Raw genomic sequence first — 56,555 nt, 5'->3', positions numbered from 1 at the left:
CCACGGTCCCTCGTCGACGCCCAGACGCTCAGCGTGCCGCAGGTGATCGCGGCGAGCGTCGCCAGCGCCCACCCGGCGCAGCGCGGGCGGTGCCGCAGCACCCGTCTCTCGGCCATCTCCCCGTGCCCCCGCGCCCGCGTGTGGCCCGGCCGTTCGGGCCGGGTCCAGGCGAGCATAGCCAGCGCCGCCCGCGCCGCCCGCCCCCGTTCCCCCGCCTCGGCGCCCGTCCTCGTCCTCGTGCCGGGTCGGGGGCGGCGTGCTACTGTCGTTGGCAGTTGCAGTTTTGGTTGTGGTTGTGGTTGTGACTCCCAGAACCTCCAGTGTCCTTGAGTGGCCACGCATCCCAGCGAGTATCTCCGCGGCTCCGATTTCCGGAGAGGGCGATCATTACGGCGACACGGTTTCCGCGATACCGCGGCCGGCCGGCGTACCGCTCAAAGGAGATATGAGATGGCCAGCTTCGCCTTCGATCGGCAGAGCCCCGACACGGGGAGCGTCGTTCCCGCCTGACGTCAGGGGTCCGGCGTCCGGGGTCTGAATCCCGGGACGTGATCCACGGTTCCCGCCCGCGCCGGCACGCGCGCGGCGCGTCCCGGTGGTCCGGGCAGGCGGCGAGAGTGTTTCCGCCCCCACGAGCACCGTTCCAGAACGAATTCCCAGCAGCTTTTCGACAGCTTTCCGACAACGGTCAGACCAGTTCCGAAGACGGCATGTCCGTCGCCCCTGGTCTGCCCTGGCTTCTTTTCGCACCCGGCTCATTCTTGCGGTTCTCCCGGACGTGTTTCTCGTGCGGGGACTCCCTGATATGTGCCGCATCAAGGAGGGTTCCCCGTGAACCGCACATTCCATGGCAACCGTTCGACCCGAGGCCGCAGCGGCGGTTCCGCGCCCGCCGCGCCGCGCAGGGGCGGCGGCGGTCGTCGTTCCGCCGTCCGGCAGGTCGAGTTCGCGCTGCCCGAGACGACCGGCGACCAGCTCCCCGCCGTCGAGCGTTTCGCCGAACTCGACATGGCCAAGCCGCTGTTGGCCGCCCTCGACACCGAGGGCGTGACGGTGCCCTTCCCGATCCAGGCCGCGACGTTGCCCAACTCGCTCGCGGGCCGCGACGTACTCGGCCGGGGCCGCACCGGCTCCGGGAAGACCCTCGCGTTCGGGCTGGCGCTGCTGTCCAGGACCGCCGGCCAGCGCGCCGAGGCGCACCGGCCGCTGGCCCTGGTCCTCGTCCCGACCCGCGAGCTGGCGCAGCAGGTCACGGAGGCGCTCACGCCCTACGCCCGCGCGGTGCGGCTGCGGATGGCCACCGTCGTCGGCGGCATGTCCATCGGCCGCCAGGCGAGCGCGCTGCGCAACGGCGCCGAGGTCGTCGTGGCCACCCCGGGGCGGCTGCGTGACCTGGTGGAACGCGGCGACTGCCGGCTGGACCAGGTCGCGATCACCGTGCTGGACGAGGCCGACCAGATGACCGACATGGGCTTCATGCCGCAGGTCACGGCCCTGCTCGACCAGGTCAGGCCGGACGGCCAGCGGATGCTGTTCTCCGCGACGCTGGACCGCAACATCGACCTGCTGGTCCGCCGCTACCTCACCAACCCGGTGGTGCACTCCGTTGATCCGTCGGCCGGCGCGGTGACGACGATGGACCACCATCTGCTGCACATCCAGAGCGACGACAAGCGGACCATCGTCACCGAAATCGCCGCGCGCAGCGGCCGGTTGATCATATTCCTCGACAGCAAGCGCGCCGCCGACCGGCTCACCACCCATCTGCTGCGCAGCGGCGTGCGGGCGGCGGCCCTGCACAGCGGGAAGTCGCAGCCGCAGCGCACCCGGACGCTGACCCAGTTCCGGACGGGGCATGTCGCCGTCCTGGTGGCCACCAACGTCGCGGCGCGCGGCATCCATGTCGACTCGCTGGACCTGGTCGTCAACCTGGACCCGCCCGCCGACCCGAAGGACTATCTGCACCGGGGCGGCCGCACCGCGCGGGCCGGCGACTCGGGGAGCGTGGTGACCCTCGTCACGCCCGAGCAGCGGCGCGACGCGACGCGGCTGATGGCCGCCGCCGGGATCACCGCGCGGACCACCCGGGTGGCGCCGGGCGAGGAGGCGCTACGGCAGATCACGGGGGCGCGGGAGCCCTCCGGGGTGCCGGTCGTCATCACCGCTCCCGCGCCGGAGCACGCGGGGCGCGGGGGCCGCGCCGGGGGCGGTCGTGCCGGCAGCGGGGGCGGCGCCGGGAGCGCGGGAGGCAACGCGCGCCGGCGCGCGACGGCGCGGCGCCGCAGCGCGCCGCGCAGGTCGGACGCCGGCCGCGCCGCCTGAGCCCCCTGTCCATCCGGTACTCGTTCCCTCCCGGCTCAGCTCCTGTTCCGCTCCGTGTTCCGCTTCTCTCCCCTGTGAGGTTCCCATGCGCTGCGTCATCGCCCGCTACCCGTTCGAACTGACCCGTGACACCGTGCTGGCCTCGATGAAGGGCGTCAGCCCCGAGCCGGTGGTGGGCCAGTCGGTGATCATCGGCCGCCGCACCTACCCGTTGATGCAGGTCGGTCAGGTCGTCACCGGCCAGGACCGACGCGACTTCACGCCCGGCGAGGTGCGTCGGGCCATGATGCGGCTGGGCTTCACCTGCCGCGACCCGCACGCCGAGGTCCCGACGCCGGAGGGCACGCCGTTGGCCCGGGCGTCCGCCGCTCTGGGCGGGCCCACCGGCGGCTGACCCGGCGCGCGCTTCGACGACGCGTCTAGGCTGGCGGCGTGCGCACCGCCACCGCCCCCTCGTCCCCCGCCGCCCGCCCACGCGGCGACCGGGAGACCCGTAGGCTGCCCGCCTACGCGCCGGGGGCGGTGGCGGTGCCGTTCGTGATCAGGTGCTACGACGAGATCGTCGAGCGCGACACCACCTGGAACGAACACTCGCACCCGTTCCACGAGTTGCTGTGGAACGAGCGGGGCGCCTCGACGGCCGTCGTCGGCACGCGGGTCTGGACCATCACGCCGACGCTGGGCCTGTGGATGCCGGCCGGCACGCTGCACTCCGGGTCGGCGATAGCGGGGACCTGGTTCCGGGCGAGCTTCTTCGGCTTCGGCGGCACGACGTCCATCTCCGACGTTCCGGTGGCCGTGGAGATCACACCGCTGCTGCGGCTGTTGCTGGAACGGCTCGCCGATGCCGAGCTGTCGCCGGCGTCGCGGTCGGTGACCGAGGCGATGGTGCTGGACGTGGTCACGCCGTCCCCGCACGCGCTGCCGCTGCGGATGCCGGTGTCCGAGCTGCTGCGGCCCATCGCCGACGCGGTCACCGAAAACCCGGGCGACCAGCGGACGTTGGCGCACTGGGCGGCGCAGCTGGGAGTGAGCGCGCGGACGATCACGCGGGCGTTCGCGGCGGAGACGGGAACGAGCTTCGCGCGCTGGGTCGCGGCGGTGCGGGCCCGGCACGCGGTGGAGTTGCTCACGCGGGGGCGGGAGGTGGAGGCGGTGGCGCGGGCCGTCGGCTACCAGTCGGCGAGCGCGTTCGGCGCGGCGTTCCGCCGCACGACGGGGCGAACGCCGGGGGCGTTTCGCTGCCGCTGAGCCACGACGGGGCCGCACCCGACCACGCACCATCGGCCGTTCCTCACCATCGTCGACCGCGGCCCGCACCCGACCACGCACCCGGGGCGCCCCTCACCGTCGTCGACCGCGGCCCGCCCCCCATCACCCGCGCAGTTCCCCGCGTCCCCAAACGCCCACCCACCCCAGGGGCGCGGGGAACTGCGCGAGGAACCGACCACCGGGGCCGCAGCCGACCACGCACCCGGACCACCCCCACCGTCGTCGTCTACAGCCCGCCCCCAAGCGCCCGCGCGAGACTGGTAGGGCCGGCGGTTCGGGCGGTCGGCGGAGAGGGGCAACACCCATGAAGGGCACGAACGTGTCACTGCCGGGCGATCTCGCCGAGGCACTGCGGTCCTGCGGGCTCGCGGCGCGGCGGGGCGTGCATGTCGTCGAGGTCGGCGGCTCCTCGGTGCAGAGCACCATGTTGGGCCCGGACGGGGGCGTCCAGTTCCTGGACGGGCCCCAAGCCGGCGCCGACGGGGAGGTGTTCGGGCTGACCGCCCCCGGGCTGGTGATCGACGGGCGGGTGTGGGGCGCGACCCAGTTGGGCTGGGACGACGTGGCGGCGTGGCGGGAACTGGGCTACCGGCGGCCGCCCGACGTGTCCATGAACGACGCGGAGGCCGCCGCGCTGGGCGAGTGGCTGTTGCGCGAGGAGCGCCCAAGCTCCCTGCTCTACGCGGGGATCGGCACCGGCCTCGGCGGCGCGTTGGTCGTCGACGGGGTGACGGTGCCGTCGTTCGACCTGAGCCATCGCACTGGCTTCGGGGACGGTGTCTGTCACGGGTGTCGGCGCCGGGGTTGTCTCAACGCGCAGGTGGGCGGGGAGTATCTGCCGGCCCGGCTGTCGACGGCCGACGGGCGGCGGGTGGTGGAGTTGCTCGCGACGGCGATCGAGGGGGCCGGGGTGCCGGCGGGCACCGTCGTGGTGTTCGCGGGTGGGCTGGTGCGGCGCACCCGACCCGAGTTGGTCGCTGCGCTGCGGGAACGGCTGCGCGGGGTCTTTCCGGTGGTGGGCTCGGCGGCGCCGGAGGCGGCCAAGTCGGCGGCCTACGCAGGGGTGTTCCTACGCCTGGCCGAGGCCCGGCGCCCGACGACGGACCGGGACCACCCCGCATCGTCGTCGTCTACAGCCCGCCCCGAATAACTCGCAGCCGACCACGCGTCATTGGCCGGTCCTCACCGTCGTCGTCGGCGCCCCGCCCCCGGGGCGCCCTGTCCCAATCACTACATTCCGTGTCCGTAAAGGGCGATTGCGACACCCGCCCCGCTCTCTTAAGGTACCGGTGGGCACGTCGAGGAAAGGTAAGCCTTACCTAACCCCTCGTGTCCGATGTACGTCAGACCGGTGCACCGCTCCACGACCGCGTTCCGCGACCCGCGTGTGAGGTCCGGCACCCAGACCCGGAAGTGGAGTCACGAGAGCCATGCGTTCACACCGCCTCCCCCTTCTCGCCGTGGCGGCGGTCCTGTTGGGGCTCACCGCCTGCGGCGGTTCCTCAGACGACAACAGCGACGGTGCCGACAGCGCGGGCAACGCGAACAGCGCCGCGTTCCCCCGCACCATCGAGCACGCCCTCGGCGAGACCACCATCGAGTCCGCGCCGCAGCGCGTCGCCACCGTCAACTGGGCCAACCACGAGGTGCCGTTGGCCCTCGGCGTCGTCCCCGTCGGCATGGCGGCGGCGAACTTCGGCGACGACGACGGCGACGGGGTGCTGCCCTGGGTCGCCGAGCGGCTGACCGAACTCGACGCCGAGACGCCCGTTCTCTTCGACGAGACCGACGGCATCGACTTCGAGGCCGTCGCCGACACCGAGCCGGACGTGATCCTGGCCGCCTACTCGGGCCTGACCCAGCAGGACTACGACACGCTCAGCGAGATAGCCCCGACCGTCGCCTACCCGGACGCCCCCTGGGCGACCCCGTGGCGCGAGATCATCCAGCTGAACAGCCAGGCGCTCGGACTCGACGCCGAGGCCGACGCGTTGATCACCGACATCGAGGACGAGATCGCGGCCACCGTCGCCGACTACCCGCAGCTCGAAGGCAAGTCCGCGATGTTCATGACGCACGTCGACCCCAACGACGTCAGCGAGGTCGGCTTCTACACCACGCACGACACCAGGACCCTCTTCTTCGAGGACCTGGGCCTGACCATCCCGGAGAGCATCGCCACCGCCTCCGAGGGCACCGACCAGTTCGCCCTCACGCAGAGCGCCGAACGGATCGACGCCTTCGACGACGTGGACATCATCACGGGATACGGCGACGAGACCGGCGAGTTGCTGGACGTGCTGCGGAACGACCCGCTGCTGTCCCGCATCCCGGCCGTCGAGCGCGACTCCGTCTACCTGCTGCCGGGCAGCACGCCGCTGGCGACCGCCGCCAACCCCACCCCGCTCTCCATCTCCTGGGTGTTGGAGGACTATGTGGCGGCGCTCGCCGAGGCAGCGGACCGCGTCGAATGACAACGCGCGCCCCCTCGGCGGCGTTCGAGCCACACCGCGCGCCGGTCGAGCCCGTGCCCGCGCCGAGCGCGCCGGCGCGGGCCCGCTCGGCGCGGGCGCGGCTGCTGTGGCTGCTGGTCGTGGTGCTGGCGCTGGCCGCGACCATGCTGGCCTCGGTGGCGTTCGGCTCCCGCACCGTCGGCTGGTCCGACGTCGTCGCCGGGCTCGGCGGCGCCGAGGACACGCTGGAGCAGGCGGCCGTGGCCAAGCGCGTGCCGCGCACCGTGCTCGCGGTGCTGGTCGGCGCGGCGCTGGGCCTGGCCGGCGGGGTGATGCAGGGCGTGACCCGCAACCCGCTGGCCGATCCGGGGATTCTGGGCGTCAACATGGGCGCCTCGCTGGCCGTGGTCACGGCCGTCGCCTACTTCGGGCTGGCCTCGCCGGTCGGCTATGTGTGGGTGGCGATGGCGGGCGCTGCGGTCTCGGCCGGGTTCGTCTATGTCGTCGGCTCGTTGGGGCGCGGCGGCGCGACGCCGCTGAAGCTGGCGCTCGCCGGGGCGGCCACGTCGGCGGCGTTCGCCTCGCTGGTCAGCGCGGTGCTGCTGCCGCGCAACGACATCGCCGGCGGCTTCCGGCTCTGGCAGATCGGCGGCGTCGGCGGCGCCTCCTTCGAACGGATCGGGCAGGTGTGGCCGTTTCTCGCCGTCGGCTTCGCGATCTGTCTGCTGTCGGCGCGGGCCCTCAACTCCCTTGCCCTGGGCGACGAACTCGCGGCCGGGCTCGGGGAGCACGTGGTCCGGGCCCGGGCGACGGCCGCGCTGGGCGCGGTGGTGCTGTGCGGCGCTGCGACGGCGGTGGCCGGGCCGATCGGCTTCGTGGGGCTGGTCGTTCCGCACGCCTGCCGGCTGCTGGTCGGCGTGGACCACCGCTGGCTGCTGCCGTTCGCCACGCTGACCGGCGCGGTGCTGCTGACGGCGGCCGATGTGGTGGGGCGCGTGGTGGCGCGCCCGAGCGAGGTGGAGGTGGGCATCGTGACCGCGCTGTTGGGCGCGCCGTTCTTCATCCATATCGTCCGGCGCCAGAAGGTGCGTGCCCTGTGACCGCCCCCGTGGCGCCGCCCGTTGACGCGGCGCCGAGCGCGACGGTGCGGGCCGTCGCCGTCGGACGGCGGCGGCGGGCCGCGCGGCGGCTCCTGGTCGTGCTGGTGCTGGCGGTGCTGGTGGTGGCCGCGTTCACGGCGAGCCTGATGTTCGGGCGGACGTACTACCCGCCCGACGAGGTGCTGCGGGTGATCGCGGGCGAGCGGGTGCCGGGCGCCTCGTTCACCGTGGGCCGGCTGCGGTTGCCGCGCGCGGTGCTCGCCGTGGTGGCGGGGCTGAGCTTCGGCCTGGCCGGCGTGACCTTCCAGACGATGCTGCGCAACCCGCTGGCCAGCCCCGACATCATCGGCATCAGCGCGGGCGCCAGCGCGGCCGCGGCGATCGCGATCGTGACGCTCTCGCTCGGCGGAACCGCCGTCTCCGTGCTGGCGATCGCGGCCGGGCTGGGCGTGGCGCTGCTGGTGTACGGGCTGGCGTTCCGGGACGGCGTGGTCGGCACCCGGCTGATCCTGATCGGCATCGGGATCTCCGCGATGCTCGACAGCGTCACCTCCTATGTGCTGTCCCGCGCCGCCGAGTGGGACCTGGCGGAGGCGATGCGCTGGCTGACCGGCAGCCTCAACGGCGCGACCTGGAACGAGACGGTGCCGGCGCTGGTCGCGCTGGCCGTGCTGGCGCCGGTGCTGCTGTCGCGGGCCCGCGACCTCGACGCGCTGCGGCTCGGCGACGACACCGCCGCCGCGCTGGGGGTCCGGGTGGAACGCGTCCGACTGACCCTGATCGTGGCGGCCGTTGGCCTGATCGCCTTTGCCACGGCGGCGACCGGACCGATCGCGTTTGTGGCGTTTCTCTCCGGGCCGATCGCGGCCCGCCTGGTGGGTCCCGGCGCCTCGACGCTGCTGCCGGCCGCCCTGGTCGGCGCGCTGCTGGTGCTGTCCGCCGACTTCGTCGGGCAGTTCGCGTTCGACCACCGCTATCCGGTCGGGGTGGTGACCGGCGTGCTCGGCGCGCCCTACCTCATCTATCTGATCGTCCGCACCCATCGGGCGGGAGGCTCGATTTGACCACGTCCCACCGCCTCGCCGCCGAGCGGCTGACGCTCGGCTACGGCGACCGCGTCGTCGTCGCGTCCCTGGACCTGGCCGTGCCGCCCGGCGCGATCACCGTGATCGTCGGCGCCAACGCCTGCGGGAAGTCGACCCTGTTGCGCTCGATGACCCGGCTGCTCCCGCCCCGCGCGGGGCAGGTGGTCCTCGACGGCAGGGCCGTGCACCGGCTGCCGGCCAAGGAACTCGCCCGCACGCTCGGCCTGTTGCCGCAGTCCCCGGTGGCGCCCGAGGGCATCACCGTACTGGACCTGGTCGGCCGGGGCCGCCACCCGCACCAGGGTGTGTTCTCGCGGTGGAACGAACGGGACGACGCCGCCGTGGCCGCCGCCCTGGACGCCACCCGCACCGCCGAGCTGGCCGACCGCGCCGTGGACGAGCTGTCGGGCGGGCAGCGGCAGCGGGTCTGGATCGCGATGGCCCTGGCGCAGCAGACCGATCTGCTGCTGCTGGACGAGCCGACCACGTTCCTCGACGCCAGCCACCAGATCGAGGTGCTGGACCTGTTGACCGACCTCAACCGGACGCGGGGCACCACCGTCGTGATGGTGCTGCACGACCTCAACCTCGCGGCCCGATACGCCGACCACCTGATCGCCATCGCCGACGGCGCCCTGCACGCGGCCGGGCACCCGTCCGAGGTGCTCAACGAGGAGACGGTGCGCGCGGTCTTCGGGCTGGAGAGCCTCGTGATCGAGGACCCGGTCTCGGGGCGCCCGCTGATGCTGCCGATCGGCAGGTACCACAGCGGCGGGGAGGGGGCGGCGGGCGCGGGTTCCACGGAAGCGGACGGGGCTGACGGGGGGGACGGGCACTGAACGGGCGCCCGGCCGGCACCCGGCGGGCGTCGACCGGGCATCGACCGGGCGTTGACCGGGCGTTCCGGTGTTGCCAACCGAGGCGGCAACGGGCGGCGGGCGCGGGCGCGCCGGCTGAGGGGAACCCGGATGCGCCGGGCGCGCAACGGGCGCGCAACGGCGGGCAACTCAGCAACACGCGCCCGCAACACCCACCTCCCGGGTCATGCTGGGCTCCGGCCGGCAGGGCGCCGGCCCCAACTCCCGGGAGGAACCCGCGTGAACGGCCCGTTGATGACGTTACGCACCGCCGTCATCCTCAGCCTCGGCGCGCTCGGCGCCGCAGGCACCGCCGTGCTCACCCTCGCCGCCGGCGGCTCGACGCCGGGCGCGCTGCTGGCGGCCTGGGCCGCGTTCGGCGCGGTCGTGCCCACGCTGCACCGGCTGATCGCGGGCGAGGCGTCGGAGGCCGAACGTGCCTGAACTGCGCCCGCTCGCCCCCGACCTGGCGCCCGAGAGCCACGCCCTGGCCGAGGCGCTGCGGGAGCTGTTCTGCGGCCTCGGCATCTCGGTGCGCCGGTACGCCGCGCGGCGCAGCCGCGATCCGGGCGCCCTGTCCCGCTATCTGGGCGGCACCCGGGTGCCGCCCTGGGAGGTGGTGATGGACCTGCTCACCGATCTCGCGGAGCACCGGGGCCGGCCGACCACGCCGGCCACGTTCGAGCATGTGCGGCGCCTGCACCGCGCGGCGGAGGCCGCCGCCGGCTCGCCCCGGCAGGCCACCGAGATACTGACCCAGCAGCTCGCCGACGCCGACCGCACCTCGCGCCGCTCCTCCGCGCGCGGCGAGGTGCTGGAGGAGGCGCTGTTGGACCGCAGCCACCGGATCGCCGACCTGGAGGTACGGCTCAACCAGATCGAGTCCCGGTGGGCCACCGAGCGGGAACGGGCCGACCGGCTGGCGGCCGGGTGGGGCGAGGCGGGCGCGCTGCGCCGGGAGCGGGACCGTTTGCAGTCGGAAGTCAGCGAACTGCGGGCCGAGTTGGCGGACGCCCAGCGGCGGCGGGAGGAGGCCGAGGCGCGGTGCGCGCTGCTGGAGCGGCAGATGGAGCTGGTGGAACGCCAGAGCGCGGCGACTCCCGGGCGTCCGCTGCCGCCCGCGCCGCCGGGCGCCGCACGGGCCGAGGGGCGGGACCGGCGCGCACCGCACCTGCCGCGCATCCTGGTCGTGGACGACGAGCACAGCAACGTCCTCGCGCTGACCGGGGTGTTGACCAGCCTGGGCCAGGAGCTGGTGACCGCGTCCTCGGGGCACGAGGCGCTGAAGGCGCTGCTCACGCACGACGACTTCGCCGTGATCATCATGGACGTGCAGATGCCGGGGATGGACGGCTACGAGACCGCCGCGCACATCAAGCGGCGCTCCAGGACCCGGGACATCCCGATCATCTTCCTCACGGCGATGGGCATCGACGCGGAGCACAGCGCGCGGGGCTACGCCGCCGGGGCCGTGGACTACATCGGCAAGCCCTTCGATCCGTGGGCGCTGCGGGCCAAGGTCTCGGTCTTCACCGACCTGTTCCTTGAGCGCCGCCGCAGCCGCCAACCAGGCCGCGTGTAGGGGCCGTTGAGGCGCGCGCACGGCCGGCTCGACCCCGGCTCGACCCCGGCCTCGCGCCCGACTCCGCGCCCGGCGTGCGCGGGCGCGCCCGGGGCCGCTCCGACGGGTTCTGGCGGTTCCACACCCGGCTCCGCTGGCGAGAACCCGCCAACGCCCGGGGGCGGCGCGCTCTTCACCCGAAAGCCCCCCATATCCCCCGGGGGAACGCCCGTACGACGTCACACAGATGATGCGTTTCGCGACGCACAGCGACGGGCCACCGACCCCTCTTGACGAGCGCTGTCGATCTCGAAGATCGTAGATCAGCCTTCTCAGCCTCATGCGCATGGCGAGCCTATGGCCCCTTTGCGGAGGGGCCACATTCCCGCCTGCGTTTTCCGCTTTTCCTCCGAGGACCAGGAGGGGCACAGCACGACCACCCGGGCTGAGCAGCCGACTTTCGGCATCTGTGAGGGGGAAACCGTGGTAAGTCCCGAGCTGTGTCAGGCTACTTCGTGCAGAAGTGGGCGCGATTCAGGCGCGAACGGGGGACCTGGCAGGGCCGGTACCGGTTGGTTCTTATGTCTGATGTGCCGGGACCGCCTGGTGAACGACCTGCTCAGTATGCCCGCCCTGTATTCCGACTGCGACCGGGGAACTGGCCCCGAAGTCGTCCGGGTCATTCGGCGGATTCCCCGGAAGAGCGCGACCGTCGACTCGATCAGTCCGGCCGCCGCCGAGATACGCGCGGCCATTCGCACGGTGTTGGCCTCCTGGTCGGGGTTGGTCTCCCAGGAACGCGGCGTGGCCCGCCCGGCCCGCGACATTCCCGCGCTCTCCCGCTTTCTCTGCCGCCATATCGACTGGTTGACCCGGCATCCCGCCGCCGGCGACCTCATGGACGAGATCCGGGAACTCGCCCGGCGCGCCCACCACGTCGCCTATCCCGACAACTCCCGGCGCGTTCCCATCGGCTACTGCCCGGTCCCGGAATGCGAGGGGGAGTTGGTGGCGCGAATGCGGTCCCGCGACGACGCCCAGCCCTCGGAAATAGTCTGCTCGATCTCCCCCCACCACTCGTGGCCGGCCACGAGCTGGACCAGGCTCGCCCGTCAGGTTCGAAGAAGCCAAGGAGAGAGCGCGTGAAACCGCGAACGACGACGGCCGGACTGACCGCTGACGACATCGCGGCGCTGTGGCACGTTCCCAAGGGAACGGTCTACCGCTACGCCCACACCTACCGCTGGCGGCGTTACACCCACACCGGCCGCGCCTACTACCATCCGGACGATGTCACGGCCACCTTCGACCAGTTGACCGGCCAGGATCAGGACCAGTAGAACCCGCCGGCGGCCGGCGACGGAATTCCCTTCTCCGCACCGCCGCCCTCCGATGGCACGCCCTCGCGTCGGCGGACCCAGTCAGCCACCATTCGCTCGCGAATGGTGGCTCTTGTCGTCGTTGTCCGGCCCGTGGGAATCCCGCTTCGACCGACCCGTCGAACGCGCCCTGGACCCGTCGGCACATGCGGCCCGGATGTTCCGCCGCCGTGGGCCGACGCGCCAACTCCGCGCGGATCGCCGGAAACTGATGATCCAAAGCCGGAGACCTTGACAGTCCTGCGACGAAGAACCTATACATATAATCGTTGCCCCCATCCTGCCCTCGCTCCTCGCGGGGGCGCGATCCGGCCCCGCCGCGCTCGGGCCCCGGGCAGCTCCTCCCCCGCACGGCCCCGGCCGCCGCCGACGCCCGGCCGCGCCGCGCCGACCGGCCCCGCCGGTCCCTCCCGATCCGTCGCATCCGCCGCCGGCAGACTCCCGTCGCCTGCGGCGTTTCTCATGCCGCTGACCTGTGCGAACACCCGCCGGCCGGCCGGCGGTTCCCGCCTGCGGCGGCGTGCGCCGAGCCAACCGCCGCTTCGCCGTGCCTCGTTCCCTCCCGACCACCTCGACCGACCCGAAACCACCTCGACCCGGTCGTGCCCCACACCCATCGGGGCGCCGACCGACCAGCACCGAGAGACCTGCGAGAAAAAACTTCACGCGGAGAAGGCAGATTCCAAGGAAACTCTACAGAAAGTAGATTCTCGATATGCCAAGGCTCTGCAAGCCGTCGGTGAGTGTGCCGGAACACGTCATCACCATGGAGGAGACGCTGGCCTTCGCCGAGGAGGTCCACGCGGGGAAGCCACAGCTTCCCCTGGCCCTGCGGCTCATCAGGAACACGGGGGTGCGGAAGCGCCACATCGTGCAGCCCATCGAAAAGACGCTCCAGCACCCGGGTTTCGAGGAACGCAACCGCGTCTACGAGGTCGAGTCGAGGAAGCGCTGCCCCGAGGTCGTCGAACAGGCCCTGGCGAACGCCGCGTTAACGGCACGGGACATCGACGCGATCATCTATGTGTCCTGCACGGGATTCACGATGCCATCGCTGACCGCCTGGCTGATCAACGCCATGGGATTCCGTTCCGACACCCGTCAGATACCCATCGCCCAGTTGGGCTGCGCGGCCGGCGGCTCCGCGATCAACCGGGCCCATGACTTTCTGACCGCCTATCCCGAGGGCAATGTCCTCATCGTCTCCTGCGAGTTGTGCTCGCTGTGCTACCAGCCCACGGACGACGACATCGGTTCCCTGCTGTCCGACGGCCTTTTCGGTGACGCCGTAGCCGCCGCCGTGGTGCGGGGCAGGGGCGGCACCGGAATCTCCCTGGAGCGGAACGCCTCGTATCTCATTCCGCACACCGAGGACTGGATCTCCTACGCCGTGCGCGACACCGGATTCCACTTCCAACTGGACCGCAGGGTCCCGGGAACGATGGAGCCGCTCGCACCCGTGCTGCGGGAACTCGCCGCCGACCACGGCTGGGACATCCAGAACCTCGACTTCTACATCATCCACGCCGGCGGGCCGCGCATTCTGGACGACCTCAGCAGGTTCCTCGACGTCGACCGCAAGATGTTCCGGCACAGTTGGGCCACCCTCACCGAATACGGGAACATCGCCAGCGCCGTCGTACTCGACGCGCTCCGCCGGCTGTTCGAGGAGGACACGCCGATGCCGGAGGCCACCGGCGTGATCGCGGGATTCGGCCCCGGCATCACCGCCGAGATGGCGGTGGGTCGTTGGAAACTCGACCTGCCGGGCGCCCTGGACTGAATGCGGCAACTGAACGCGGCATCCTCCGGGGCGCGCGCCTGGCCGCCAGGTCCCCCGCCCCACGCGACATCCCACACCGACGACAGGAAACGCATTCGCATGACCGGTCTCATAGTCCCGCCCGGTGAGGGGCGAAAGCTGATCACCCCCATGCAGGAGGTGACGTTCAAGGTCACCGCAGCCGACGGCTCCTCGATATCCGTCTTCGAGGTCGTGGTCCCCCCGGGATTCGACGTCGGCGCGCATTCCCACCTCCATTCCCAGGAACTGTTCTACGTTCTCGAAGGGGAGTTGGAACTCTTCGCCTTCGAGCCGCTGAAGCGCACCGAGGACTCCTGGCACGACTGGGAGTCCCCCGAGGGCCAGCGGGTGGTGCGGGCGACGGCGGGCGCCTGCATGTTCGTCCCGCCGGGCACGCCGCACGCGTTCCGCAACCCGACCGACCAGCCGGCGCGGATGCTCTTCCAGAGCGCGCCATCGCCCGACCACGAGAAGTACTTCGAGGAGATCTGCCAGATCTTCGACGCCGGCGGCTCCCCCAGCAGGGACGCCGTGCAGGACCTTCGCGATCGCTACGACGTCACCCAGATCACGCCGCTGCGCTTCGAGCCGCCGGCGCCGCCTGCCACGTCGAGCGACGCCCCGCCCGCCGACCGGGCGACGGCCGGAACGACGACCGGAACGGAGCGTGTCGCGCGGTGACCACCATGTTCTCCTCGGACCCGGGCAACCCGCCGGAGCCCATCGACCTGGTGCACGCCAGCCTGGGCGAGGCCGAACTCGCCGCCGTCGCCGAGGTGTTCGCCTCCGGCTGGCCGGCCGGCCAGGGCCCGCGCGGCAAGGCGCTCGAAGCCCAGCTGGCGGAACGTTACGGCGTCGGTGGCGCCGTCGCGACCAGCAACTGCGGCGCCGCCCTCCACCTCGCCCTGCTGGCGCTCGGCGTCGGCCCGGGCGACGAGGTGATCGTCGCCGACTTCACCTTTCCCGCGCCGGCGCACGCCGTGCGTTGGGTCGGCGGCACCCCGGTCTTCGCCGACGTGCGGCCCGACACCGGCACCGTCGACCCGCAGTCGGTCGCCGACCTGGTGACCCCGCGCACGGTCGGCCTGATCGTCGTCGACACCGTCGGACTCCCGGCCGACTACGACGAGTTGAACGAGATCGCCGCCCGGCACGGCCTCTTCGTCGTCGAGGACGCGGCCTGCGCCGTCGGCGCCACCTACCGGGGCCGGCCGGCCGGCGCCCTGGCGCCCGTGGCCTGCCTCTCCTTCCACGGCCGCAAGGGCGCCAGCAGCGGCGAGGGCGGCGCGCTGCTCACCGCCGACCCCAAGCTGGCCGCCGACGCCCGGGTGCGCTCCTCGTTCGGCATCGGCAGCATCTTCGACCAGGCGCAGGTCGTCGGCCTGCCGATCCCGGTCTTCACGGAGATCGGCTACAACTACAAGCTCTCCGACATCGCCGCCGCCATCCTCCAGGTCCAACTCGGCCGCATCGACGAGCTGTTGGAGCGCCGCACCGCCGTCGCCGCGCGCTACGGCGAGCTGCTTGCCGACGAGGAGCTGGTCACGCTCCCGCAGGTGCCCGATGACCGCACCCACGCCTGGCAGTCGTACATGGTGACGCTCGACCCGCGCGTCGACCGCGCGGCGGTCGCGGCCGAGCTGCGCGGCCAGGGCATCGGCTGCGGCCACGGCACCTGGGCCTCCCACCTCCAGCCGGTCTACGGGACCGACCAGAAGTGCCCGGTCTCCGCCGACCTGTTCGCGCGGAACCTCGCCATCCCGATGCACGCCGAGCTGACCGGGGAGCAGGTCGAGCGGGTCGTGACCGCGCTGCGGAGCGCGCTGGCCAACCACACGAGGGACAACGCATGAGCGATCTCGACGACACCCCTGACAGCCGGGACGGCCGGGACGGCCGGCCGGGGACGAAGGACCGGCCGACGCCCGACGGCATCATGCGGCTGATCAACGGCTACTGGGCCACCGGCATCCTGGGCGCCGCCGCCACCCACGGCCTCTTCACCCACCTCGACGCCGGTGCCGGCACCGCCGACGAACTCGCCGCCCGCGCCGGCATCTCCGAGCGCGGCGCGCAGACCCTCCTCGACGGGCTGGTCAGCCTGGGCCTGGTGGAGCTGGGCGAGGGCGGCTACCGCAACTCGCCGGAGGCGGCCACGTTCCTGGTCAGGGGCCGGCCGGCCGACCTCAGCAGCTTCGCCCGGCTGAAGCTGGCGCACATGGGCGCCATGGTGGACCTGCCCGAGGTGGTCCGGGTCGGCGGCCCGGTGGCGGACGCGGCCACCGAGGTGGCCGACAACCCGCACTGGGCGGAGGTCGTTCCGGCCATCGCCGCGCAGTCGGTGCCGGTCGCCGAGATCGCCGCCGAGAAGCTGGGGCTGGCCGGCGCCGGCCCGATCTCGATCCTCGACGTGGGCGGCGGCTCCGGCATCTACTCGGCGATCTGGCTGGGCCTCAACCCCGAGGCGCGGGCGACCCAGTTGGACTGGGCGCCGATCAACGAGATCGCCCGCCGGCTGGTGGCCGAGCGCGGCGTCGCCGACCGTTTCACGTGCGTGGACGGCGACCTGCACACCACCGACTTCGGAGAGGCCGCGCACGACGTCGCGGTGTTCTCCCACATCGCCCACCAGGAGGGCCCCGAGGAGAACATCGCGATCCTCACCCGGCTCCGCGCCGCGCTGCGGCCCGGCGGCACGCTGGTGATCTGCGACTACGTCGTGGACGACGACCGGGGCGGGCCACCGTTCCCGTTGATCTTCGCCTCGGAGATGCTGCTCAAGAGCAAGCGGGGCGGGACCTGGCGGCGCGCGGACTACCACGCCTGGCTGGTCAAGGCCGGCTTTTCGGACATCACGTTCCAGCCGACCCCCTCGCCCGCCACCCTGGTCTTCGCCCGGTAACGGGGCCCGTTCACCCGCACCCGTCACGCGGCCCGTTCACCGCGACACCTGGAGGACGCATGTCCCAACCCGCCGAAAGCGCCGTAAGCGCCGTTGGACCGGTAAGCCCCGAAAGCCCCGAAAACACCGCCGACAGCGCGGCGTTGGCGCGCATCTACGCCGATATCGAGAAATCCGCCGGGCTGTTGGACGTGCCCTGCGAACGTGCGAAGGTCTGGCCGATCCTCACGGCCTACGAGGACAAACTCGCGCGTTCCGTCATCGCGTTCCGGGTGGCCACCGGCGCGCGCAACGCGGGCGACCTGGACTGCCGGTTCACGATGTTTCCCGCGAGTACCGATCCCTACGCGATCGCCCTGGCGAACGACCTGACCGCGAAGACCGACCACCCGGTGGGCGCGTTCCTCGGCGAGATCCACCGGAACTTTCCGATCGACACCTCGGGAATCGACTTCGGCGTGGTCGGCGGATTCAAGAAGACCTGGTCGTTCTTCCCCGCCGACGACCTCCAGGGCCTCGCCCCGCTCGCCGAGCTGCCCTCGGCGCCGCCGGCGCTCGGCGAGAACCTGGACTTCTTCACCCGGCACGGCCTCCACGACCGGGTCAGCCTGGTCGGGATCGACTACCGGCACCGCACGGTGAACACCTACTTCGCCCACGCGCCCGCCGAGTGCTTCCAGCCGGAAGGGATGCGGACGCTGCTGCGGGAGATCGGGCTACCCGAGCCGAGCGAACGGCTGCTGCGGCTGGGCCGGGAGGCGTTCGGCATCTACACCACGGTCGGCTGGGATTCCCGGAAAATCGAACGTATCTGCTTTGCGGTGATGACGCCCGACCCGTTCACCCTCCCGGTGGCGATAGAGCCGAAGATCGAGCATTTCCTGCACCACTATCCGCACGACGGCGACGACCGCAGGTCCGTCTATGCCATCACCTCGGCGCCCGACGGGGAGTACCACAAAGTCCAGGCGTACTATCAGTGGCGGGCTCAGATGCTGAACGTCATGTTGTTGTCGGACTCCGAAGAAGGCGGCGCATAGCCATTCAACTGTCGGAAGACGTCTGGGAATTGCCGTTGTTGGTGTTCGACTCCGGCCGGCGCCGCGCCGCCCGGATCACGGGAGGCGGGTGACCCGCGATGGTCAGTCGGGAAGCGCAGCTGGTGGAGCTGGTCGACGCGGACGGGGTGGCCACCGGGTCCACCACGGTCGCCGAGGCGCACACCGCGCCCGGGCAGCTGCACCGGGCGTTCTCGGTGCTGCTGCTGGACGAGGAGGGCCGCGTGCTGGTGCAGCGGCGGGCGGCGGTCAAGACGCGGTTCGCGCTGCGCTGGGCCAACGCCTGCTGCGGCCATCCGGCGCCCGGGGACACGCTGGTCGAGGACGCCGCGCGCCGGCTGGTCGAGGAGATCGGGGTGCGCGGGGCGCCGCTGCACCGGGCCGGCGTGTATGTGTACCGGGCGGAGGACCCGGCGACCGGCCGGGTCGAGCACGAGTACGACCATGTGCTGGTCGGCCGGGTGCCGGTGGGCACGGAGCTGAGCCCGGACCCGGAGGAGGTCGCCGACGTCCGCTGGGTCGCGCCGGAGCGGCTGCGGCGGGAGCTGGCCGACGAGCCGGACCGCTACGCGCCCTGGTTCGGCGGGGTGCTGCGGGTGGCTACCGAGGCGGCCGGCCGGCTGCCGGCGGCAGCGGCGCTCGCCACGGACTGAACGGCCCGCCGGGCGCGGCCCGTTCGTGGAGGCGGCGCGGCCCGTTCGACGAAGTGACGCGGCCCAGGACCGGGGTGCCGGTCCTGGGCCGCGTGGCCCGGCCGCCGCCCGCGGGGGTCGGGCGGCGGCCTGGCCACCGCCCGCGGGGGGTCGGGCGGCGGCCGGCCGTTCCGAGATGGTCGAAAGAGGCGCCGAAGGCGTCAGGTCGGGCGTCAGAAGGTCAGAAGGAGTGCGGCCCGAAGCGCCCCCAGGCCACGAAGGCGGCGACGGCGATCAGGATCACGTTCACCACGATCGACTGGGTCTCCTTGCGCCGGCCGTGGACCACGATCGCGCCGATCATCAGCAGCACGATCCCGACGGCGGCCAACGGCACCAGCACCGGCGCGATGTCGAGCGCGGCCGGCAGGATCAACCCGATGCCGGCCAGGATCTCGACGGCGCCGATGCCCTTGACCGCGTTGTCGCTGAAGTCCTCCACGAAGCCGAAGCCGGACGCCGCCAGCTTCTCCTTCGGCTGGACCAGCTTCATGGCCCCGCCGGCCAGGAAGGCCACGGCCAGCACGCTCGCGACGATCCACAGGGCGACGTTCATGACGGTTCTCCTCAGCTCGGGACGTGAGCGGCTTCGGGCACGAAGCCGACGGGGTGACCGGAGTCCGGCTCCGGCCAGGGCGGGGGGAACCGAAACGGTCACAGGTACTGACGAGGTGGCTCCCCGTAATGTGAGGTGGGGTGCGCGGCGACGGCGGGCCGCCACCCGGCGGCGCGCCGAACCGACCGCGCGCACAAGGGAGTTGGGGACCAGATGAGCACCACTCACGGCGAGCCGGGGAACGCCCTGCGCGAGGCGGACCTGGACGAGGCCGACCTGCGCGACGTGCTGCGCGAGCGGCGGCAGTTGATCAACGTCGCCTACCGGCTGCTCGGTTCGCTGGCCGACGCCGAGGACGTCGTGCAGGAGACCTACGCCCGCTGGTACGCCATGTCCGCCGAGCGGCGGGCGGCCATCGCCTCCCCCGGCGCCTGGCTGACCCGGGTCGCCAGCCGGGTCTGCCTCGACCTGCTCGGCTCGGCCCGCGCCCGGCGGGAGCGCTATGTGGGCGAGTGGATACCGGAGCCGCTGCCGGACCGCACGGAGTGGCTCGACGGGCGGTCGGGCGGCGCGGCCGTCGACCCGGCGGACCGGGTCACCCTCGACGAGTCGGTCAACATGGCGTTTCTCGTCGTGCTGGAGTCGATGACGCCGGCGGAGCGGGTCGCGTTCATCCTGCACGACGTCTTCCACTACCCGTTCGCCGAGGTGGCCGAGATCGTCGGCCGCTCCCCGGCCGCCTGCCGCCAGTTGGCGTCCTCGGCCCGCCGCCGCATCCGCGCCCGCCGCGCGCCCGGCGCCCCCTCGGCCGCTCAACGCACCGACGTGGTGCGGGACTTCAAGCAGGCGTGGGAGGCCAAGGACATCGGGGCGCTGATCGGGCTGCTCGACCCGGAGGTCACCACCATCGCCGACGGCGGCGGCATCGCCAGCGCCGAGCCGCGCCCGGTCGAGGGCGACCAGCGGGTGGCCGGGGTCTTCGTCGACATCGCGGAGCGCGCGCCCGACCTGACCATCCTGCCGCGCACGGTCAACGGCCAGCCCGGGCTGGTCGCCCTCCAGGGCGACGAACTCGTGGTGGTGCTGGCCATCGAGGTGGTCGGCGAACGGATCACCCATATCTGGGCCATGCGCAACCCGGAGAAGCTCAGGCTCTGGACGGACTGACCGCCCCCCGCCCCCCTTCCGACACCCGAGGACCGCCGGCGACGCCCCGCCTCCGAGAGGCCACCCGGCCACCCCTGCCCGGCGGGCCGGGCGGGGCCGGCAGGTCCGCACGCCCGCGCCCGCACGCCCGCGCCCGCACGCCCGTGCCCGCACGCCCGTGCCCGCACGCCCGCGCCGTCCCGCAGGTCCACCGCACACCGACAGGGAGACAGCAACCATGAAGGGCTTGTCCATCCACAAGGCGATACGGAAGCGCGGTCTTCATCTCGGCCTCGTGCCGGAGAGGGCCGCCGCCAGAAACAGCGCGACGCTGCTCACCCTCGACCACGACCTGCACGTGCTGCCGGAGGCCGGCCGTCGGCTGACGGTCGCCGAACTCGCCGACCACGTCGACGACCTGGCCGGCCGGCTCTGGGCGGCCGGGGTGCGCCCCGGCGCGCATGTGGCGATCCACAAGAGCGCCAACTTCGACGTGTGGATTCTCGCCACGGCGACCTCGCGGGTCGGCGCGATCCCGGTGATGCTCTCGCCGCATCTGGACCCCGCGACCGTGGGCGCCCTGCTCGGCCGGCTGGAGCGGGCGACGCTGCTGACCGACGTCGCCAAGCTGGACGGGATGAGCGAGGTGCCGCTGGCCGAGCTGACCGAGCGGGTGCTGATCATCTCCGGCGAGCGCCCCGGCGCGGTCTCGCTCGCCGAACTGGCCGGCGCCGAGCGAGTGCGGGCGCGGGTGCGGCCGATGGACGAGGCCGCGATGATCACCCACACCTCGGGCACCACGGGCCTGCCGAAGCTGGTGGTGCACACCCCGCGCACCATGGGCACCCGGCTCACCCCGCAGTGGCACCTGCTGTCGATGACCCGGATGCGGGAGACGGTGGCGATCCACATCTCGTTCGTCCACTCGCGGATGTTCGCGGCGATGTCGCTGGCGTTGCTCAAGGAGATCCCGGTCCTGCTGATGAACGAGTCCGACCCGGAGCAGGTCGCCTCGCTCTTCCTGAAGCACCGTCCCGGCTTCGTCGAGGCGCTGCCCAACTCGCTGATGGAGTGGGAGCCGCTGACGGACGACCCGCGCCGGCCGTTCTCCTCGGTGAAGTGCTTCAGCAGCACGTTCGACGCGATGCACCCGCGCACGATGAGCCGGCTGCTGAACGCCTCTGACCGGAAGGCTCCGATCTTCTTCCAGATCTACGGGCAGAGCGAGGTCGGCCCGGCCGTCGGCCGCCCCTACTTCAAGGGGACGGCGCACGAGGCGGACGGCCGTTGCGTGGGCTTCCCCTGGCCGGGCTCGGCGAAGGTGCGGCTGGTGAGCCGGAACGGCGGGCCGGTCTCGGAGACCAACCCCGGCTATATCGAGGTGGGTTGGGACGGGCTGGCGAAGACCTACCACGGCGAGCAGGAACGTTACGACGAGAACCGGAACGGCGCCTGGTGGCGCACCGGGGACGTCGGCTACCGCACGAAGCTGGGCTGTCTGCACATGCTCGACCGCGAGGTCGACATGATCCCCGGGGTGCGCAGCATCCTGGAGGTCGAGGACCTGGTGCTGGGCAAGCTGGACGAGCTGAGCGAGCTGGTCGTGGTGCCGGGCCCGAAGTCGGAGCCGGTGCCGGTGGTCTGCGTGACCGACGACCGGCCGCTGGACCGCGAGCGGTGGCGCGCCGCTGTGGTCGACTTCCCGCAGCTGGCCGAGCCGGTGCAGATCCCGCAGGCCGAACTGCCCAGGACCGCCACGTTGAAGGTGAAGCGGATCGAGCTGTCCCGCCGGCTCCAGGAACAGCGGGGCTGAGGCGCGGCCATGGCAACAACCAACGCGACAAGCCACTCGAAAGGGACCGATTTGATGACACCCGAGGCCACGCTGGCGCGCTTCCGCGAGTACATGGTGGGGCCGGCGCGCTTCATGACCCTGCTGTCCTGTTTCGAGCTGGGCATCGTCGACGCCATCCAGAAGAAGCCGGGCCAGACCGCCGCCCAACTCGGCGAGGCCGTGGGCGTCAAGCCGGACGCGGTGGAGCAACTGCTGTTCCTGCTGGTCAAGGAGCGGATGGTCGCCTGCGACGAGCGGACCGGCGGCTACACGCTGGACGCGCTGGCCGACGTTCCCGAGCGCGACCTGCGGCGCGCGCTGACCTATATGAACATGATCAAGGTGGTGGCGCTGCGGCAGCTGTTCTATCTGACGGAGAGCGCGCGCACCGGCACGCTGGTCGGGCTGAAGGAGCTGTACGGGGCGGAGGGCACGCTCTACGGCGCGGTGGCCGAGCACCGCGATCTGCGGGAGTCCTGGGCCACGTTGATGGACACGGTCACCGCGCGAATCGACCCGTGGTTCTTCGAGAACGTGGACATCCCCGCCGGCTCCCGGGTCCTCGACCTGGCGGGCAACACCGGTCTCGGGGCGATCCACACCTACCAGATGAAGGAGTCGCCCGGTCTGAAGGTGACCACCTTCGATCTGCCCGAGAAGGAGGAGGAGGCCCTGGCCAACTTCCGGGCCCACGGGGTGGCGGACCACTGCTCGTTCATCGGCGGCGACGTCTTCGAGGGCATCCCGTCCGGCTTCGACGTCGTGCTGATCAAGCACTTCCTGGACATGTTCGACCGGGACGACGTCTTCCGCATCGTCAAGGGCGTCCACCGGACGCTGGAGGTCGGCGGGCAGCTCCATGTGATGGTGCCGGTGTACCCGGAGGACATCCACGACACGGACAACTACAACGTGGACTTCTTCCCGGCGTTCTTCATCGGCGCCACGATGGGCCAGGGCGGGCCGCAGAAGTTGTCCGTCTACCGGCGGTGGCTAGAGGAGTGCGGCTTCACCGTCACCCAGGCGATCAGCAAGGACCCGGCGGAGATCCCCAACGACGTGATCCCGATCCCGGCGCTGCTGAGCGCGACCAAGGAGAGGTGACCCACCGGCCGACCTGACCCACCGGCCGACCTGACCCACCCGCCTCCGCGCCCCACCCCCGCCCCCGGCGGGGCCCCGACCCCGACGGGTCGGGGCCCCGCCGGGGGCTTTTCGTCGTTGGGGGGCGTCCCGGGGGGCGCGCGGGACGGACCCTGGGCGGCGGCCCCGGTTCCGATGTCGAAGGGGACGCCGGTGAGCCGTTCGCTCGCCGCCCACAGCCGCGCGCCCTCCTCGGTCCGAGCCGTCGTCGCGGGAGGGGCATTTCTGACCCACCGTGGGTCAGCCGGCGCCGCACCATTCCGCGTAGGCGCTCAGGCTCTCCGCGTCCGCCCGCCGGAGGCGCCGCAGCGTCGCCACGTCCTCGCGCACCCACCGGTGCTCGCGCGCGTGTTGGGGCGCGATCCGGCGCGCCACCTTCAGTGACTCGAACGCGTCCGCCGGCTGCCCAGCCCAAAGCTGGGCGCGGCTCAGCTCGATGTAGAACGCGCTTCGCCGCTCGGCTGGCATGGACTTCGGTGGCGCCCACTCTCGGGCGATCTCCAGCGCTCGCGGCAGCGCCCGATCCCCGAGCGAGACCGCCAGCGACACCTCGTGGATCCTCACCGAGTCCGGGCCGACGGCGGTCCCGTCGTAGACCCCCTCGGGCACACGATCCGCTAATTCCTCCGCGTGCCGCATGTGTTCGGTGGCCGCATCGTGGTCGGCGGCCCGGCCGGCGATCACGGCTGCTCGCATGTGAAGCGCCGCGCGGGCGGCGGCGGTTGGCGCGCTGGCCGGCGGCAGCGCGGCGTCAATCGCGCGTTCCAGCGCTCGCAGCCCGGCGGCGTGCGCCCGGCCGGCGAAGAACGCCTCCGTTCGCACGTATGCCACCGTCGCGTTCGTGATCGGGTCGTCGGCCAGCGGTGTCAGCGACCGCATCAGGTCCAACAGTCGGCCGGAGGCGTCGAGCGCCCGGTACTTGTAGGCGACGGCGTCCACCGACCGGCAAGCGGCTACCGCGAGCCGGGCGAGTTCCTGCCGGCCGCCTGCGGGGGTGGCGTGCAGGGTGCGGAGCAGCTCGACGAGGAGACCCGGCCCCGTGCGCATGATCCGCAGGTACTGGGCGCCGAGCCGATGCGCAGCCGACTCGGCGACCGCCGCGCGGAGTTCCGCGAGTGAGCGCACCGGTCCGTCGTCGGGGTCGTCCCAACAGGCCAGGACGGCGCGGAGGGTGGGCATGGCATCGTGGACGCGGTCCGCTGCACGGTCCGGGTCCCGGTGCAGACGGGTCACGTCGATCCCGAGGGCGTCCGCGATGGCGTCAAGGACAGCGTCCGATGCGCCCCGGGCGCCCCTTTCGATCTTCCGAAGGGTGCCGGCTCCGAGTCCTGCTGCGTCTGCGAGTTGTTGTTGCGTCATGCGTGCGATGCGCCGGTGGTGGGCGATACGGCGCCCTACCTCCAGCGCCGTTGGTGGCGGCATCCCGGCTCCGTTCGGCGAATCCACTCCGAACGGTACCCGGGCGATCACGCCCGGGTACATGTTTCACCCGGTCGTGACAATGCCCGCCAGTTCGTCCAGACCGGAGATCGACCTGTCCGCCGCTGCCCGCACCTCTGGGATGTCCGCCCACAGATGCCCCCACGGGCCGCGCCGCAGATGTGCGGTCATCAGGCCCGAACTCCGCGCGGGATAGACATCGTTCTGCGGGTAATCGCCCACGTAGAGGATCTCCTCGGCCCGGACGGCGGCGAGGTCGATGACCCGAACGAAGAAGTCGGTGCTGGGCTTGGCTACCCCCCAGTCGGCGGACACCGCGATCGCGTCCACGGGCAGGTCCAGCGCTCGCAACAACGCCCCAGCCCGCGTCGTTTGGTTCCCGGCCACCACAACCCGCACGCCGACGGAGCGCAACTCCGCCAGAGCGGGCCGCACGTCCGGATAGAGGTCGGCCTCCTCCAGGCGTTCGCCCTGGCCAGCCGCCTCGCGCGCGCTGTACTCGGCCGCCAGGTCGATGCCCGGCCTGATGAGTCGGAGCGCGTCCGCGTTGTCGCGGCCCTGCGCCACCACGGCTCCGACCAGCGCGGAGAGCGTGTGGCGAGGAACCCCTACCCAGTCGGCCCATGCCGCCCAGTACCGGTCGTCACGAGTCAGGGTCTCGCCGATGTCGAGCGCCACGCATCTGATCACGAAGCACAGCGCGGAGGCACGACAAACCGCCCTGGCTGGCCGTTGTCAAGCTGGGCGGGGGCGGCGACCTCGACGGGGCGGGGCCCCCGGCGGGGCCTTTCGTCGTTGGGTGAGCGCTCAGTTATGGCGCGGGTACCATAACCTTATGGCTCTGAAGAAGACGACCGTCATGGTCGACGAAGAGGATCTCGCGCTGATCAAGGAGGCCGCCGCCCGGGAGGGACGGCCGGAGTCGGAGTACTTCCGGGAGGCGTTCCACGTGGCGGCGCTGCGGACCCGACGTTGGGCGGAGGACTGGGACATTCCACGCCTGGACTTCGGCGCTCCTCTCTCGCCCGAGGAGATCGACCGCGCGGTCTCGGACGGTGTGGCGGACGCCGAGTGATCATCGTCGGGGACACCTCCGGGCTGATCGCCGCCCTCAACGTGGCTGCCCCGGAACACGAAGCGGCCCGTCGGGCCATGCGCCAGGCCGCACTGACCGTGGTGTCACCGCTGGTGATCCTGGAGATCGAGCATGTCGTCACGCGCAACGTCGACCGCCGTGCGGCCCTGGCCATCAACGACTGGCTGCTGGAGCAGGAGCGCACCGGCCGCGTCGCCGTTCCCGCCGTGTCCGCCGCCACACTGCGCACGGCTCGTCGCGTGCAGAACCGCTACGCCGGACTACGGATCGACCTCGCCGACGCGGTCAACGTCGTGGTGGCGGAGTCATACGAGACCGAGGTGGTCCTGACCCTCGACCGCCGAGACTTCCGGGCCATCGCTCCCCTCACCGGCAGTCACGCGTTCCGTCTTCTCCCGGACGATCTGTGACCACGCTCTGGGAGCGGTGGCGACTCGACGGATCACGTGAGGCGCGGCCGCCTCACAGCCCCGTCAGGGGGGTGAAGCGGACCGGGAGGGCGGTCAGGGCGCGGTGGAAGGGGCCGGGGCGCCAGATCAGGTCGGCGGGGGGACAGGTCAGTTCCAGGTCGGTGAGGTGGCTGGTCAGCCGCTCGATCGCGGTGATCGCGATCAGCAGGGCCGGTTGGCGGGCCGGGCAGCCGTGCGGGCCGGCCGCCCAGGCCAGATGCGCGTTCTCGCCCGAGCGCGGCAGGTCGTGGCCGACCTCGGGCCGCGACTGGAGGTTCGCGGCGGCGTAGGAGACCAGCAGCAGCTGGCCGGCGCGCAGCCGGCGGCCGTGGAAGTCGGTGTCGTAACGGGGGTAGTGCGCCGAGAAGTTGGCCATCGGCGGGTCCTGCCACAGCACCTCGTTGATCGCCTCGTGCGCGGTCATCGCGCCGCCGTAGAGGGAGCCCGCGTAGCGCGGGTCGGTCAGCATGTGCAGCAGCGCGTTGCCGATGAGGTTGGTGCTGGGCTCGTGCCCGGCGCTCATGGTGAGGGTGATCTGCCGGATGACCTCGTCGTTCTCCAGGCCGGCCGGGTGCGCGATGAACCAGGAGACCAGGTCGCGGCGCGGCCGGGCACGGCGGTCGGCGACCAGCCGGGTCACGACGGCGACCAGGTCGGCGTAGGCGGCGGCCGCGTTGCCCGCCGAGTTGACCATCCCGGCGATGCCGTTGACCAGCCGCTCGCTGTCCTCCTCCGGCACGCCGAACCAGCTGTTGAAGACGTGCAACGGCAGCTGCCGGGCGTACTGGGTCACCAGGTCGGCGGTGCCGGTGGCGGCGAACTCCCGGATCAGCCGCTGGGCGGCGTGCGCCACCTGCCGCTGGAGGACGTGCGGTTCGATCAGGCCCAGGCTGTCGGTGATGGCCGCCCGGTAGCGGGCGTGGGTCTCGCCGTCGCTGAAGAGCGCGGTGGGCCGGTAGCCGAGCATCGGCAGGATCGGCGAGTCCTGCGGCACGGTCGCCTGCCAGGCGCGGGGGTCCTTGGAGAAGGTGTGGGTGTCGCGCATCAGGTCGAGCGCCGCCTGGTAGTCGATGACCAGCAGCGCCTCGACGCCGGGCGCCAACTCGACCGGGGCGAGCGGTCCGTGGGCGCGCAGCCGCTCGTAGTGGGCGGCCGGGTCGGCGGCGAAGTCGGGGCCGTAGAGGGCGAGCGGTGTCGCTGTGGTCATGGCCGGTCCTCTTCGGGGTGTGATGGCCGGTCCTCCGGCAGTCGGGTCAGCACGTGCTCGGCCAGCGCGATCAACGGCTCGACGCTGCTGTGCCGGTCGCGGGCGTCGCACTGCACCAGCGGGGTGCTGGGGTGCAGGTCGAGGTGTTTGCGCAGCACCTCGTCGCCGTAGGCGGGGGCGTCGGGGAAGCGGTTGACGGCGACGGCGTACGGCAGGCCCTGCTCCTCCACCATGTCCATCACGGGGAACGAGTCGCCGAGCCGCCGGGTGTCGGCGAGCACCAGCGCGCCCAGCGCGCCGCGCGCGATGTCCTCCCAGAGCGGGAAGAACCGCTCCTGTCCCGGGGTGCCGAAGAGGTAGAGCACCAACTCGCCGGGGACGGTGAGGCGGCCGAAGTCGACGGCGACGGTGGTCGTCGACTTCTCCGGCACGCCGGCGAGGTCGTCGTGTCCGGCGCTGGAGGCGGTCATCGCCTCCTCGGTGTGCAGGGGAGGGATCTCGGAGAGGGTGCGGATCAGGGTGGTCTTGCCCACCCCGAACGGGCCGGTGACCACCAGCTTCATCAGGGTCTGTCCGCCGGCTGGCAGGTATCCCACCAGGTCAACGGAGGGTGCGGAGTCCAACGAGAAGCCTCTCCACGAGCGAACGGTCAATCTCTTGCGCCCGGGGCACCGGCCCCCGCGCGTGCAGGTGGCCGCGTTCGATCAGGTCGGCCGCCACCACGACGGTGGCGCTGACCGGCAGCCCCAGATGGGCGGCGCACTCGACCAGGCTCAGGGAACCGGGCTCCAACAGCGCGCACAGCCTTCGGTGTTCGGGCCCGATCTCCGCCCCGGGCTCCGGCGCCTCGACCAGGGTCAGGACGGACAGCCGGTCCAGGTCGGGGCGCGAGGTGGGCTGACGGCCGCCCGTGACCAGGTAGGCGGGGACCAGCCGGCGGCGCGGCGCACGGCTCATGGCCTGCCGGCGGCATCCGGTTCGGCCCGGGCGGCTGCCGACCCGGCGCCGGCCGCGTCCGACTGGGCCCCCGCCGCGTCCGGTTCGGCCCCGGCGGCGTCGGGCTCGGCCCCTGCGGCGTCCGACTGGCGGGCGGGCGCCGCCATCGCCCGGGCCAGGGCGGCGACCTGCACCTGCATCTGGTAGGCGACGTTGCCCAGTTGGGCGTCGGACTCGGCGAACAGGGCCAGGGAGGTGTTCTGCCCGGCGGGCACCACGATGGCGTACCCCTCCTCCGACTCCACCACGGTCTGCTGGAGCCGGGGCGACTCCCGCTCGGTGAACGCGGTGGTGAACGCCCGGGCTGCCGCGTGCAGCGTCGCCGTCATCGCGGCGACCCGCTCCGCCGACGCCCGGCTCAGCCCCGGCGACGCGCCCTCGACCAGGCCGTCGCCGGTGGCGATCACGGCGTGACGCACGCCGGGGAGTTCCAACAGCGGCGTCAGGACCCAGGCGAGCCCGTCCGCCGCTCGCGCTTCGGAAGTCTTCACGAGCCGTCATCTCCTTCGTGGTCAGGGCCGTCGGCCGCGCCGGGCGTCGCCGGGTCACCGGCGGCGCTGCGGCCGGACCTGGTGCCCTGTTGGAGCGCGCTCCAGCGGGCGTCGGCCTCCTCGGGGGTGCGTGCGGGTGGCGGTGCCGCGCCGGGCCCCTCCCGACCCGCCGCCGGGGTGGCGGCGGGGGCGCGGGGCGCGCGGCGGCGGCGGGTCGGGAGGGGCGCCGTGTCGGGGTCGGGATCGTCCTCGACGGGCCGCTCGGGTCCCGACTCCCGTGCGGCGGGGGCGGGTTGGGCCGCCGGGGCGCGCGGGTCGCGTTCGGCGGCGCCCTCGGGGCGCGTGGGGCGCAGCGGCGACACGGGCTCGGGCGCCAGCACCGACAGGTCGTGCTCGTCCTCGACCACGGTCAGGATCTCGGCCGGCACCCGCAGCATCACGCGGAGGCCGCCGTAGGGCGAGGGCTCCACATGGCAGGTGAAGCCGTACTGCCGGGCCAGCCGGCCCACGACGGCGAAGCCGGCCTGCGGCGGGTTCCCCAACTCGGTGAGCAGTAGCCCTTCGGGCCCGGCCAGCAGCCGGCGGGCGCGCGCCAGGGCGTCCTCCTCCATGCCGATACCGGCGTCGTCGATCACCAGGAACACCCCACGGCCGCCGCCGTGTTGCAACGTGACCGGCACCTCGGTCTCCGGGTGCGAGTAGGCCGTGGCGTTGGCCAACAGCTCGGCCAGCGCGATGGCCAGCGGCTCGGCGGCCCGCGCGACCACGCCGAGGCGCTGCTCGCGCAGGTGGTTGGCGACCTTGACCCGCTGGTAGCCCGGGACGCGGGACTGAGCCCCGCGCACGATCTCCGCCAGCGGGGAGTCGGTGCGCGCCAGCCCCGGCCACGCCTCGCAGAGCACGGCCGTCGCCTGGATGCGGCGCAACGCCAGCTCGTTGCGGAAGTCCAGCTCCAGCAGCCGGGGGTCGTCCATCTCGTGCTGGAGTTCGTGGAGGAGGCTCTGGATCTGGTAGAGCAGCGACTGCACCTTGGCGGTCGCGCCGCGCATCGCGGCCCTGGCCGCCGCGTCCACCCGCTCCCGCTCCTCGGTGACGGCGGCCAGCGCGGCGTCCAGCGCCTCGTTCAACGCGCCCACCGCCTCCGGGCCGATGTCGGCGGCCGAGGGCGCGGGCGGCACCGGCGCGTGCGGGTGGCTCAACGCGAGCGCGGCGGCCGGCACGCGTTCCCTGGCCAGCCGCCGCAACTCCTCGGTGACCGCGTCGAGGCGGCGGACGGTGCCCGCCTCCCGGGACTCGGCGGCCAGCGCGCGGGCCTCGGCCGCCGCCGCGCGGGCCTCGGCGTCCTGGGCGCGGGCCCGGGCCGTCCCGACGTCGGCCTCGGCGGCGCGCAGCCGCCGCAGGTCACGGGCGCGCAGCCACAGCGCGCCAACGAACACCGCCAGCGCGACCGTCAGCGCCGCGAGCACCGCCCCCGTCATGAGTCCTCCGTCTCACCGGTCAGTTCCGGCCGGCGCCCAGCTCGACCAGCTCAGCCGCCGGACCTCAACTCATGGGCCAGCAGGGCGACTTCGGTCATCACTTCGAGGATGCCGGGCCGCTGGGTGCCGTCGAGGTGACGGTACTCGGTGCCGATGGTCACCACCAGCCGCTCAGGCAACTCCAGTTCCGGAGCGATTCCTTCCGCGATCACCCGGCGCGCGGCCTCGGCGGCCGGCACCCCCGAGGCGTGCAGCGCGTGGGCGCGCTCCCGCACCCGCTCCAGATACGTGATGTGCGCGCGGACCCCGGCCCGGTCCAGCACCGGGCCGTGACCGGGCACGAACACCTCGGCCTCGGTGGCCAACACCCGCTCACAGGCGGCGATGACCCCGCTCAACGGGCCGGCCCAGTGCACCGGATGGTCCCCGGGCCGCTCCGGCGTGGACGCGAAGACCACGTCCCCGGTGAACACCACGCGCTGCGCCGGCAGATGGACGATGAGGTCGCCCGAGGTGTGCGCCGAGTCCAGGGAGAACAGCCGCACCGGATAGTCGCCGACGGACAGCTCCAGCTCGCCGGTGAAGTAGGTGTGCGGCTGGACCGGCTCGGTGGTCGCCCAGTCGAACACCCCGAAGTGGCGCCGCAGATACGCGCCCAGCGGGGTCTTCGGGTCGCTGCCGACCACCAGCGCGTGGAGCTGCTGGGGCGGCGGCTCGAAGCACATCTGGTCGCGCGCGCCCCGGGTGACGATGATCTCCGCCTCGGGGACGACCCCGGCACCCCAGTAGTGGTCGCCGTTGCCATGGGTGACGACCACCCGGTCGATGGCCACCCCCTCGGGCAGCAGCGCCCGGCTGCGGTCGAGGAACTCGCCGGCGAGCACCGGGTCGTAGGGGGTGTCGATCCACAGCGCGGTACGGGGCGAGACCAGCAGGCCACAGTTCGCCAGCCCCCAGCCGCGCCGGGGAGGCAGCCACGCGTGGAGGTCCTTGCTTATCTCGGACACGGTCCAGTCCCTGGTCGTCATGGTTCGTGATTATGCCGTCACCCGCTGACAGCGGAACCCGTTCATGATCCGGAAGGTTTCCGGAAGTTTTCGGCGAGTTGGCGGCGAAGTCTCGGCGCAGGAGGCGGGGCGCGTTCGGCAACCCTGCGGTGGCGCCTCGCCGTTGAGCCACTGACCAGCGATCACCGCCATGGGGGCACTCCCATCCGCTCGGGCATTTCTTCCGGGAACCTTGCGGTAACTGTTGACAGCCCGACAGCTCCAGAGCATTGTCATGCCATCGACAGCGGGTCGTTGGTCGGCCAACACCCCGTCGATCCGGGCCACTTCACCGTGCGCCCGGCCTCTCCGGTCGCGGGCCGCACGACGACCGGCCAAGCCCCGCCGCGTTGCCCCGGGACGCCAACGCGCGGTCGGCCGCGACCCGCCCCGCGCGGGAAGCGGCCGGGGTCGCCTCGCGCCGCCTGGCCACCGCCAGCCTTCACACAGGGAGAACGGCATGGACACGAGCAGGGACATGAGCAACCGCAGGGACGGGAACGGGGACCCGGACGAGGCCCCCACCCCCAGGATCAGCCGCCGGACCCTCATCGGCGGCGCCGGCGCCCTGGCGCTGGCCTCCGCCTCGGTGCTGACGCTGCCCGGCACCGCGCAGGCGCAGACCATCACGGACAACCAGGAGGGCACCCACAACGGCTACTACTTCTCGTTCTGGACCGACTCGAACGGCACCGTCTCCATGACCATGGGGAACGGCGGGCAGTACAGCACCCAGTGGAGCAACACCGGCAACTTCGTCTGCGGCAAGGGCTGGGCCAACGGCAGCCGCCGCACGGTGAACTACTCCGGCTCCTTCAACCCGTCCGGCAACGGCTACCTGTGCCTCTACGGCTGGACGTCCAACCCGCTCGTCGAGTACTACATCGTCGACAGCTGGGGCACCTACCGGCCCACCGGAGAACACCGGGGCACGGTCAGCGCCGACGGCGGAACGTACGACATCTACCACACGATGCGCTACAACGCCCCGTCGGTCGAGGGCACCCAGACCTTCCCGCAGTACTGGTCGACGCGGCAGTCGAAGCGGGTCGGCGGCTCGATCAACACCGGCGCCCACTTCGACGCCTGGTCCCGCGCTGGCATGAACCTCGGTGACTTCCGCTACTACATGATCATGGCGACCGAGGGCTACCAGAGCAGCGGCAACTCCAACATCACCGTGAGCTGAGGCGCGCGCCTCGCTTCACGACGGGCCGAACCGCCGCACGGACGGCGGGCGTTCGGCCCGGCCAGGGCCTCGGGGGGAACCCCGGGGGTGTGTGCGGGTGGCGCGGCGACCTCGGTCGCCGCGCCACTTCCCCCTGCGGGGCGGCCGGCCGGTTCTGGGGGCGGGGTGGGGTCGCCGGCGGGGTGGGGATGCCGGCGGGGTGGGGCGGGGGTGCCGGCGGCGCGAGGTTGCCTGCGGCGCGGGGCGAGGTTGCCTGCGGCGCGGGGCGAGGTTGCCTGCGGGGCGGGGCGGCGTTGCCGGCAGGGCCGGGGTGCCGGCGGCGCGAGGTTGCCGGCGGCGCGGGGCGGGGCGAGGGCCCCGGCGGGGCCGAGCTGGCCGGCGAGGCGGGGTCGTGTCCGCGGCGCGGGGTTGCCCGGCGGAGCCGGGCTGGCCGGCGGGGCCGGGGTGCCGGCCGGGCCGGGGTGCCGTGCCCCCGGCGGCGCGAGGTTGCCTGCGGCGCGGGGTCGTATCCCCGGCGCGGAGCCCCGGCGGGGCCGGGCTGCCAGCGGGACCGGATTGCCGGCGGAGCCAGGGGCGCCAGCGGAGCCGTGTCCCCGGCAGGGCCGGGGTGCCGGCGGCGCCGAGTTGCCGACGGAGCCATGCCCCCGGCGGGGCAGCGTTGCCTGCGGCGCGGGACCGTGCCCCCGGCGGCGTGGGGTTGCCGGCGGGGCGGGGCCGTGTCCCCGGCGGAGCCGGGCTGGCCGGCGGGGCCGGGCTGGCCGGCGGGGCCGGGCTGGCCGGCGGGGCCGTGTCCGCGGCGGGGCCGGGCTGGCCGGTGGGGCCGGGGTGCCGGCCGGGCGGCGGTCCGGGTCAGGGCGCCCCGGGCGCCGACGTCGTCTCGCTGGTGGCCGTGGCGCGGGTGAAGCGGGCCGCCAAGGCGGCGACGGCGGCGTGGAGTTCGGGCGGGTGGACGACCCGGAACTCGGCCTCCAGGGCGCCGAGCATCATCATCGGCCACTCCAGGGAGTCGACGCTCATCCGCACCCGGGAGCGTTCCGGGCCGATCTCCTCCACCGTGCTCCAGCGGCCGACGCGTCGGCGCACGGTCGCGGCCGGCGCCTCGACGACGGCCTCCACCTCGTGCGGCGCGGACGGCTCTCGGAGCCGGGCCCGCACAAACGCCGCCGCGTCCTGCGCCGGCAGCTCCCGGGGCCGGAACCGGCCGCCGTCGACGGTGGGTCGGGTCAGCCGGTCGAGCCGGAAGACCCGCCAGTCCTGCCGGTCCAGGTCGTGGGCGACCAGGTACCAGCGCCGTCCCACGCAGACCAACCGGTGTGGCTCGACCCGCCGTTGGGACCTGCGCTCGTCGCCGGTGGTGTAGCCGAAGGTGAGCCGTTCGTTGTCCCGGCAGGCCAACGCCACCACCGTCAGCGCGGCCGGATCGACGGGCGCCGGGCCGGCGCCGCCCCACTCGACGGCCTCGGTCACCGCGCGCAGCGCCTCCACCCTGCGCCGCAGCCTGGCCGGCATCACCCGCGCCACCTTGGCCAGCGCCCGCACCGAGGACTCGGCGATGCCATCCACCGCGCCCTGGGCGGCGAGGTGCAGGCCGACGGCCAGGGCGACGGCCTCGTCGTCGTCGATCACCAGCGGCGGCAACGCGGCGCCGGCGGCCAGTTGGTAGCCGCCCTCGACGCCCCGCCGCGCCTCGACCGGGTAGCCCAACTCCCGCAGCCGGTCGACGTCCCGGCGCAGCGTGCGGGCGGAGACCCCCAGCCGCTCGGCCAGTTCGGCACCCGACCAGTGGCGGTGGTTCTGGAGGAGGGAGAGCAGGCGCAGGGTGCGGGTGCTGGTGTTGGCCATATTTCTCGCGTCGTTTCCTGAGGCTCCGAGAATTGCGGACGGAAAGTGACCGCTAGGACTTCTAGTCTGATCACAGATCGGCGGAAACGAAAAGCCCCGGCGCCCGACCGTGGAAGGCGGACCAACCATGACCACCTCGCAGCAGACCCTCCCGGACCAGACCACCCCGACGTTGAACGACTCGGAGCCGACGGGCGCGGGCGCGGGGCGCGTGCCCGGCGGGGAACGGGCCGACCTGCTGGAGGCGTTGGCCAACCAGCGGCACTTCCTCCGGTTCGCCGCCCGGGGCCTCGGCGACGATCAGGCCAGGCAGCGAACGACCGCGAGCGAGCTGACCCTGGGCGGCCTCATCAAGCATGTGAGCGCGACCGAGCGGAACTGGGCCGAGTTCATCGTGGCGGGCCCCTCGGCGCTGGGCGACTTCTCCGCCATGACCGAGGAGGATCTCGCCCAGCGGGAGGACGAGTTCCGGCTGCTGCCCGAGGAGACCCTGGCGGGGGTGCTGGCGGAGTACGCCGAAGTGGCGCGGCGCACCGACGAGTTGGTCGCCACCCTGGCGGATCTGGACGTCTCGCACGCGCTGCCGGCGGCGCCCTGGTTCGAGGAGGGCAAGCGCTGGTCGGCCCGCCGGGTCCTGCTGCACATCATCGGCGAGACCTCCCAGCACGCCGGCCACGCCGACATCATCCGCGAGTCCCTGGACGGCGCGCGGAGCATGGCCTGACCGCCGCCCCGGCCGACCCCCGACCCCCGGCGCCCGGGCCTCCGCCGCGCGCCGGAGTCGAGCGCCGGAGTCGAGCACCGGGCCGCGCGCCGGTGTCGATCCCGGCCGCGCGGTCAGCGGACGATGGTCTGGATCTCCTGGACCTCGACATCCTGGTCGGTGGTGTAGGTCCCGTCGGGCAGGTCGCCGCCGGTGCCGCCCGAGCCCTGCCAGTCGATGCTCCAGGTCAGGCCGGCGGAGAGCTGGTAGGGGCCGGTGGCGTGGGTGGCGCGGAGGTAGGTGACCCCGCAGGGCGGCGCCTGCTCGGGGGCCCCGCCGGGGAAGGGCGTGCCGATGGCGCCGTCGTCGGTGGTCGGGCAGGTGCCGGAGGAGGGGTGGAGCGTGGCGTCCTCCGTGCCGGGGCGGATGGTAAGGGCGCTGGGCTCGGCGCGGGTGGTGGCCCAGATGTCATAGCCCTCGACCTGGGCGGTGACCTCGACCGGCTGGTAGTCCGCCGCGTCGAGCCAGATCCAGGTGGGCAGGTTGACCGTGTGCTCGGCCTCCGGGTTGGTCTCGATCGCGGTGTCCGGCACCCGGGTGTTGGCATAGGCCAACTCGGCCAGCAGCTCGGGCGTGGGAACGCCGGGGATGTCGGGCGGGGCGTCGCCGAAGTCGACCCAGAACGTGGGTTCGTCGCAGGCGAGTTGGCCCTCGTGGTCGTTGGACGCCGTGTTGATCACGCTGGACCACCACATGCCCTCGCCCTCGCGGTCGAGGTTGTGGTCGTTGTACTCGCTGTCCTCGCCGTACGCCTCCTCGTGCATCCGCGCGGCCTCGCCCTTGCCGGAGTGCAGCGGGGTGTTGTTCAGGTAGTCCTCGAAGCTCTGCTTGAACTCGGTGGGCGTGTAGGTGGGGGCGTAGTAGCAGGGCGGCGGCGTCCAGGAGGTGTCGACGCTGCTGATCGGCCCGCCGCCGCCTCCGTTGCCGCCGCGGGTGGTGATGGTGATGCCGGCGTGGGCGCTCAGGCCACGGTCGCCGCCGCCGCCCTGGCCCGAGGTGTCCTCGGTGTTCCCGTTGAAGCGGCCCCGGTTCTCCTCGTCGGCCGACGCCCCTGGCGCGTGGGCGAGTTGGGCGGCGAGCAGCGCGCCGAGGGTGAGGAGGAGCGCGGCGGCGGGTCGGGGCCGCCCCGGGCTTCGGGGAGCGGTGGGTTTGTGATCCGGTGTGGGCTGCTGGCTCAACATCTGTTCGTCTCCGGGTCGGCCACTGCCTCGGTGGTCTGCCATACTCCGGCCTCGTTCCGGTCCAACTGGGTCAGGTAGTGGACCCGCACGGTCACGCCGGAGTCGGGATCGACCTCGCCGGTGCTGCGGACGGTGGTCAACGACTCGCTGGCGTCGATGCAGTAGCGGACGGTGGCGCGGCCCGCCTCCTCGTCGACGGTCACCTCCCGGTCGTAGTAGCGGGTGGTGCCGGTGAAGCTCTCGTCGTTCTCGATGAGGGACTCGACCCATTCGACGGCGGAGGTCAACGCCTCGCCGGAGGAGTAGAAGCCGAGCGCGGGGCGCTCCAGGTCGCCGGTGACGATGGCCTCGTCGAGGGAGTTGACCCGGCGCTCGTGGTCGGCCAGCACGGCCAACTCCACGGGGTCGTCGGTGGCGACCTCCTCGAAGACGTTGGTCACCTCGTCGGGCAGCTCGATCTCCGGCCGCTCGATGCCGTCGTCCTGGGGTGGGGGCGTCTCGTCCTCGCCGTCCGGCCCGTCAGCCGGGGATTCGCCGGCCGCGTCGACTCCGGGGATCTCCTCCTCGACGCCGTCGTCCCCACCGCAGGCGGTGAGCAGCAGGGCGGCCGTCGCCATGCCGGCGACAAGAGCGCGTCGCGGTCGTGTGCGGCTGTTCACAGCGGCTCCGGGGTGGCTGAGGTCAGGTTCCCCTTTCAGCTTACGAAGCGACCGTCTCCCCGGGGAGGGTTGAAACCGGTTGGGAACGGGGCGAGTTCCGGTGCCTTTCGCCCCCCGGCGGGCCGGGCCCGGCCTCGTGGTGATCGTCACCGGAGCATGGCCGGCCATTCCGGGGCACTGGCGATGGCGCGCAGCGCTTCCTTGCTGAGGGGCAGCATGGAGCCGGCCCTGGGGACGACATAGATGTCGATCGACGCGCCGTCGGGGTAGTAGACGTCGGCGTAGATCCCGCGCTCCGATGCGCCGGCCGGGCAGATGTCCACCCTGGTGGAGTCCTCCAGGAACTCGGATACGCAGGCCGGGGCCTGCCCGAGGTCACCGTCGTCGCCGAAGCTGCCCGGGGGGTAGGTGTTGATGTCGACATCGGCCACGTCCGTGCCGTTGCCGACGGCCAGGGAGGCGCTGCCCGGCTCGCTCGACGGGACGTCGGTGACGTCCAGCCCCTCGGGGGCCAACTCGCGGAAGAGGGCCTGGAGATCGGCGGGCGGAACGTCCACGGTGATCTCGTCGGGGCCGCTTCCGGTGGTGTCGTCGAACTCCTCCGGGGCGCCATGGAGCGCGTCCGCCCGGTCGAAGAGCCCCTCCCAGACGGGAGCCTCGCTGATCCCTATCAACTCGGCCTCGTTGAGCGGCGGAACCGCGCTCTCCGGGTACGCCCCTGGGTCCTCGGCCGTGAGGGTCACGGACAGCTGCCGCATCCCCTCCTCCCGGCCCCAACGGGTGGGGGACTCCACCCACACGGTCCAGGAGGGGTAGACGCCCGCCTTTCCCAGACCGTCCTCCTCGCTGGTCTGCTCGGTCTCCAGGAGGGTCCGCACCGCGCCGTCCGCCAACTGGGCCTCCTCGCAGCGCATTCCCGCCGCGGAGTGCGCCTCCACGCAGCCCGCGGCGAACGACCCGTCGTCCGTCTGCCAACGGGCGAGCGTCACGCTGAGGACGAAGGTGACGTCCCCCGTGCTGACCCTGGCGGAAACGCCGGGGTCTCCCGAGCGGTCGACGCCGACCGCCTGCGCCTGGGAGACCGAGACATCCTCGGGAAGCAACTCGGTGAAGGCGGCGATCAGCTCCGCCTCGGTCTCGGGAACGGCGGCGGCTGCCGGCGTCCCGTCGCCGCCCCGGTCGTCCGCGCGGCCGGTGCCGCCGGGGAGTTGGGCGGCGAACACCGCGATCCCGGCGACGGCCAGGGCGCCGGTGACGGTGGCGGCCCGCCGGCGCCACAGCCGGGCCCGGCCGCGCCGCAGGCCGTGCTCCGCGAGAACCCCGGGGACGGGGGGCTCGAAGCGGCTGCCGGCCTCGCGCAGCCTGGCGGCCAACTCCCGCTCGAACGGGGTCGTCTCGGCGGAGGACAGCTCGGCGGAGGACAGCTCGGCGGAAGCCCGTTCGGCGGACGTCGGCTCGGCGGGGGTCGGTCGGTCGGTGCCTGGTTCGTTGGTCATGGCGAGTCCCCTTCCGCCTGTCAGACGGCGGTCAGTTCGGAGAAGCTGGTCTGGCCCAGCTCGTCTCTGAGCTTGGCCAGCGCGCGGCTGGAGCGGGAGCGGACGGCGCTGGAGCTGGTGCGCATGGCCTCCGCCGTCTGTTCGACACTCAGGTCCTGCCAGTACCGCAGGACCAACACGGCGCGGTCCTTGGGTGAAAGGGTGGCGAGAGCCTGGAGCAGAGTGACCCGAAGCGAGGTGTCCCCTATCTCGACCGGCTGATCGGGCAGCCGGGGAGCCGGCTGCTCATGGCTGCTGCGTCGTCTGTGGTGCGTCAGGCAGACCCGGACCAGCGCCTTGCGCGCGTAGGCGTCCGGGTTCTCGATGCAGCGCCTGCGGTTCCACACCGTGAACATCCGGCCGAGGGTCTCCTGCACAAGATCCTCGGCGAGATGGATGTCCCCGCCGGTCATCAGGCACGCAGACCGGTAGAGCGCCGGGCTGCGGCTCTCGGCGAACTGGCGAAAAGACTCCTCGTCCCGCCGCCCCATCACGTCCCCCTGGCTGTTGCTCTGTCGGCCCGGGGACGTCCATGGTCGCCCCGGGCCACTGGGATGGTGACACGGGCGGCGCCGCCTGCCAGCGCCGCCCGTGTCGGCTTCCCGGCCACCGGCCGAGCTGGGCCGATCAGCTGAAGAGCGCCTGCCACTCGTCGGCGATCACGATCTCGGCCAACTCCACCGCGCCCAGCGGGGTGTCGACCCGGTTGGGCTCCGACTCCCAGTCCTCGCTGTTCCACGAGGTGATGTCGAGCGCGCTGCCGTCGGGGTAGGTCACCACGGCCCAGCTCAGCGCGACCGGGTCATCCTCGCTGGCCGCCCAGTCGCAGAAGCTGAGCAGTCGGCCGTCCGCCAACTCCTTGTCCTCGCACTGCGGCTCGTCCGCCGCGTCAACCGGCGCCAGGCGAGTGACGGCCGACGGCTCCTCGGGGCCCTCGACCGGCCCGGCGGTCGTGATGTCGACCAGCCCGGGGCCGTTGCCGTCGTCCACGGTCAGCGTCGCCCGGCCCGGGTCGTCGTCGGTGCCGTCGATGATCTCCAGGCCCTCGGGGGCCAGGGCACGGAAGGTGGAGCGCAGCTCGGCCGCCGGGATGTCGGTGGACGGGTCCTCCCAGTCCTCCGGCGGACCCCACTGCTCGTCGGCCGCGTCGAACACCTGCTGCCAGACCGGGGCCTGGGCGGCCTCGGCCAGCTGCTCGAAGTCAACCGGCGGCGTGTAGGAGTCCGGGTCCTCCAGTCCGGACAGCTCCTTGGACTCGGTGAGGACCAGCGTGCGCCCGCCGGGCTCCTCCAGGCTCTCCCCGCCCGGGCCCTCCACCCAGATCTCCCAGTCCCGCTGGTGATAGGGCTCCTCGATGTCCTCCTCCGCGAACTCCCAGGTGACATAGGAGAGGATGGAGCCGTCGGGCAACTCCGTGTCCTCACAGGTGAAGCCGTTGTCGCCCGGCTCCAGCTCCCCGAAGCCCTGGCAACCGGCGACCTCCCGCCAGTCGTCCGTCGCGAAGCGGTAGGCACTCAGGTCGAACGTGGTGCCGCCCGTGCCGTCCTCGGCGACCAGGGAGGCGCTGACGTCGGGCCCCTCGTCCAGCCCGAAGCCCTCGGACTCCGTGATCTCCAGCTCCTGCGGGAGCAGCTCCGTCAGCGTGGCGACCAACTCCTCGCCCGTCTGCGGGACCTCCCCCTCGGACGCCGCCCGCTCCCCCTCGGACGACGGCCGCTCCGCAAGCCTCACCGTCTCCGCGTGGCTCGGCGAGGCGGCGACCATGGTGGCCATCGCCGCCGTGGCCACGGCGGCCATCAACGCCAACCGGCGCTTGGACGACGGCCGCTCGACCGTCTCCTGGCTGTGCTTGCTCATGCGCTACGTCTCCCTCGTGGCTCTCATCGGCTCGGGCCTTCCGGCCCTCCGGCGAGCTCGTCCCCCGCGTTTCTCGCCCCGTCACCCATAAAGACGCGCTGACCCACGGCGCATGTCGCAGACATTCCCAAAGTTTTTTTCGCGGTGGCGCTGGCGGCCCCGGCGGCCTCGGCGACGACGGCGGCCGGCGCCCGGGGCGCCGGCGCCGGCCCCGCGCCGGGGTGGCCACCGGTGTCGGCGCTGTTGTCGGCGCCGGCGCCGACAACAGCGCCGCGCGGGCGCTTCCCTTCGCTCCCTCCGCGCGGCGCCGACCCGTCGCCCGTTCGTTCGCCCTATCCGGCGCGGTCTGCGGCGAGTTGAGCCGCGAGTTCCGCGATGCCGAGGTTCGCCTCGTCCTCCTCGTCGGCCTGGTGGAGCGCGTTGGTCAGCTGGTGCTGGTCGTTGACCAGGTCGTAGTACTCACGGAAGGTCACCTCGCCGCCGCCGGAGACCTCGCCGTCCGCGTTGGTGGTCAGCGCGTAGTACTCGGTGTACTGCCGGTCCTTGGCGACATAGGAGGCCCAGGTGCGCGGGCCGGCGGCACCGTCCCCCTGCTTCCACCACTCGACCAGCAGATGGTCGCGAGAACGGTCGGAAAGCAGCGAGATCCCATCCTGTTCATGGTCGGGAACGACCCCCGCCGCATCGAGAACGGTCGGAGCGATATCGATGTTGGCCACGATCCGGTCGTCCCGCCGGCCTCCGCCCAGCCCGCCCGCCGGCCAGGAGGCGTAGAACGGCACCTCGTGGGCCTGCCGGTAGGGCACGGACTTCTTGGTCCAGCCGTGGTCGCCCCAGCTGAAGCCGTTGTCAGCGATGTAGATGACCAGGGTGTTCTCCAACTGACCGAGTTCTGCCAGCTTCTGGCGGAACGCCTCCACGGTGTCGTCCACCGAGAGCAGGGTGCGCAGCTGGTTGCGCCGAATCCGGCGGCCGTCCGCCAGGGTTCCGGTGGCGTTCTGGATGTACGGCGGCTTGTCGCTCCGGTCCTCCTCCGGCACCGAGGGGCGCCCGTTCCAGGCCGGGACCGGCACCTCGGCGTAGTCGGGCTCCGGGGTGTTGGGACCGTGCGGCGCGTAGGGGGTGACATAGGCGAACCAGGGGCGGTCGTCGCTTGTCGAGCGCTCTATGAAGCGGAGCGTTTCCTCCCTGATGATCGTCGTGGTGTAGCCGGGGAGCTGCTGGACGGCGCCGTTGACGTTCCACCTGGCGTCCACATAGCCCGGGCTGAGCAGCGCGAACTCCTCGAAGTGCGGCGGGTTGTCGGCCAGTTGCCAGGCGTTGAGGAACTTGCCGAACAGCCCGGTGCGGTAGCCGGCCTCGGCGAGGTGGCGCTGGATGGTGGTGGACTGGTCGAGCTGGTAGGAGGCCTGGTTGTTGCGCACGCCGTGATGGTGCGCGTAGCGGCCGGAGAGGACCGAGGAGCGCGAGGGGCTGCACAGCGGGGTGGTCACATGGCCGTTGGTGTAGCGCACGCCCCGGCCGGCCAGCCAGTCCACGGTCCTGGGGATGGCCCACTCGGTGCGCTTGGGCTGGTCGTCGGTGACGATCAGCAGCACATTGGGGCGCGCGTCGCGGGCGCGTGCGACGGCGTTGGGGGCGTTCGCCGCCCCGGCGAGCGCCCCCAACGAGGCGGCAGCGGCGGTGCCGGCGATGAACCCGCGCCGGCTGAGGCCGCCGCGGGCGGGGTCATCGCCGGGGGCGAGGTCGCCGGCGGCGGCGCGGTCATCGACGCCCGGGCGGGGCTGGGGAGTTGCCTGCTGGCTCATGTGCGGGGTCCTTTGTGTGCGGGACAAGGAGCGGACGAGGGGGAACGAGGGAACGGGGCGCGCCTCGGGCGGCGTTCGCGGCGTGCCTCGGGCGGCGTTCGCGGCGCGGCGAGGGCGTGCGAAGGTGCGTGCGCGGCGCGCGAGGGGGCCACCGGCGGCGGAGCGAGAGGGAAGCGGGGGACGGCGCGTTGACGCGCCGTCAGGGCGGCCGGGTGCGGAGCCCGGCGCGCGGAACGGGCGCGGGCGCCGCCGTTACCTGGCCGGCCGGCCGTCGCTACAGAGCGCGCTTGCCGTTCGGGCGAGATCGATCGCCCGAAGCGACGCGGGCGCACCCTCGGCTGGCTCGGCCGGCTCGACTGACATGCCCATGAGGCTAGTTCCCACGCAGCGCGACCTTCCATGTACAGAACATGAAATCCCGCCCCAAACGGGGGAGTTCGAACGGGAACCGAACGCCGCGCCGACGCCCCGCCGAGCCGAGACCGGCCCCCGCCGGCGGCCAGGCCAAGCCAGGCCAGACCAGGCCCCCTACCCTCACCGTGACCGTTCGATTACGATGCACCACCGTGCGGCGCCCACAGGGGAGTTGGGGCCGCCGTCTCCCGCTGCGCGACAGCGGAACCGTCATGCCCGGACCCAGGGGGGACCTTGTCATGCCCACCAGCGATCTCTATCTCGACTACGACATGCTCCGCGCCACCCGGGACAACATCCGTCAGGTCGCCGACCTGATGGAACGGCCCTGCCAGGCGATGGCCGAGGCCGAGGGCTCGGCCATGGGCGTCGCCCGACTGGTCGGCCGGATGGACGACTTCGGCGACGAGTGGGAGTACGGGATCTCGCAGTTACGCGAGTTCGCCGAACAGGCCGCCGCCGCGCTCGACGAGGTGATCCACGCGTTCGACTCCATCGACGAGGAGTTGGCCGGCTCCCTGGAGCAGGGTGGCTCGGGCGACGGCGGGGTGATCGAGGCATGAGCTGGTCGTTCCCGGTCGCGCCGTCCCCCGAACAGGAGGCGGACTACCCGGCGTTGGGCTTCGTCCCGGCCCCCGGCGACGAGCCCACCGCCGCCCGCATCGCGCAGGACGTGCGCCAGACCGCGACCGTCCTGGGTGACATCGTCTTCCTGCTGAGCGGCACCTCGGGCCCGGGCCAGTGGCGCGGCCGTTCCGCCGAGGCGTTCCGGGAGAACTTCGACGACGACTTCCGCCCCAAGGTGGCGGCGGCCAGGGAGTCCTTCGCCGTCGCCGCCTCCGCGCTGGAGGACTGGGCCGCGCACATGCCCGAGGCCCAACACCGGGCCCGCAACCTGGAGATCGAGGCCCGCGAGGCCCAGGCCGCCCTCGCCGCGCTGCCCACCCCCACGCCGGTCAACCCGTGGGAGGACATGCCGGACGAGGATCGCGAGCGCGCCCTCGACACGTTCCGCCGGCAGCGGACCGACCAGGAGGCCGCCGAGCAGCGCCTGGAGTCCGTACGCGCGCGGGCCAGGGAACTCCTCGCCGAGTACACGGAGTTCGGCGAGTCCGTCGCCGACCGCCTCGATCGGGCGATGAACATCGCCCCGAACAAGCCCGGCTGGCTCTCCCGCATCGGCGACGCCATCGGCGCCATCATCGAGGAAGTGGGCGACATCGCCCAGTCGGTGATGGAGAACGTGGGCCGCTGGATACGGGAGCACGCGGCCAGGTTGGCCCGACTGGGCGACTTCTACTTCCTGGTGGCCAATGTCATCGGCACCCTCCAGAACATCACCCGGTGGGGCGCGCGCTTCGTGCCGGTCCCGCACATCCGTCTCGGCCTCCAACTGGTCTCGCAGGGGCTCAAGACCTCGGAGACCATGCTCAAGCTCGCGGGGCTGGGCGCCTACGGGCTGGCCGACTGGGGCGGTGCGGACGTGACCTATCCCTGGGAGGAACTGGAGATGCCCTGGGAGAACACCCCTTGGGAGGACGACGTCGACACCAGGCCGGTGGAGATGGACCAGTTCCTGCCCCAGGGGAGTTACATCGAGCCGGCGGCGGCCGGCGCCGAGGCCGGCCCGTTCCTTCCGAGCGCCGCCAACTCCCGGGCCGTGGGCGGAGCCCTGCCCGACACGGCCGAGACGGCCGACGCGAATCAGCTGGGGCCGGCCGTACTGCCGTCACCCAGGCCGGTCGCCATCCCGGAGGTCCCACTCCTCCGGAGTTTCGACTCCGCATGGCAGGGCGTGGCGGTGGCGGCCTGATGAAGGCGCTCTTCGAGGTCTCCGAGGCGTTCACCGGCCTGCCCGTCGGACTCGACGAGGAGGGGGCGGAGCGCTACCTGCGACGCGAGTTGGCGGCCCGAGGCGCCGACCATCCGGTCGACGCGGCCATGGTGCGGCCGTTCCACACGCTCTCCCAGACGCTCCGCTCGGCGGGAACGCTCTTCGTCGGCAGCTCACTTCGGCTGGTCAACGGGCAGCCGTCCACGGCGACCCTGCTGGTCACCGTGCGCGGCTTCGACTACGGCGACGACCCACGTGTCGCCGCCGAGGGCGCGCTGCACTCGTTGGTGGCTGCCAAGGGAAGGGGCTGGACGGGCGGGGTGTACGAGCTGCCGTGTGGCCCCGCCGCCGTGGTCACCGGCGGCCACGCCTACGAGGTGCCCTGGAACGACCCGTCCCGCCCGCCGTTCACGCTGCGCTTCGCCGAACTCCAGGCCCATGTCCCGGTGCCCGCCCACCCGTCGCTTCCCGAACGTCATCTGCTGACGGTCACCTTCTCCACGGCCCACCCGAGCCACTGGGACGCCTATATGCCCTCTGTCGCACGAACGTTGCACACCGTTACCTTTGTCGCCGAGGATTCCGCGCCCGCCGAGGCCGCGAACCTGTCCCCGGAAGAAGGCGAGCCAGCATGGCGATCATGAAGGGCACGATCATCGAGAGGGGAACGCAACGTGCCGCGCGGCACTGCCCGCAGGAACGCCCCTGGGTCGTCTTCCAGGTGTCCGTGGGGTCGTTGGGCGAGACGTTGTTCTGGGCCTCCTTCTTCCTCTGGGTGCTTGAGCTGTACGAGACGCTGGTCGAACGGCTCTACACGGTCGTCCTGACCGACCAGCACGTCCTGTTCATCCGCACCGGCCGCGTCTTCCACCGCGTCAAGCGGGTCAAGCACGCGATTCCGCGCGGGCAGTTCCACGAGATGTTCGGCGACATGACGTGGGACGGCGAGGGCGAGGCCCGCTTCCGCCTCCGGCTGCCCCGCGGCCGGCGCCGCAGGAAGGCGAACGTGGCGCTGGCCTGGCAGCAGGAGTTCCACTACTTCCTCACGGTCCTCGCCCAGGACCACCAGCGGCAGGCGCAGGGGCAGCCGCAGGTCCAGGCCCAGGGCGGGTACGGCGTTCCGCAGGCGGGTTACGGGGCTCCGTCCCCGCCTGGCCCCTGGCCGGGGCAGCAACAGGCGCCCGGGCCGGGGCCGTCCGGCCAGCCGTCGCCGCCCCAACCCCCCTCCCCGCAACCCGGATACGGCCCGCCGCACCAGGGCTACGCCCCGCCGTACCAGGGCTGAGGCCCGGGGCGCCGCCGCGTCAGCACGTCGGCGGCCCGGCGGCCCCGGGTGGCGCCGGCGTCGCGGGTCAGGGGATCGCCTCCGCCGGCGGGGGCGGTCCCGGCGGGGTCGCGCCGGGGCCGAAGGGGGTGCCGCCGAGCTGTTCGCGGTGGTGCGGGGTGGCCCACCCGGACGGGTCGGGCCCGGCCGGGACGACCCCGGTCGGGTTGATGCCGGTGTGCACCCGGTAGTAGTGCTGCTTGATGTGGTCGAAGTCGACCGTGTCCCCGAACCCCGGCGTCTGGTACAGGTCCCGGGTGTACGCCCACAGCACCGGGTCCTCGGTCAGCTTGTTGCGGTTGCACTTGAAGTGGCCGTGGTAGACCGCGTCGAACCGCACCAGCGTGGTGAACAGCCGGATGTCGGCCTCGGTGATGTGGTCGCCGACCAGGTAACGCCGTTCCGCCAGCCGCGCGGAGAGCTGGTCGAGCCGGTGGAAGACGTCGGCGTAGGCCGCCTCGTACTCGTCCTGGTCGGTGGCGAACCCGGCGCGGTAGACGCCGTTGTTGACGTCGCGGAAGATCTCCTCGGAGATCTCGTCGATCTCGTCGCGCAGCCGCTCCGGGTAGAGGTCGGGCGCGCCGGAACGGTGCAACGCCGTCCACTCCGTGGCGAGGTCGAGGGTCATCTGCTGGAAGTCGTTGGTCACGAGCGTTCCGGTGGGCACGTCCACGATCGCGGGCACGCTGACCCCGCCCGGGTAGCCCGTCTCCCGCGCGTCGTACGCCTCGTGCAGGAAGCGGATGCCCAGCACCGGGTCCCGCCCGTCCGGGTCCAGGGTGAACCGCCAGCTGCGGTCGTCCTGGATCGGGTCGACCACGCCGAGGGACAGCGCGGACTCAAGGCCCAGCAGCCGCCGGGAGATCAGCACCCGGCTCGCCCAGGGGCAGGCCCGGCTGACCACCAGCCGGTACCGACCGGCCTCCACCGGCCACCCGTCCCCGCCGTCGGCGGTGATGCGGTCGGTGAAGTGACTCAGCGAACGCTTGAACTTCTTTCGGCCGTACTCGGTGTTGCCCTCGCCCAACCCGGTCATTCCGCTTCCGTCGTCCCTTCGCAGTCTCGTCGGGTTCCGTGCGGCTCCCCAACGGTTCGGAGCGTCCCGGCGATCAGAGCATCCCGGCCGGCGCGGGGCACCCCTGCCACGCCGAATGCCCCGCCGAACCGTTCGGCACGGCCCGGCGACGGCCGGAACGGCCGGGCCCGGCGCCCCGGTCGGCCGGCGCCGCCCGGCCGCGCCCGGCGCTTCCGCTTCGAACGCAGCGTGCCCGCGCACGGCGCGTTCATGCGGCGCCCCGCCCCCGAATCGGCGGCGCCACCCGTGCGGCCCCCACGCGGGGGCGGCCGTAACGAACAAGCCAACTGGCCCCGAACACCCGGGACATGTGGACGCAACGGTTTCGTGGCGCGCCGGGACGAGGTACGTTGCTTGCGGGAGCGCTCCCACGATGCACGGCGGTATACCTCGACGACGGTTCGGGGCGACCACCCCACAGCCGCGCACGGTGGAGGGCGAGCAGGTGAGCCGTTCGCCGGCCGGCCACGAGAGCGGTGGTCGTCCGACCCGGAGTCGAGGAGGACACTAGAGGGGACCCCCCACATGGCCATTCGACCTCCCAACGACCGGAGCAAGTCTCCGCTGCGCAGGGCGCGTTACCTGAGTCTTCTGGTGACGGCGCTCATCGCCCTGGTGATGACGAGCCTGCCATCCCCCGCGTCGGCCCACGGCGTCGCGATGTCGCCAGGATCGCGCACCTACCTCTGCTACCGGGACATGATCGAGAACGGCACCCCGACCAACCCGGCCTGTGCCGACGCGGTGGCGGAGACCGGCACCACCCCGCTGTACAACTGGTTCGCCGTGCTGGACTCCAACGGCGGCGGCCGCACCGAGGGTTACATCCCGGACGGGGAGCTGTGCAGCGGCGGCAGCGGCGGCCCGTACGACTTCTCCTCCTACAACGCGGCCCGCGCGGACTGGCCCAGCACCGACCTCCAGGCCGGCTCGACCATCGAGATCCAGTACAGCAACTGGGCCGCCCACCCGGGTGACTTCGACGTCTACATCACCAAGAGCGGCTGGTCCCCCACCCAGCCCCTCGGCTGGGGTGACCTCGAACTCCTCGACAGCGTCACCGACCCGCCCCAGTCCGGCGGCGCCGGCTCCGACGGCGGGCACTACTACTGGGACGTGACCCTGCCGTCCGACCGGACCGGCCAGCACATCCTGTATGTGCACTGGATTCGCTCCGACAGCCAGGAGAACTTCTACTCCTGCTCGGACGTGGTGCTGAACTGATCGAGCGCCGCTCGGACGCTGATCCGATGCTGATCCGATGCTGATCGGACGCTGATCCGACGTTGATCGGGTACCGATCAGACGGACGAGAACGAGGGCCCGCCGGGGGAACGCCCGGCGGGCCCTCGGCGTGCCGGGCGGCGGTGCCGCGTCACGGGGTCGCGCGGGCGACGGCCCGGTCGACGGCCTCGCCGAGGGTGTGGCCGCGCAGCGGTGCGGTGGCGAAGTGACGCCAGGCGTCCGGGCGTTGGGCGAAGGACTCGACGACGAGGGTCAGCACGGTGGGGCGGCCGTCGTCGCCGGGCGCCGGGGGCGCGGAGAGAGCGAGATGCGCCGGGAGCGCGCGCAGGGTGGGCGCGTCGCGGTGCGCGCTGGCGGTCACGGCCTCGGTCCAGGCGCGGGCGGCGCCGGGGTGTTCGCCCAGCAGGGCGGGGAGTTGGGTGGTCAGGCGGAACAACGCGGCGGTGGGCGCGGTGTGGCGGGCGAGCAGCGTCTCGACGTCGGGCCCCGAGGGGTAGCCGCGCACGGCGTGGGCCAGCAGCAGGCGTTCCAGGGTGGCGTCGCGGGCGCCGGGGCCGGCCATCCGCTCCAGGGTCCGGGGCGGCTGGCAACTCAGCTCGACCAGCGGCGGGTTGGCGGGGATGCCGCGCCAGCCGAGGCCGAGCGCCCTGCGGACGGTGGTGAGCGCGCGGTCGAACGCGGGGTCCTCGGCGGCCGGGTAGGCGCCCCTGCGGCGGCGCCGGTGGGCGTGGCCGCGTTCGGCGTCGGCGAGGAGTTCGGCGGCGCGGGTCCGCAGCTCTCGCCGGTGGACGGGCAGCAGGGTGGCCAACTCGGCCAGCCAGAGCAGCTGTTGGGGCTGGGTGACGGGGAAGCCGGGGCGGGGGCGCCAGAGGTCGAGCGCGGTGAGGGCGGCGCGGGCGAAGCGGTCGCGGAGGGCGGCCCTGGTCGCGGGCGGGGTGCGCCAGGCGGGCGCGGGCGCGGGTTCGGGAGCGGGTTCGGGCTCGGCGCCCGGGGCCGGTTCGGTCGGCGCGTGCGGGTCGGTTGGCGCGTGCGGGCCGGAGGGGTCCGGGGTCAGCAGGGGGCGCCAGCGTTCGGCGAGGGCGCGGGCGATCCAGTCGGTCGCGGTGGCGAGGCCGCGTTCCGGGGTGGCACCGAACGCGCCCAGGTAGGCCAACGGGAGCCGGCGGTCCGACTCGGGCAGCGCGGCCAGTTCTTCGGCGACCAGCGCTGCGGTCTCCTCGGGTTGGTGGCCATCGACGCGCAGCCGGCAGATCCGGCTGGTGAGGGCGGCCCCGGCGAAGCGGGCCAGGTCGGCCTCGGCGAGTTGGACCAGCAGCGGCGCGGGAACGGCGTGCGGGAGGGTGCCCAGGAGGAGTTCGCTGACCACGACCCTGGCCTGTTCGTCGACCAGCAGCTCCCAGAGTTCGGCGATCCGGCCGGGGTGGGTGGTGAGGACCTCGCGCCAGAGCGCGCGCCACGTGGTGAGCGCCGCGCCGTGCGCCGCCATCCAGGCGTTCAGCTCCTGGCCCTCGGCGAGTTGGGCCGGCGGCCCGGGCAGCAGGGGAACGGCGGCGGCGAACACCTCGGGTGCCAGCTCGGGGTGGCGCAGGGCGAGTTGGGCGGCGTTCGGTCGTTCGGCGGCCTCGGGGGTGACGGGCACGGGCTCGGGCACGCGCCGGCGCAGCTCGGCGGCCACGGCGGCGCGCAGCGCGGCGGGCGCGCCGGCGGGCGCGAGGGCGCCCAGCCGGTCGTCCGCGCTGCGGGCGGCGACGGCGGCCGCGCGCCCCTCGGGGCAGTCGGGGTGGCCGAGCGCGGCCAGCAGCACGGGCGGCGCCTCGGACGCGGCGGCCTCGGTCAGCAGCCAGTCCGGCGCCGAGGTGGCGCAGGGGCCGGCGAGCAACGCGGCGAGCAGACCGTCGCGTTCGGGCCCGGCCGGCAGCGCGCCGGCGTGGTCGAGCGCTAGGGCCGCGAGCGGCGAGCCCGGCGGGGCGCCGGCGGCGGCCCGGGCGAGAAAGGCGGCGGGCAGCCGCACCCGCGTCTGGCGTTCCGCTGCTGACATCCCCGCTCCCCCGAACTCCGCGACGGCCGGTCGTCGTTCCGTCCCCGGCCAGCCTAGGCGCTGCCGGCGCCAGGGCCAGGCGGGGCCGAGCGGGCGGGGCCGGGCGGCGCCCGGCGAGCGGTTCCCGGCCGGTGCCGGGCGGCGGCGCCCGGGGGCGGTGCCCCGCCGGCGCCCGGGGCGCGTTCCCGGGCGCCGGCGAGGCGCCGAAGCACCGACCGCGCCGACCCCCGCCGACCCGCGCCGGCGCGGCTAACCCCGGCAGGGGACGCTGCGGGGCGGCGGGGGCGTGGCCGCGCCGGCTGGCGGGATCGCGAGGGCCCAGGCTCTGCGGACCGCGTCCAGCAACGGCCGCGCGCTGTACGGCGACACCGCCAACTCGCGGCGGGCGTCCGCGAGGGTTTCGGGGTCGCCGTCGGCGCCGCCGAGCGCCGCCGTCTCGCGGCGGGCGGCGAAGCCGGGGCGGCCGAAGATCTCCAGCAGCGTCAGCGAGAAGTACGCGTAGACGGCCGCCTCGTCGAGCAGCACCCGCGCCTCCTCGCCGGCGGGTGCCGGCCGCGTCGCGAAGTGGGTGAGGGCCGCCTCCAGCGCGGTCGCCCGCTCGGGGCAGCAGGTGCAGGCCGTGCGCAGGTGGCCCATCAGGTCGCGGAACGCGACGAGCACCGCGCTGGTCTCGGGCGTCCATCGTTGGCGGGCGAGGAGGTTGTGGAAGCCGTCGAGCGTCTCGTGCACCTCCTCCAGGATCATCGCCCGCGCGATGTCGGGGAGTTCGAGCTGTTCCGTCGCGTCCTGGATCTCCAGCAGGCGGCGGGCGTAGCGGATCAGGTCGCGGGGCAGCCCGCCGGAGAGCGCGTGCGCGAGCAGGACATAGGGGTCGGAGATGCCGGGCGCGCGCTTTGTCAGCAGCGCGGCGGACTCGGCGAGGGTCGCGGGGCCGACGTGCACGATGTCGTCCAGCGAGCTGTCCGTGACATCCCGGTGCGGCAGGCCGCGTCGGACGAACGCGGCGCCCACGTCGTCGGCGACGGAGAGCAGGAAGTGCACCCGGGGCACGCCGAGCACGGCCTTGATCTCCCGCAGGAACGCCAGCGCCTGTTCGGCGGAGCCCAGCCGGTCCACCTCGTCGATGACGACGACGGTCCGGCGGTCGCGGCGCGCCAGCTCGGCCGCGATGTCGCCGAGCAGCCGCCTGAAGTCGGCTACCAGGGCGGGGTAGTTGGGCGGGACGGTGGCCAGCGTCGCGGTGCCGGAGGCGCCGAGGGTGAGCAGCGGGGCCGCCGCGCCGCCGAGGTTGGTGGCGGCGGTCGTGGTCTGCGCGGTCTGGAGCCGGTAGAGCTGGTCCCGGCAGCGGCGGAGCAGGTCGGACTCCGGGCGCGCCCTCCGCCAGGGGCGGGCGGCGAGCCGCCACAGCGCCAGGCCGGCGAGGAACGCGAGCAGGCGCGTCGGGTTCGACGGGTCGGTGAGCACGGCGCGGCCGGTTTCGTCGATGAGGAACCCCACCAGCGCGATCCCGAGAATGACGCCGAGGACCGGCCCGTTCACGGGGTTGACGAACAGCCACGGCCCCCGGGTCCGGTACCAGGTGGTCAGGGTGTCGACAACGTCGCTGGAGAGCGCGACCGCCGCCACCACGGCGGGCGCCGTCAGCAGCAGCGTCGCCGCGCTGTTGTCGTAGAGGTCCGTCGTCTGGCGTCGGATCTCCGGGTCGAGCGGGAGGGAGAGCACGGCGCCGACGACCAGGGCGGTTCCGGCGACGCGGGCCAGCACGCGGACGGCGGTTGGCAGCGCGGCGGTGAACCACGTCGCCCGGCGCAGCGCCCACACCAGCAGACCGGCGCAGGTGATGACGAGTGCCGCGCCGACGCTGCGGCCGTGCCAGGCGTCGAGGCCCCAGTCTCCGAGGTCCCGGCCGAGGTCGTCGACCCACCGTTCGACCGTTCCGCCGTGTGCCTCCCGCAGGGAGCGCGCCGTGGCGAACAGGCCGACGACGACCAGCGCCGCCGCCGGCAGCGCGTAGCCGAACCAGCGGACGCCCCTGGTCAACGGGTGCCGCAGGCCGCGCAGCGCGCGGCGGGACAGCCGGGTGAGGTCCGGGACCTGCTGGCCCTCGTGGCGGAGGTAGCCCTCGCAGACCGTGACGAAGAGGGACAGCAGGAAGTCGTGCGGCGCGTAGGTCGCCGGCGCATGGGTGACGACGGTGAAGTCGTCGGGCCCGACCGCGTTCTCCAGCAGGGTGGTCTTGCCGGCGCCGCGCGGGCCGCTGACGGCGATGGCGCCGCCGTCGATCTGGTCGATCTTGCGGCGGAGTTGGGCCAGCGGGCGGTTGTCGACGTGGTAGCCGTCGCTCCCGGGGGAACGGAGCCCTTCGGTGCTGTCGGGCAGCAGCAGGGCGTCCCGGTCCTCGCCGAGCAGTTCGTCCACCACCCGGCGCACCACGGGCGCGGTGCCGAGCGCCTGGGCGTTGCCCCATCTCCGGCCGAGGGGCTCGGCGGCGAGTTCCCATATCTCGGTGGCCAGCGCGTAGTAGGCCAGCAGCGCCCAGCGGCGGAGGCGGGCCCTGGCGCGGACGTCGGTCAGCAGCAGGACGGCGAGCAGGAGGGCGACCAGGGGCGTGAGCCAGGCGGCGAGCGCCGGGGCGCGCACCACCAGGACCACGGGGGTGGGGACGAGAAGCAGCACGAGCGCCAGCGCGGCGCGGGCGCTCCAACGCGCCAGGCGCGCGTGCTCGTTCCGCCGGGCCAGCGTCCACTCGCGCGCCGTCACGGCCCGGAGGTAGTACAGGTGGCGGACGCGACAGGGCCTGATCGCCGCCTGGACGTTCTCGTAGCGGAACATCCGGGCGCGGATGTCGTCGCCGGTCACGCCGGGGCGCGCGTCGACAACGCGGGCGACCGTGGGGGAGGCGAGCGCATGGTCGATCGACGCGCGGTAGATCTCCGCGACCTTCTCGATGGGCCAACTGACCTGCCGCCCGGGGCCGGAGCCGGCGGGCAGGGGCACCGGCCGTGCGTCGTCGTCCGCGCCCGCCATCAACTCCCGCCCCCTGTCAGCCGACCACGGGTTCAGCATGGCGCTTCGCGCCGGCGCCGTAACGGGATGGGGCGCGGTCGGGACCGTTCCGTGACATGGCGTCACGGCGGCGATGGCAGAGTGGGGCCATGCTGGAGATCACGGTGCGCACGGAGCGCGGGGAGCGGTATGTCCGGCCGGCGGCCGGGACGTTGGCGCGGCTGGTGCGGGGGCTCGGGGACGAGGGGAACCGGTTCCTGGTGGTGCGGCGGGTGCCGGACCTGCCGACGGAGTTCGCGCAGGTGTGGCGGGAGGACGGCGGCGACTTCGAGTTGGAGCACCGGAACGGTGGGCCGGCGACGCATGTGCGCACGCGGCTCGGCTCGGCCGAGTCGGTGGCCGTGGCGCTGACCGGGTGGGCGCGGCGGGACGCCGACTGGGCGGCGGGGCTGGCGTGGCGGCGCGTCGAGCTGCCGCCGGTGCCCGAGGTGCCGCCGCTGGAGCTGCCCGCCGAGGACGCGGCCGCGTTGGAGGAACGGCTGCGCGAGACGCTGCGGTGCGGCTATGCGGACCGGGACCAACTCGCCGAGCAGGCCGAGGACTTCCTGGTCAGGGGCGACGAGCGGCCGGTCTCCGGGCGGCAGGCGCGGGCGCTGGCCGACCGGCTGTGGCTGGAGCGGGTCGCCGAACAGGCCGGCTGGGAGGGCGAGACGGACCCGGAGCGGATCGAACGGGCCTTCCGGAAGCTGGCGTTCGGCGGGATCACCGCGCGGGAGCACTTCACGTGCTGCCGCAGTTGCGGCAACGCGGAGATCGGCGGGGTCAGCCCGCCGGACGCGCGGGGCTTCGTCTACTTCCACCAGCAGAGCACGGAGGGCGCCGCCAACGGCGGCCAACTGTCGCTGTACTACGGCAGGTTCGACGGCTCGGAGGAGACGACGGCGGCGGTCGGGCGCGAGGTGGTGGCGGCGCTGACCGAGGAGGGGCTGACCGTCGAGTGGAACGGCTCGCCGTCCGCCGCGATCGCGGTCACGGGGCTGGACTGGCGGCGCCGGCTGGTGGGCTGAGCCGCTCGCGCTTGCGCGGGCGTGGGCGCTCGCGTGGGCGCTCGCGTGGGCGCTCGCGTGGGCGCTCGCGTGGGCGCTCGCGTGGGCGCGGCGCGGCTCTCAGAGCACCGGCGGGGTGATGGTGAACCTCGCGTTGATCCGGGCGTAGACCGTCTGCCGACGCGGCTCCAGGTCCAGCGCGGGGGGCGCGGCCGCGCCGGGCGCCGCGCCGTAGCCGCCGGCCGGGGCGGCTATGCCCCGGGGCACCTCGGACTCCATCCAGTCCGCGCCCACGTCCGCGATGTCGATCAGCCCGGCCAGCTCGGAGCCGATGGCCTCCGCGTACTCCCTGGCCCGCACGACCGCCTGCCGCACCGCCTCCTGCCGCGCCCGCCGATGCACCGGCGAGTCCGGCCGCAGCGCCCACCACGGGCCGGCGACGCTGGTCAGCTCCAGGTCGGCGAGGCGGGTCGTCACCTCGCCGAGCGCGGTGAAGTCGACGAACACCGCCTGGACATAGACCTTCCCGTGGTATGCCCGCACCCGCTCCCCGCGCCCCGTCTTCAGCTCGGGGCTGATGCTGAACGCCCCGGTCTCGATCCGCTCCACGGACTCGCCGTAGGACCTGAGCAGTTCGAGCACCGCGTTGTTGCGCCGGGTCAGGTCCTTCAACGCCGCCCGCCGGTCGCCGCCCCTGGCCCCCACGGTGACGCCTATCCGCGCCGTCTCCGGCTCCACCTCCAGCCGCGCCTCCCCGCGCACCGCGACCCGGGGCGCGCCGTTCGCCTGCGGCGCGCCGTTCGCCTGCGGCGCGCCGCCGGAGACGGGGGCGTGGTCGGTGGCGCTGTCGTCAGCCGTGGTCATCAGGTCCTCCGGGAGAGGTGAGGGGACGGGCGGGAGCTGGTGGGCGGGCAGTCCCCGAAGTGGGGCGCCGATCCCAACGGTCGCTCGCAGCCTAGGAGATGCCACTGACAACGCGCCCCGGCCGCCGACCGGCCCGCGCCAGCGCCGGTGGGGCTCCCGGGGCACAATTCGGCGAACTTCCTGATGAGTCGTCCGATGTTCGGTAGCGTGCCAGCCCCTCACCACTCCGAGCAGCAGGAAGGTCACTTAACGCCCATGCGTGTCACCCCGGAACCCGCCCCGCCGCCCGTCCCGCAACCGCCGCCCGCGAGGCCGCCGTCGCGCTGGCACCACCCCGCCGTGGTCGTCGCGCTGCTGGTGGTGTTACCGCCGTTGGGCATCTGGTTGGCCTGGCGCAGCGGTTGGCCGCGCCGAAGAAAGTTCGTGGCCATGGGGCTGTCGGCCCTGTGGCTGGCGCTGTTCGTGTTCGTCGAGCCGCCCGAGGAGGAGCGCGCCGCCGACGACGTCGAGGTGGCGGCGGCCGACGCGGCGGCGGATGAGGAGGAACGGGCCGAGGAGCCGCGCGAGGTGGCGGACTTCACCGGCCAGAACCTCGCCGTCGCCATCGAGGCCGCCGAGGCGGCCGGGTTCGCGACCGCCTCCCACGATGCGACCGAGGGCGACGCTGACCAGTTCGCCCTCGGCAACTGGTCCGTCTGCTTCCAGACGCCGGAGGCCGGCTCCTCGCTCGCGCCGGGCGGGACCGTCGACTTCGCCGTCGTGCGCGAGGGCGACCCGTGCCCGGCCGCCGACGGCCTGGCCGTGGTGGCGCCGACCGTTCCGTCCGTTGTCACGCTGTCCTTCGCCGAGGCCGTGGAGCGGCTGGCCGAGGTGGGCCTGACGGAGGTCGAGGCGCGGAGCGCCTATCGGGACGTCGACCTGCCGGCGGAGCACAACGACTGGCTCGTCTGCTTCCAACTCCCGCCGGCGGGCGAGGAGATCGAGAACGCGGAGACCACGCCGGCGCGGCTCTCCATCGTCGCACCCGACGACGACTGCCCCGGCTCCGACAACGCCCAGCGCGAGCCGGAACCCGAGCCCGAGCCGGAGCCGGAACCCGAGCCGGAGCCCGAACCGGAGCCCGAACCCGAGCCGGACCCGACGACAGGCGGCGGCGACTCCGGCGGTTCGGGCGACTCCGGCGGTTCGGGCGACTCCGGCGGCGGGGCGGTCTCGTACCGCAACTGCTCCGAGGTCCGCGCCGCCGGCGCGGCTCCCATCTACGCGGGGCAGCCCGGCTACGGCCGGCACCTCGACCGGGACGGCGACGGCGTGGGCTGCGAGACCTGAGCGGACGGCCGACGGCCGCACCGGCGCCCCCGGCCGGTGCGGCCCCGTTATGTTTTTCGCGGTCCTGCAATGGGGCCGCTGGCCTCTGGGCTCGGTATGACTGTTGCCCCCTGTCGAAGGCATGACCTGGGGGGTGGTGTCGCCGGGACCCGGGGGTGTTCGTCGGAGACGCTGATCAG

General features: G+C 73.2%; 50 protein-coding genes and 2 pseudogenes. 32 read left to right on the top strand and 20 right to left on the bottom strand.

The genetic code is table 11. The annotated features are described in order from the left end of the window. Positions 1 to 831: 831 nt before the first annotated feature. The 18 genes from FH609_RS20060 (at position 832) to idi (ending at position 18,446) form a co-directional block, all read left to right on the top strand. Positions 832 to 2,322, top strand: a complete 1,491-nt coding sequence (locus FH609_RS20060; RefSeq protein ID WP_139674929.1) for a DEAD/DEAH box helicase — start codon at positions 832 to 834, stop codon at positions 2,320 to 2,322. Between the two features lie 85 nt (positions 2,323 to 2,407). After that, positions 2,408 to 2,716 (top strand): SCO5918 family protein, encoded by a 309-nt coding sequence (locus FH609_RS20055; protein WP_139674931.1) that lies wholly within the window; start codon positions 2,408 to 2,410, stop codon positions 2,714 to 2,716. Positions 2,717 to 2,754: 38 nt separating this feature from the next. Further along, on the top strand, positions 2,755 to 3,573 hold the full coding sequence (locus FH609_RS20050) for a helix-turn-helix domain-containing protein (protein WP_139674933.1): 819 nt from the start codon (positions 2,755 to 2,757) through the stop codon (positions 3,571 to 3,573). A gap of 325 nt (positions 3,574 to 3,898) precedes the next feature. Next, positions 3,899 to 4,744: an ROK family protein gene (locus FH609_RS20045; RefSeq protein WP_139674936.1), complete on the top strand. Its 846-nt coding sequence runs from the start codon at positions 3,899 to 3,901 to the stop codon at positions 4,742 to 4,744. Between the two features lie 280 nt (positions 4,745 to 5,024). After that, positions 5,025 to 6,068: an iron-siderophore ABC transporter substrate-binding protein gene (locus FH609_RS20040; RefSeq protein ID WP_139674939.1), complete on the top strand. Its 1,044-nt coding sequence runs from the start codon at positions 5,025 to 5,027 to the stop codon at positions 6,066 to 6,068. 143 nt (positions 6,069 to 6,211) lie between these two features. Further along, complete coding sequence (locus FH609_RS20035; protein WP_405379158.1) at positions 6,212 to 7,147, top strand: FecCD family ABC transporter permease; 936 nt, start codon at positions 6,212 to 6,214, stop codon at positions 7,145 to 7,147. A gap of 8 nt (positions 7,148 to 7,155) precedes the next feature. Continuing rightward, complete coding sequence (locus tag FH609_RS20030; protein ID WP_405379161.1) at positions 7,156 to 8,211, top strand: FecCD family ABC transporter permease; 1,056 nt, start codon at positions 7,156 to 7,158, stop codon at positions 8,209 to 8,211. Then, entirely contained in the window at positions 8,208 to 9,071 is an 864-nt protein-coding gene (locus FH609_RS20025) for an ABC transporter ATP-binding protein (RefSeq protein ID WP_139674948.1), read from the top strand. The genes FH609_RS20030 and FH609_RS20025 overlap by 4 nt, the downstream gene beginning before the upstream one ends. Positions 9,072 to 9,329: 258 nt before the next feature. Continuing rightward, complete coding sequence (locus FH609_RS20020; protein ID WP_139674951.1) at positions 9,330 to 9,533, top strand: hypothetical protein; 204 nt, start codon at positions 9,330 to 9,332, stop codon at positions 9,531 to 9,533. After that, positions 9,526 to 10,671 carry a response regulator gene (locus tag FH609_RS20015; protein WP_139674954.1) on the top strand — a complete coding sequence of 382 codons (1,146 nt, stop codon included), beginning with the start codon at positions 9,526 to 9,528 and terminating at the stop codon, positions 10,669 to 10,671. The genes FH609_RS20020 and FH609_RS20015 overlap by 8 nt, the downstream gene beginning before the upstream one ends. A gap of 585 nt (positions 10,672 to 11,256) precedes the next feature. Beyond that, entirely contained in the window at positions 11,257 to 11,796 is a 540-nt protein-coding gene (locus tag FH609_RS20010; RefSeq protein ID WP_226961828.1) for a hypothetical protein, read from the top strand. After that, positions 11,793 to 11,990 (top strand): hypothetical protein, encoded by a 198-nt coding sequence (locus FH609_RS20005; RefSeq protein WP_122184788.1) that lies wholly within the window; start codon positions 11,793 to 11,795, stop codon positions 11,988 to 11,990. The genes FH609_RS20010 and FH609_RS20005 overlap by 4 nt, the downstream gene beginning before the upstream one ends. A gap of 754 nt (positions 11,991 to 12,744) precedes the next feature. Continuing rightward, a complete protein-coding gene (locus FH609_RS20000; RefSeq protein ID WP_193318112.1) occupies positions 12,745 to 13,812 on the top strand; it encodes a type III polyketide synthase in 1,068 nt (355 codons plus the stop codon). Between the two features lie 99 nt (positions 13,813 to 13,911). After that, positions 13,912 to 14,514 carry a cupin domain-containing protein gene (locus tag FH609_RS19995; protein WP_139674957.1) on the top strand — a complete coding sequence of 201 codons (603 nt, stop codon included), beginning with the start codon at positions 13,912 to 13,914 and terminating at the stop codon, positions 14,512 to 14,514. Between the two features lie 5 nt (positions 14,515 to 14,519). Beyond that, complete coding sequence (locus tag FH609_RS19990; protein WP_139675060.1) at positions 14,520 to 15,686, top strand: DegT/DnrJ/EryC1/StrS family aminotransferase; 1,167 nt, start codon at positions 14,520 to 14,522, stop codon at positions 15,684 to 15,686. Further along, entirely contained in the window at positions 15,683 to 16,735 is a 1,053-nt protein-coding gene (locus FH609_RS19985) for a class I SAM-dependent methyltransferase (RefSeq protein WP_226961827.1), read from the top strand. The genes FH609_RS19990 and FH609_RS19985 overlap by 4 nt, the downstream gene beginning before the upstream one ends. 143 nt (positions 16,736 to 16,878) lie before the next feature. Beyond that, positions 16,879 to 17,775 carry an aromatic prenyltransferase gene (locus FH609_RS19980; RefSeq protein ID WP_226961826.1) on the top strand — a complete coding sequence of 299 codons (897 nt, stop codon included), beginning with the start codon at positions 16,879 to 16,881 and terminating at the stop codon, positions 17,773 to 17,775. Positions 17,776 to 17,873: 98 nt separating this feature from the next. Then, on the top strand, positions 17,874 to 18,446 hold the full coding sequence (idi, locus tag FH609_RS19975) for an isopentenyl-diphosphate Delta-isomerase (protein WP_139674964.1): 573 nt from the start codon (positions 17,874 to 17,876) through the stop codon (positions 18,444 to 18,446). Positions 18,447 to 18,666: 220 nt separating this feature from the next. Here idi and FH609_RS19970 read toward each other — a convergent pair whose 3' ends face one another. Further along, complete coding sequence (locus FH609_RS19970) at positions 18,667 to 19,041, bottom strand: DoxX family protein (protein WP_139674967.1); 375 nt, start codon at positions 19,039 to 19,041, stop codon at positions 18,667 to 18,669. A 213-nt stretch (positions 19,042 to 19,254) separates the two neighbouring features. On the opposite strand from FH609_RS19970, the gene sigJ reads away from it, so the two are divergent. The 3 genes from sigJ (at position 19,255) to FH609_RS19955 (ending at position 23,125) form a co-directional block, all read left to right on the top strand. Continuing rightward, positions 19,255 to 20,208 carry an RNA polymerase sigma factor SigJ gene (gene sigJ / locus FH609_RS19965; RefSeq protein ID WP_139674970.1) on the top strand — a complete coding sequence of 318 codons (954 nt, stop codon included), beginning with the start codon at positions 19,255 to 19,257 and terminating at the stop codon, positions 20,206 to 20,208. 217 nt (positions 20,209 to 20,425) lie between these two features. Continuing rightward, positions 20,426 to 22,000 carry a class I adenylate-forming enzyme family protein gene (locus tag FH609_RS19960; protein ID WP_139674974.1) on the top strand — a complete coding sequence of 525 codons (1,575 nt, stop codon included), beginning with the start codon at positions 20,426 to 20,428 and terminating at the stop codon, positions 21,998 to 22,000. 54 nt (positions 22,001 to 22,054) lie between these two features. Beyond that, entirely contained in the window at positions 22,055 to 23,125 is a 1,071-nt protein-coding gene (locus FH609_RS19955) for a methyltransferase (protein ID WP_226961825.1), read from the top strand. A gap of 279 nt (positions 23,126 to 23,404) precedes the next feature. On the opposite strand, the gene FH609_RS19950 is transcribed toward FH609_RS19955, so the two are convergent. Both FH609_RS19950 and FH609_RS19945 read right to left on the bottom strand, forming a co-directional pair. After that, positions 23,405 to 24,586 (bottom strand): helix-turn-helix domain-containing protein, encoded by a 1,182-nt coding sequence (locus FH609_RS19950; RefSeq protein WP_139675068.1) that lies wholly within the window; start codon positions 24,584 to 24,586, stop codon positions 23,405 to 23,407. 63 nt (positions 24,587 to 24,649) lie between these two features. Then, complete coding sequence (locus FH609_RS19945; protein ID WP_405379164.1) at positions 24,650 to 25,291, bottom strand: HAD family hydrolase; 642 nt, start codon at positions 25,289 to 25,291, stop codon at positions 24,650 to 24,652. Positions 25,292 to 25,439: 148 nt separating this feature from the next. Between FH609_RS19945 and FH609_RS19940 the strand changes: the two genes are divergently transcribed. Beyond that, on the top strand, positions 25,440 to 25,679 hold the full coding sequence (locus tag FH609_RS19940; RefSeq protein ID WP_139674981.1) for a ribbon-helix-helix protein, CopG family: 240 nt from the start codon (positions 25,440 to 25,442) through the stop codon (positions 25,677 to 25,679). Further along, positions 25,676 to 26,110, top strand: coding sequence for a PIN domain-containing protein (locus FH609_RS19935; RefSeq protein ID WP_139674984.1), 435 nt, complete (start codon positions 25,676 to 25,678; stop codon positions 26,108 to 26,110). The genes FH609_RS19940 and FH609_RS19935 overlap by 4 nt, the downstream gene beginning before the upstream one ends. Before the next feature lie 52 nt (positions 26,111 to 26,162). On the opposite strand, the gene FH609_RS19930 is transcribed toward FH609_RS19935, so the two are convergent. The 6 genes and pseudogenes from FH609_RS19930 to FH609_RS19905 form a co-directional block, all read right to left on the bottom strand. Next, positions 26,163 to 27,356 carry a cytochrome P450 gene (locus FH609_RS19930; RefSeq protein ID WP_139674986.1) on the bottom strand — a complete coding sequence of 398 codons (1,194 nt, stop codon included), beginning with the start codon at positions 27,354 to 27,356 and terminating at the stop codon, positions 26,163 to 26,165. Continuing rightward, positions 27,353 to 27,979 (bottom strand): GTP-binding protein, encoded by a 627-nt coding sequence (locus FH609_RS19925; RefSeq protein ID WP_139674989.1) that lies wholly within the window; start codon positions 27,977 to 27,979, stop codon positions 27,353 to 27,355. Before FH609_RS19925 ends, FH609_RS19930 begins: the two co-directional genes overlap by 4 nt. Then, complete coding sequence (locus FH609_RS19920; RefSeq protein WP_139674992.1) at positions 27,957 to 28,313, bottom strand: DUF742 domain-containing protein; 357 nt, start codon at positions 28,311 to 28,313, stop codon at positions 27,957 to 27,959. Before FH609_RS19920 ends, FH609_RS19925 begins: the two co-directional genes overlap by 23 nt. 113 nt (positions 28,314 to 28,426) lie before the next feature. Further along, positions 28,427 to 28,843: pseudogene (locus FH609_RS19915) on the bottom strand (roadblock/LC7 domain-containing protein); the annotation flags it as partial. Continuing rightward, positions 28,840 to 30,321 (bottom strand): ATP-binding protein, encoded by a 1,482-nt coding sequence (locus FH609_RS19910; protein WP_193318113.1) that lies wholly within the window; start codon positions 30,319 to 30,321, stop codon positions 28,840 to 28,842. The gene FH609_RS19910 and the pseudogene FH609_RS19915, both read right to left, overlap by 4 nt. Before the next feature lie 50 nt (positions 30,322 to 30,371). Continuing rightward, on the bottom strand, positions 30,372 to 31,349 hold the full coding sequence (locus tag FH609_RS19905) for an MBL fold metallo-hydrolase (RefSeq protein WP_139674998.1): 978 nt from the start codon (positions 31,347 to 31,349) through the stop codon (positions 30,372 to 30,374). Between the two features lie 496 nt (positions 31,350 to 31,845). Here FH609_RS19905 and FH609_RS19900 point away from each other — a divergent pair, with 496 nt between their 5' ends. Beyond that, positions 31,846 to 32,556 carry a glycoside hydrolase family 11 protein gene (locus FH609_RS19900; protein WP_139675071.1) on the top strand — a complete coding sequence of 237 codons (711 nt, stop codon included), beginning with the start codon at positions 31,846 to 31,848 and terminating at the stop codon, positions 32,554 to 32,556. A gap of 849 nt (positions 32,557 to 33,405) precedes the next feature. Here the strand turns inward: FH609_RS19900 and FH609_RS19895 are convergent. Next, complete coding sequence (locus tag FH609_RS19895; protein ID WP_139675001.1) at positions 33,406 to 34,398, bottom strand: helix-turn-helix transcriptional regulator; 993 nt, start codon at positions 34,396 to 34,398, stop codon at positions 33,406 to 33,408. Positions 34,399 to 34,525: 127 nt separating this feature from the next. On the opposite strand from FH609_RS19895, the gene FH609_RS19890 reads away from it, so the two are divergent. Continuing rightward, entirely contained in the window at positions 34,526 to 35,122 is a 597-nt protein-coding gene (locus FH609_RS19890) for a DinB family protein (protein WP_139675004.1), read from the top strand. 113 nt (positions 35,123 to 35,235) lie between these two features. On the opposite strand, the gene FH609_RS19885 is transcribed toward FH609_RS19890, so the two are convergent. The 6 genes from FH609_RS19885 to FH609_RS19860 form a co-directional block, all read right to left on the bottom strand. After that, positions 35,236 to 36,342, bottom strand: coding sequence for a hypothetical protein (locus FH609_RS19885; protein ID WP_139675007.1), 1,107 nt, complete (start codon positions 36,340 to 36,342; stop codon positions 35,236 to 35,238). Further along, on the bottom strand, positions 36,336 to 36,959 hold the full coding sequence (locus FH609_RS19880) for a hypothetical protein (protein ID WP_139675010.1): 624 nt from the start codon (positions 36,957 to 36,959) through the stop codon (positions 36,336 to 36,338). Before FH609_RS19880 ends, FH609_RS19885 begins: the two co-directional genes overlap by 7 nt. A gap of 188 nt (positions 36,960 to 37,147) precedes the next feature. Then, entirely contained in the window at positions 37,148 to 38,497 is a 1,350-nt protein-coding gene (locus tag FH609_RS19875) for a hypothetical protein (protein WP_139675013.1), read from the bottom strand. A gap of 20 nt (positions 38,498 to 38,517) precedes the next feature. Further along, on the bottom strand, positions 38,518 to 39,027 hold the full coding sequence (locus FH609_RS19870; RefSeq protein ID WP_139675016.1) for a SigE family RNA polymerase sigma factor: 510 nt from the start codon (positions 39,025 to 39,027) through the stop codon (positions 38,518 to 38,520). Between the two features lie 136 nt (positions 39,028 to 39,163). Continuing rightward, complete coding sequence (locus FH609_RS19865; protein ID WP_139675019.1) at positions 39,164 to 40,393, bottom strand: hypothetical protein; 1,230 nt, start codon at positions 40,391 to 40,393, stop codon at positions 39,164 to 39,166. Between the two features lie 332 nt (positions 40,394 to 40,725). Further along, on the bottom strand, positions 40,726 to 42,201 hold the full coding sequence (locus FH609_RS19860) for a sulfatase (protein WP_139675024.1): 1,476 nt from the start codon (positions 42,199 to 42,201) through the stop codon (positions 40,726 to 40,728). A 653-nt stretch (positions 42,202 to 42,854) separates the two neighbouring features. On the opposite strand from FH609_RS19860, the gene FH609_RS19855 reads away from it, so the two are divergent. From FH609_RS19855 to FH609_RS19840, 4 genes are read left to right on the top strand one after another with little or no spacing between them, the layout of a single operon-like run. Beyond that, complete coding sequence (locus FH609_RS19855; protein ID WP_139675027.1) at positions 42,855 to 43,178, top strand: hypothetical protein; 324 nt, start codon at positions 42,855 to 42,857, stop codon at positions 43,176 to 43,178. Further along, positions 43,175 to 44,428 (top strand): hypothetical protein, encoded by a 1,254-nt coding sequence (locus tag FH609_RS19850; protein ID WP_139675030.1) that lies wholly within the window; start codon positions 43,175 to 43,177, stop codon positions 44,426 to 44,428. The genes FH609_RS19855 and FH609_RS19850 overlap by 4 nt, the downstream gene beginning before the upstream one ends. Next, positions 44,401 to 45,093: a hypothetical protein gene (locus tag FH609_RS19845; RefSeq protein ID WP_139675032.1), complete on the top strand. Its 693-nt coding sequence runs from the start codon at positions 44,401 to 44,403 to the stop codon at positions 45,091 to 45,093. Before FH609_RS19850 ends, FH609_RS19845 begins: the two co-directional genes overlap by 28 nt. Further along, positions 45,090 to 45,734 (top strand): hypothetical protein, encoded by a 645-nt coding sequence (locus FH609_RS19840; RefSeq protein ID WP_139675035.1) that lies wholly within the window; start codon positions 45,090 to 45,092, stop codon positions 45,732 to 45,734. Before FH609_RS19845 ends, FH609_RS19840 begins: the two co-directional genes overlap by 4 nt. Positions 45,735 to 45,801: 67 nt before the next feature. On the opposite strand, the gene FH609_RS19835 is transcribed toward FH609_RS19840, so the two are convergent. Then, positions 45,802 to 46,809: a glutathione S-transferase family protein gene (locus FH609_RS19835; protein WP_139675038.1), complete on the bottom strand. Its 1,008-nt coding sequence runs from the start codon at positions 46,807 to 46,809 to the stop codon at positions 45,802 to 45,804. A gap of 657 nt (positions 46,810 to 47,466) precedes the next feature. Between FH609_RS19835 and FH609_RS19830 the strand changes: the two are divergent. Next, positions 47,467 to 48,069, top strand: a pseudogene (locus FH609_RS19830) (lytic polysaccharide monooxygenase); the annotation flags it as partial. Between the two features lie 154 nt (positions 48,070 to 48,223). Here the strand turns inward: FH609_RS19830 and FH609_RS19825 are convergent. Both FH609_RS19825 and FH609_RS19820 read right to left on the bottom strand, forming a co-directional pair. Beyond that, on the bottom strand, positions 48,224 to 50,131 hold the full coding sequence (locus FH609_RS19825; protein WP_139675044.1) for a hypothetical protein: 1,908 nt from the start codon (positions 50,129 to 50,131) through the stop codon (positions 48,224 to 48,226). 249 nt (positions 50,132 to 50,380) lie between these two features. Beyond that, a complete protein-coding gene (locus tag FH609_RS19820) occupies positions 50,381 to 53,158 on the bottom strand; it encodes a P-loop NTPase fold protein (RefSeq protein WP_139675047.1) in 2,778 nt (925 codons plus the stop codon). A gap of 128 nt (positions 53,159 to 53,286) precedes the next feature. Between FH609_RS19820 and FH609_RS19815 the strand changes: the two genes are divergently transcribed. After that, positions 53,287 to 54,204: a DUF6891 domain-containing protein gene (locus FH609_RS19815; RefSeq protein WP_139675050.1), complete on the top strand. Its 918-nt coding sequence runs from the start codon at positions 53,287 to 53,289 to the stop codon at positions 54,202 to 54,204. Positions 54,205 to 54,303: 99 nt separating this feature from the next. Here FH609_RS19815 and FH609_RS19810 read toward each other — a convergent pair whose 3' ends face one another. Beyond that, entirely contained in the window at positions 54,304 to 55,047 is a 744-nt protein-coding gene (locus FH609_RS19810) for an SIMPL domain-containing protein (protein ID WP_139675052.1), read from the bottom strand. A gap of 255 nt (positions 55,048 to 55,302) precedes the next feature. Here FH609_RS19810 and FH609_RS31170 point away from each other — a divergent pair, with 255 nt between their 5' ends. Then, positions 55,303 to 56,376, top strand: coding sequence for an excalibur calcium-binding domain-containing protein (locus tag FH609_RS31170; RefSeq protein WP_193318114.1), 1,074 nt, complete (start codon positions 55,303 to 55,305; stop codon positions 56,374 to 56,376). Positions 56,377 to 56,555 lie beyond the last annotated feature (179 nt).

The organism is Streptomyces sp. 3MP-14 (genome assembly GCF_006334905.2).
GTDB lineage: Bacteria > Actinomycetota > Actinomycetes > Streptomycetales > Streptomycetaceae > Streptomyces > Streptomyces triticirhizae.
The sequence above is the reverse complement of the archived record's forward strand: the minus strand, read 5'-3'. Positions and strand labels throughout refer to the sequence as shown.

Coding starts and splice junctions, on each gene's coding strand:
- FH609_RS19835 (WP_139675038.1), bottom strand. CDS start 46,809: ATGACCGGGTTGGGCGAGGGCAACACCGAGTACGGCCGAAAGAAGTTC.
- FH609_RS19940 (WP_139674981.1), top strand. CDS start 25,440: ATGGCTCTGAAGAAGACGACCGTCATGGTCGACGAAGAGGATCTCGCG.
- FH609_RS19930 (WP_139674986.1), bottom strand. CDS start 27,356: ATGACCACAGCGACACCGCTCGCCCTCTACGGCCCCGACTTCGCCGCC.
- FH609_RS19960 (WP_139674974.1), top strand. CDS start 20,426: ATGAAGGGCTTGTCCATCCACAAGGCGATACGGAAGCGCGGTCTTCAT.
- FH609_RS20045 (WP_139674936.1), top strand. CDS start 3,899: ATGAAGGGCACGAACGTGTCACTGCCGGGCGATCTCGCCGAGGCACTG.
- FH609_RS19910 (WP_193318113.1), bottom strand. CDS start 30,321: ATGACGGGGGCGGTGCTCGCGGCGCTGACGGTCGCGCTGGCGGTGTTC.
- FH609_RS19955 (WP_226961825.1), top strand. CDS start 22,055: ATGACACCCGAGGCCACGCTGGCGCGCTTCCGCGAGTACATGGTGGGG.
- FH609_RS19950 (WP_139675068.1), bottom strand. CDS start 24,586: ATGCCGCCACCAACGGCGCTGGAGGTAGGGCGCCGTATCGCCCACCAC.
- FH609_RS19850 (WP_139675030.1), top strand. CDS start 43,175: ATGAGCTGGTCGTTCCCGGTCGCGCCGTCCCCCGAACAGGAGGCGGAC.
- FH609_RS19875 (WP_139675013.1), bottom strand. CDS start 38,497: ATGACCAACGAACCAGGCACCGACCGACCGACCCCCGCCGAGCCGACG.
- FH609_RS19890 (WP_139675004.1), top strand. CDS start 34,526: ATGACCACCTCGCAGCAGACCCTCCCGGACCAGACCACCCCGACGTTG.
- FH609_RS19880 (WP_139675010.1), bottom strand. CDS start 36,959: ATGGCGACGGCCGCCCTGCTGCTCACCGCCTGCGGTGGGGACGACGGC.
- FH609_RS19895 (WP_139675001.1), bottom strand. CDS start 34,398: ATGGCCAACACCAGCACCCGCACCCTGCGCCTGCTCTCCCTCCTCCAG.
- FH609_RS19905 (WP_139674998.1), bottom strand. CDS start 31,349: ATGACGACCAGGGACTGGACCGTGTCCGAGATAAGCAAGGACCTCCAC.
- FH609_RS19840 (WP_139675035.1), top strand. CDS start 45,090: ATGAAGGGCACGATCATCGAGAGGGGAACGCAACGTGCCGCGCGGCAC.
- FH609_RS19990 (WP_139675060.1), top strand. CDS start 14,520: ATGTTCTCCTCGGACCCGGGCAACCCGCCGGAGCCCATCGACCTGGTG.
- FH609_RS20040 (WP_139674939.1), top strand. CDS start 5,025: ATGCGTTCACACCGCCTCCCCCTTCTCGCCGTGGCGGCGGTCCTGTTG.
- FH609_RS19985 (WP_226961827.1), top strand. CDS start 15,683: ATGAGCGATCTCGACGACACCCCTGACAGCCGGGACGGCCGGGACGGC.
- FH609_RS19825 (WP_139675044.1), bottom strand. CDS start 50,131: ATGTCAGCAGCGGAACGCCAGACGCGGGTGCGGCTGCCCGCCGCCTTT.
- FH609_RS20035 (WP_405379158.1), top strand. CDS start 6,212: ATGCTGGCCTCGGTGGCGTTCGGCTCCCGCACCGTCGGCTGGTCCGAC.
- sigJ (WP_139674970.1), top strand. CDS start 19,255: ATGAGCACCACTCACGGCGAGCCGGGGAACGCCCTGCGCGAGGCGGAC.
- FH609_RS19810 (WP_139675052.1), bottom strand. CDS start 55,047: ATGACCACGGCTGACGACAGCGCCACCGACCACGCCCCCGTCTCCGGC.
- idi (WP_139674964.1), top strand. CDS start 17,874: ATGGTCAGTCGGGAAGCGCAGCTGGTGGAGCTGGTCGACGCGGACGGG.
- FH609_RS19855 (WP_139675027.1), top strand. CDS start 42,855: ATGCCCACCAGCGATCTCTATCTCGACTACGACATGCTCCGCGCCACC.
- FH609_RS19995 (WP_139674957.1), top strand. CDS start 13,912: ATGACCGGTCTCATAGTCCCGCCCGGTGAGGGGCGAAAGCTGATCACC.
- FH609_RS31170 (WP_193318114.1), top strand. CDS start 55,303: ATGCGTGTCACCCCGGAACCCGCCCCGCCGCCCGTCCCGCAACCGCCG.
- FH609_RS19815 (WP_139675050.1), top strand. CDS start 53,287: ATGCTGGAGATCACGGTGCGCACGGAGCGCGGGGAGCGGTATGTCCGG.
- FH609_RS19860 (WP_139675024.1), bottom strand. CDS start 42,201: ATGAGCCAGCAGGCAACTCCCCAGCCCCGCCCGGGCGTCGATGACCGC.
- FH609_RS19970 (WP_139674967.1), bottom strand. CDS start 19,041: ATGAACGTCGCCCTGTGGATCGTCGCGAGCGTGCTGGCCGTGGCCTTC.
- FH609_RS19885 (WP_139675007.1), bottom strand. CDS start 36,342: ATGTTGAGCCAGCAGCCCACACCGGATCACAAACCCACCGCTCCCCGA.
- FH609_RS19865 (WP_139675019.1), bottom strand. CDS start 40,393: ATGAGCAAGCACAGCCAGGAGACGGTCGAGCGGCCGTCGTCCAAGCGC.
- FH609_RS20000 (WP_193318112.1), top strand. CDS start 12,745: ATGCCAAGGCTCTGCAAGCCGTCGGTGAGTGTGCCGGAACACGTCATC.
- FH609_RS19820 (WP_139675047.1), bottom strand. CDS start 53,158: ATGGCGGGCGCGGACGACGACGCACGGCCGGTGCCCCTGCCCGCCGGC.
- FH609_RS20055 (WP_139674931.1), top strand. CDS start 2,408: ATGCGCTGCGTCATCGCCCGCTACCCGTTCGAACTGACCCGTGACACC.
- FH609_RS19920 (WP_139674992.1), bottom strand. CDS start 28,313: ATGAGCCGTGCGCCGCGCCGCCGGCTGGTCCCCGCCTACCTGGTCACG.
- FH609_RS19870 (WP_139675016.1), bottom strand. CDS start 39,027: ATGGGGCGGCGGGACGAGGAGTCTTTTCGCCAGTTCGCCGAGAGCCGC.
- FH609_RS19900 (WP_139675071.1), top strand. CDS start 31,846: ATGAGCAACCGCAGGGACGGGAACGGGGACCCGGACGAGGCCCCCACC.
- FH609_RS19845 (WP_139675032.1), top strand. CDS start 44,401: ATGGCAGGGCGTGGCGGTGGCGGCCTGATGAAGGCGCTCTTCGAGGTC.